Origin of the sequence: Bradyrhizobium manausense, assembly GCF_018129685.1 — a bacterium.
Lineage (GTDB): Bacteria > Pseudomonadota > Alphaproteobacteria > Rhizobiales > Xanthobacteraceae > Bradyrhizobium > Bradyrhizobium manausense_D.
Genome location: NZ_JAFCLG010000012.1, coordinates 113,251 through 154,541, shown reverse-complemented (window position 1 = coordinate 154,541; position 41,291 = coordinate 113,251). Strand labels below are relative to the sequence as shown.

The window sequence follows — 41,291 nt, the reverse complement described above, 5'->3', positions numbered from 1 at the left end:
GCACGATTTCTCTCAGCGCCGCAATGCCGCGGATGTGACCAGTCGTGATGCCGGCATGTGTTGGGGCTTTGCGATCGAGCGCCAATTAAAGGAGGCAACGGCATCTGGAGAAAAAGCGATGCGTTCCGTCTTGGCGTTTCCGGGCGGCTTTGCTCCACCGAGCTACACCGCCACCGGGGACACGAGCTGTTGCGATGGAGCCGCATCCGGCGCGGCCCCGACTATGCATGTAGAGAACTGGCCCGTGCTTACAGGGAAATGGATCGAGTTGAACAGCCGATAAGTTCACCGTTACAATTGGGCATGGTCGCCGCCGGGTGACGTCGTGTCTGCACGACCGACGTGATGTCCGAACGCGATCTGACTCTTTCGTCTCCGAGCACAGGACTTTTCGTATGCCGACCGCGCCGTCGAACCGAGAGCTTTTCAGGACAGACGGATTTCCGGAGCAGGACCGGTTTGACATTTTCCGCGACGAGATCATTCGCCGCAATGGCTCGCTTGATGTTGCCAGGCGAGGCATCGGGACGTTTCGCGCAGAATTGCATCGACAGGCGGTCGGCCCGATTGTGGTTGGTTCGATCATTGCCTCGCCACTGGACCTCTTCCGAACCCAGAACATGCTCGCCGACAGCAACGACTCCTTCGTCATCCACATGTGCCGCAGCGGACGGCCGGTTTCGACGCAGCGCGATGAAGCAATTCGACTTGCGCCCGGCGACGCGGTTATTTGCGACTGGAGAAATACTGGAAGTTTTCGCCTGGATTCAGAGACCCATTTTTCATCCATCAATATCCCGAGGCCGGTCTTGTCGAAGCGGTTGCGGCGCCTGCCCAACGGAGGATCGCTGCTGAGCGGCGACGACACTGCCCGGCGGTTGCTGTTCAGCTACATCGACACCGCGCGCGCTCTCCCGCTATCGGATGGATCTCGCGCCGCTGAGCTCTATGGCGAACATGTCCTGGATCTCGCTGCGCTGGCGCTTGGCGCCGAGGGCGAGACCCGCGAGATTGCGGAACAGCGCGGCGCGCGCGCGGCGCGCCGCGCGGCGATCCTGCGCATCATCTCTCAGCAATTTGGCGATCCCGGCCTTGACCCAGCCGCCGTCGCCGCTCAATTGGGCATTACACCCCGCTATTTGCACATGCTGTTGGAAGAAACTGGCTGCAGCTTTACCCAGCATCTCCTGGACAAACGCCTTGAGCAGGCTGCGGTACTGTTGCGCGATCCGCGCCAGCATGGCTGGAAGATCAGTGCCATTGCCCAGGAAGCCGGATTTGCCGATCTGTCTTACTTCAACCGCGCGTTTCGCCGCCGCTTCGGCGATACACCGTCTGGGGTTCGGGCCGCTGCCGGGCAACGACTGCAAAACGAGCGATGAATGAACGATGGACCACCAATTGCTGCACACGATGTATCAGGGCCGTGACGCCAATATTTTCCTTGCGAACGACATCGACGTCACCGAACAATGGTCATTCGCCCAATTACTGGATTGTGCAGCATCCGTTTGTTCTGGTTAGCGCTACGGCGAAGCAACATTGCTCATCATCGTCGCTCGTGGCCCGCCATTCATGCGCTCATCCAGCCCGGAGGCACGGACAACAAGCGACGCTCCGCGGAGCCGGAATATCACCACTGATAGCGTACGACGCCCTTGCCGGCGTAGCTGCGAGTGACGTTGGAGAACTCGCCCTCGAAGGTGGCGGCGGCGGACCAGCCGTTCATCCATTTCGTTTCGGCGGATGCGGTGACGAGCGCCGCATCGGTTGCCTGTTTCGCGCCGTTGACGACAAAGGATGCGCCCGGCAGGGTCTGGAAGGTCGCGCCGATGCTGCGGTCGGGATTGTAGTCGTGCGCCCAGGCCAGGCGTCCGCGCAGCGTGAAGATCGACTCCGGCATGGCCCATGACTTGTCGGTGCGTACCCCGACTTCGCTACGGGGGTCGGTCACGCTCCTCGCGCCGTAGGCAAGCGCAAAATTATTGGAGCCGGTGGTTGCCCGCTCGGCATAGGCCGGCAGATCAAAGGTCGCGAATTGCGCCGCGGCATAGGGCGTCACCCCCATCCAGGGCGTGACAAACCGATAGCCGCCTTCGATCCGGCCCGAAAACGCATTCGCGTCGAAGTGGGCCTGCAACTGGTCGATGCCGGCAACGGCGACCGCGCGGTTGGTGGTGATATCCTGCCAGCCATAGGCCAGCGCACCCGTGAGATAGGCCGCTCCGACTGTGTGACGGACAAATGCGCCAGCCTGAAAAAGGTCCGACCGTCCGGAGCCGGCGTTGATGACGCTGAAACTTGTGCCGCCTCCGGCGAGCGCAAAGCCCGCAATGGTGTTGGGCGAGAACCGGTAATCTGCACCGACCGCCGTCGCGCCGAGGCTGCTGTTTGCCGAGTTCGATCCCAGTGTCGCGTTGCCACTCGTTGTTTGCGAACCACCGTAGCCGGCGGCCCAGACGCTCCATCCCGGATGAAACGACATCGCCGGGGCGGCCTTGCGATAGATCGCGGCGTAAGCGTCGCGCTGGCTTTGGCTGCGGGGCGGGTCTTTCGTCGCGAAGGCGTTAGCGGCATCGAATTCTTCCACAAAAGACGTCGCGCTCGCCCCTGCGCTCATCCTGTCGCCGCGGCCGGCGACGAACGGATCCGACATCACGCCCATGAACTGGGTCATGGCGTCGAAGGTTGCCTGCTGCGATCCGGTCGGGAGTTCGCCGGAAATCTGGGTCAAGCCGGCCGGGGACAGCCCGCCGAACACCATCGGAATGGAGCCCGTACTGTTGAAGAATCCGACGACGGCGTTTGCGACGTTCTGCTGGTTGATGTTGAGGCCGGCGGACTTGCCGGGCGCTGGACTGAGATTAAGAGCGAGGTTGAGATAGGCGTGCGTCGCGTCATAGCTCAGCGATGTCGTGAAGCCGGACGGCAGGTTGGTGTTCGCGGTTGCGGGATTGAAGGTGCCGCTGACGCTTGCTGCCGTCAGGATCGTGTATTGCTTGGCGACGTAGCTGCCGGCGGCGAAGCTGGCGCCGACCGTGGCGCCGCCCAGGGTCGCGGTACCGGAAACGGAGGCGAATGACGATGTCGCTGGACTGAGCGCGATCAAATACAGCGCGCCCGACTGAAACGCAAGATTGCCGCTTACGGTCATCGACGAGCCGGCCGTGCCGTTGCCTGGCGCGAACGCGCCGCCGCTGTTGACTGTGGTGTTACCGACGGTGCCGGTGCCGGCCAACGTTCCGCCGGAATTGACGGTCGTCAGCGGCGACGTCGCAATCGATCCGTCGATGATGAGTGTGCCGCCATTGATCGTCGTCGTCCCGAGATAGGTATTTATGCCGCCCAGGGTCTCCGTTCCGGCGCTCAGAGCAAGCGCACCATCGCCGCTGACGACACCGAAGAAGCCATCGTTCGCCGCGGTCAGCGTGAGCGTGTGGTTGCCCAAGACTACATTGGCGGTGGCAGTGGTCCCAGCCAGCGACTTGATCGACGAATCCACGGTCGTGAGCGAGAAATCGAGGTTGGCGTTATCCACAACCTTGCTCGACGCGGCAATGCTGCCCGTTCCGGTCAAGGCCAACATGCCTGAATTGATAAAGGTATCGCCGGTGTAGGTGTTCGAGCCACTGAGAATGAGTGTGCCTGTGTTAGCCTGCACAACTTGCACCCCGGCCCCGCCCAGATTGTTCGATATTGAAATCACGTGACCGGCGCTTGCGCTGTTCGTCAATCCGCCAAGACCGAAATTGATCGCCTCTCCGGTCACGGTATAGGACTGCGAGTTGGCGACGAAGGTCCAGTCGCTGACGGCGATTGGGGCCGTTACCGTAACCGTCGAGGAGCCCGTGCTGCTGAAAAATGCAGCTTGGCTGGCGCTGACGGGTGGCGCGCCGACGGGCGGATTGCTCCAGTTGGAGCCGAGATTGTAGTCGCTGGTCGCCGTGGTGGAGCCGATCCCGCCCCAGATGCTCTGCGCTGCCGCCGGCATCGCCGTGAAGAGAACCAGTGTAGCGGCCGTTGCGGCGACCCGAAAGCCAGTGTTGCAAAAATTCACTTGGATATGCATTCCAATTCCTCGATCTGGCTTCGCGTGCATGGCGTCGATCGCTGACGCGACGACGCTCCTGGCTATGTGCGTGCCGGAACAGCGCGACGCACAAGCAACGTTTTCCGATTTGCTCAAGGCGACCGATTCCAGCGACTGACATCTGCAAACTACAAAGCCCTGCCAATTGTCTTGGACCACCGCGAACTCAGCTCTGCCGCGAGAGAAATCGCGGCATCTCTGGTGCGATGTGTTGTGATGGGGCCACAGGCGGTACGGCTCCGGAAATGCCTTCGGCGAACCGGAGCCACGCGGGCTCGGGCTTTGGGCCCGACTGGAATTGCACCGCTCAGCCGAGCAGCACCCGCACTTGCATCAAGAAGATCGGCCGATAGAAGCTCGGCGTCTGCGATGGGTCCGCAGCGGAAATCGTCCTGTCCTCACCGAGGCTCTGTCAGCCGCCATTCGCCATTCCGGAGCTCGATGGACGTCAAAGCGCTTCGTTGCGGGTCTTTCATTGACGATGCAAGAAGCTCGATGCGCGTGTTTCCGTCCCAGCCGGCAAATTCATAGAGCCACTCCCCATTATCAGGCGTACGATAGTGCCATTCCTTGAGGGCTGGATCGGGCGTGCTCGGAACGACATCCATTCCATCGGGAGGCCCGGAGGGGCCAATCGACGAGGCAACCGACGCAAGCCAACGCCTGTCCGGCGAGTAGTGCGGGGGCGAAACGATTTCCGTGGCGTCACCAGTGGCGGCCCTCACCAAGAGCCAGCTCGCACCCTCCCAATATTCGACCTCGATCAGGACAAGGTCGTGCTCGGGAAAATACCCCGTCAGCTGATATTTGACGCAGCCCTCGGCGTCGTTGCTCCGACACTTCGCGTCCTCGTTGAGATAACTTCTCGTCGCCCCGTTCCTGAACTTCAATTGCAAACCAGGGCCGACGCGCTTGGCCAGTTCGCTAACCTGCTCCAGACAGGCCTGCTCCGACCGATCAATGTCGCCGACGCCGGCGTCGCCGACACAGCGCCCGTCCTGCGAGGGATGATCGGAAAAGGAATAGGGCGTGAACGCAACGGCGTTGGAACCAAACAAGAGACATGAAGCCGCGGCGGCAATTGCAAGCCGTATCGGGAAAGCTTTCATCGTGGATCCCGCATTAGTCGAAACAGCCTCGAGCTGATGGCAGAAAAATCGTGCCGGGCGAGTTAATGGCCGAGGCGCCGCCGGTCAATGATACGGTTCACCTGCACACCGACCTCCTGCTGGCATAGCGGCACCAGACTCAGCGCCAGGCGAACCGGGAAGGTGCTGGCACGATTTCTCTCAGCGCCGCAATGCCGCGGATGTGACCAGTCGTGATGCCGGCATGTGTTGGGGCTTTGCGATCGAGCGCCAATTAAAGGAGGCAACGGCATCTGGAGAAAAAGCGATGCGTTCTATCCTGGCCTTGAGCTTTTTGATCGCGCTGTCCGGCATTGCGAATGCGGCGAGCTTGCATCACACGCACCGGCACGCCGCTGTTCGCACCGATCAGGGCGCCACAAATCCTGCCTCGAGCTTTGCCTACACGCCGGCTCAGCCGCCGGCGCAATTCGGGTCGACGTCCTCCTGTGACCACGAAGCCTATTACGGCGCGTGCCAGGGTTACGCGCCCGGCGAAAAGCAGCAGTTTCTGGGCAGCTTGCATGGCCCATAGAGGACCCGGGCCCGCGTGATTTCGAAGGCGCAGCCATTGGGGTGAGCGCGAATTTTGAGTTCGGCCATCAATCCAGCGGAACGTTGAGACTGGTCCCTTTGGTGATGATGCCGCCCCGGTTGCCGATCTCGATCGAACCATAGCGCTGCTTGAAGCAATCGGGCAGCGGCCGGTCGCCTTCCATGCTGAGCCAAAGGCGCAGGAGATGACGCTCCTGGTTGGCATCGGGCCAATCGCGGAATCCGGTCCGATCGTGCAGCAAGGCATGGTTGTAGACGAACTGCATGTCTCCCGGCTGAAGCCGCATGCCAAAATGCAGGTCGGGATCGTTTGCGATCGCGTCAAACAGATCGAGCGCCTCGATATGAGCCGGCGTCAGTCTGGGCGCATCGGGAAAGCGCTGCGCGCTGTCGATATACTGGCGCTGATAGAACCCGGTCAGAAACCCTTCATGCCAGTTCAGCACCGGAATTTCGAGATACGGCTTTTCGTTCTCAGGTACCTCGCCGCGCCGGTCCGTCGCGATTGGGTCGAACAACAGGGCGGCAAGGTCGGGGCGTCTGGCAAACATCTCGTTGTAGATGGTCGAGGTGCTGACCAGGAGAGAGTCGCCTCCCTCCATCGCCTCGCGAATGCAGAGCAGCCCCACCACGTCGGACGAATCCGTGTGGAACGTTTGCCGTTCCGAGGTCTGATAGATCCTGACGTTCGGATCCTTCGCATCCGCGCCGACGTCGCGGACGTGGCCGAGAATGTGTCCCGCTGCGTTCTGCGATCGCGCCGAGCCGAGATGCGCGCCGACGCCGCAAAAAATCGTCGCGGCAAACTCCTGGCTGTAGTTTGCGACCGGCAGGCCGCGGATGACTTCGAAACCCAGGCCGGTCAGCAGCGTCGTCTTGAGCTGCTCCAGGTGCGCGCCGAGTTGCGGAAGCGGAAAGCTCTGCTTCGTGATCCCGGCGATGTTCCTGCTCCGAGCAAGATAGGATTCGGCCGCGTGCTCGAGCTCCGCGATCTCGCTGGCCGTGAGCGTTTTCAACCAACGATCGGGGCTGGCCTTCATTTCGGCGCCTCGCCAGGCGGACGGGATGTCGATCTTGCCCGGAGGCAGATTGATCCCGCCGGGGGCTGAGACCGCGTTCATGCTGTAGCTCCTGGGGAGATTGGTCGTCAGAAGCGCATCTGACGCCTGACGATATTGTGGCGACCGCTCGTTTGCAACTTGGCCAGGCGCAATGCACGGGCCGACCGAGGGCAACCGTCGTTCAACTGAGAGCGAGGCAAATTTTCGATCTCACTCCCGAACGACAGGATGATCTCGAAGTTGCCTCCCTCTCTGGCTTCGAATTGCTCGATTGCAGCTTCGGCGCCTTCGGGAGCGATCCAGCACACAAGCTCTTCCGGCTGAATGCAGGCGCTATAGATGCGAGCCGAACTAGCGGAGATCAGGCGGGAAGATGTGTGCGTCCGGTTTAGCTCGTCCATCTCCGTTTCCTGCTTCTATGCCGACAACACGTCAGGCTGCTGTCAGACGGCCCGAACAGTCGATTTCCGACAAGCCACCTGCGCTCCGTGCATGGCTGGTATCGGGTTAATCTGATACAATCCATGGCTGTCGGGACGGCTGTTCCGTCCCGGATTTGGGGAGGTACCTTATGCGATCGTCATTAGGCTTCGCCGTGCCGTCAGTCGTCTTTACCTTGTCAGCCGTCTTGCTGTGCAGCACATCAGGCACGGCAATGTCGCAACCCACACCAAACTCCTCGCTTCCCGCCGTCTCGGTTGAAGCGCCGAAGGCAAGACAAGCCGTTGTGCCGACGCAGGGGCCAACGACCGCAACGTCCCACCACCACCATCCACGGGCATCAGGCTCATCGACCGCTCAACGGCCGGTATTCGCCCCGGGTTCAACCATGGGCAGGCTTGCCACGCTGGAGCGATCGGCCAGCAGCTGCAACGGTGGTTGCGAAACCAGTTACAGGGTCGGCAACGCTCCCTGGGTTGGATGCAGCTTTAGTAGTGGCTCTGAGCCCTTTACCACGCATTTCTCGACAACGTGCCGAGACACGCTGACCTACAATACCTACGCGCAGTGCGTCGAAACCAAGGCCTTCCTCGGCGCAACACCCAGAGAGTCTCGGTGGATTTGCACGAGCCTGCTGGCTGGAGGCAAGCTGGCCGGCGAAAAGCAGGTCGCAGAGCAATCAAGCCGCCACTAGTCCACGCCGCCCGCCGGCCCGACCAAAGACAGATCGCATGGCTCGAAGGTTTCGAGCCATGCGGAATGCCCTCTTGGGATCAGAAGCAGACGTCAGACAGGGTGCGCTCACCGCCGCCGAAATCATCACCAGCGTGCTGACGGAATCTGACAGCTTGCCGTGATATGGCCGGTCATGTCGCGCGCTCAGCGCCTCTTGGACGTGATCCAGCTGTTGCGCAGTCACCGAGGGCCTGTCGCGGCGGACCGGCTGGCCGACGAACTCGGCGTCTCGATGCGGACGATCTATCCGTACATCGAAACGCTGAAGGGTCAGGGGGCCCATATCGATGGCGAGGCCGGCATTGGCTATGTCCTGCGGCCGGGCTTCATGTTGCCGCCGCTGATGTTCTCGGAAGAGGAGATCGAAGCGCTTGTGCTGGTCGATGGGTTGCGGCGCAGCCGGATGAGCCGCTCGGAAAGCGGCGCAGAACGGGCTTGCGAAGATCGCCGCCGTGCTGCCCGAAGACCGAACCGCCAATTGCGTTGAGCGAAAAGGCTGACTAGGAAATTCGGATGAATTCCGAATCGTCCTCAGGCTGGCCAGTCCAGGAGCCACCGCCCTTCCTTCCCCCGCCACGTCGCCGCTGGCCGCTTGCGCTCCTCGTGGCCGTGGTCGTTGCGCTCGCAGGCGCTGGGGCTTGTTTTGTCTGGCTGAACCCGGGATTGGTCATTCCGTCCGGGGGGCGCGAGACCGGGGACACCGATGGCAACGCGAATGACAAAGCGGTCATCACGGACCTGCTCGCCGCGCAGCAAAAGTCGAATGACGACCTGGCTGCGATGGAGAAGGCCGTCGCCGACCAGCAAGAGCAGCTGAAGGCGATCGTCAATCAGCTTGCCAACCTCAGCTCGAAGATCGACGCGCTGAAGAGCCCGGCCCCGCAGTCACCGGTCGCACAATTTCCGTCGCCCGGGCCTGCTGCGTCGATGCCACCCGCCTCGGCGCCTCCTGTCGCGCCAGCTCCGGCAGCACGCGTCGTCCCCAAACAAAAGAAGCCGCCGCGTGCGGCGACCCCGACGGGTCCGATCTCGGTCGGTGGCGCGCCGCTGAACGCTGCGCCCGATGCGACTGCGCGCTGAGCAAGCCAATTCAGGCGACGGCATTTGCCAGGAACGCGCCGGGATTGGCGATGCCGCCGATCAGGAGCGCGAAGGCAAGCACTTGCGCGGTCACGGCGCCGGCGAGGCCGAAAGCCGCAGAAGCGGGAATGGAACTCCGGGGAACATGGATCGTTTGCACTTGTTCCGAACCAGGAGACCCCCGTGTGAACCGCCGACAACTTCTTCGCGGATCGGCCGCAGTTTCAGCTGCAGCCATATTACCGCGGGCCGCGGACGCTCAGCCCAGCGCCGCGCCGCCCTTCAGCCCATCCTATGTGCGCGAGCTGGCGCGCGCGCTTGCGGCCAAGCCGTTCGCGGCTCCGGACGAGAAGCTGCCGGATGCGCTGAAGACTCTCAACTACGACCAATACCGGTCTATTCGTTTCGCGCCTGAAAAGGCGCTGTGGCGCGCAGAAAAGCTGCCATTCGAAGTTCAGTTTTTCCACCGCGGCTTCTTTTACAAGAACAGGGTGGACATCTTTCAGGTGGCGGACAGGAGCGTCACGCCGGTCTCGTACCGGCGCGATGACTTCTCGTTCGGCGAGGGCCTCGGACAATGGCCGGATGCCGATCTCGGCTTCGCCGGCTTCCGCATCCATGCCCCGATCAACAAACCGGATTATTACGACGAACTTTGCGTCTTCCTCGGCGCAAGCTATTTCCGGGCCGTTGCGAAAGGACAGACCTATGGTCTGTCGGCGCGGGGGCTTGCGATCGATACCGGCGAAAGCAAAGGCGAAGAGTTCCCGGTGTTCAAGGCCTTCTGGCTGGAGAAGCCGGCCCCGAATGCCTCCTCGATGGTGGTCCACGCGCTGCTCGACAGCAAGAGCGCGGCCGCAAGCTACCGTTTCACCATTCGGCCCGGCCAAACCACTGTTTTCGACGTCGAGATGGCGCTCTATCCGCGGATCGACCTCGAGCACGCCGGGCTTGCGCCGATGACCAGCATGTTCTTCTTCGGTCCGAACGATCGAAAGGATTTCGACGATTTCCGCCCCGCCGTTCACGATTCGGATGGACTTTCGATCTTCAACGGCAGAGGTGAGCAGCTCTGGCGACCGCTCAACAATCCGCACGATCTGCAGGTCAGCAGTTTTGCCGACGTCAATCCGGGCGGCTTCGGCCTCATGCAGCGGGAACGAAACTATCTCGCTTATCAGGATCTGGAATCCAGTTTCGAGACGCGCCCAAGCCTCTGGTTCGAGCCGATCGGCGATTGGGGCGAAGGTGCCGTGAAACTGTTCGAGATTCCGACCAAGGAGGAGGTCCACGACAATATCGCCGCGCTCTGGCAACCGCAGCAGCCTCTGACGGCAAAGAGCGAACACATCTTTACCTATCGACTGCACTGGGGCACGGACGCGCCGAAGGCCGACGCACTCGCGCGATTTACCCGAACGGGCATTGGCAGCCGGGGAGACGACAGCAAGCTGTTCGTCCTGGAACTGATGGGCGACCACCTCAAAGGGGTTGATCCCAAGGCCATCAAGGGGGTGGTGACCGCTGAAAAAGCCGACATCAGCAACATCGTCACGCAACCAAATCCCGTGACCGGCGGATGGCGTCTGAGTTTCCAATGTTCGGTCAAGGGGCAGGCGTCGATCGAACTGCGTGCCTTCCTGGCGCAGAATGATGCGCCGGTCTCCGAAGTATGGATCTATCGATGGACGCCCTGAAGCAGTCGCAGGCACAGCTGCGACGCGCCCCCGAGCGCCCGTTCCTGCCGCCGGAAACCCCGCTCTCGATGCTGCCGTGTCGGCTCGACCGCGCGGCTGAAGTCAGGCATTCGCCGCTGCATGCCGGGACCACTTTGATTGTTCGCCGTCTCTTCATCTTCGTCGGCACCGCCTTGCTGACGCTTGCCGGCGGCTACGGCATGTACGACGTGGTGAAAGTCGGCGGTGTGACATCGCTCGAGGCGCTGCTGCTTGGTCTGTTCCTCGTGCTGCTCGCCTGGGTCGCGTTCTCGTTCATGTCCGCCCTCGCCGGATTATTCGTGCTGCTGACGCGCCGGCAGCCCAGCCTGCAGATCGTCACGACAGGCCCGCTGCCTCACGTCACCTCGCGCACCGCGATGCTGCTGCCGACCTATAACGAGGATCCGCATCATGTCATGGCGCGGCTGCGCGCGATCTACGAATCCATCGACGCGACCGGTTATTGCCAACAATTCGATTGGTTCCTGCTGAGCGATACGACCGACCCGGACATCTGGATCAGCGAAGAGATGGCCTTCATCGCTCTGTGCCGCGCCTGCGGTGGAGATCGGCTGTACTACCGGCACCGCTCCGACAATACCGCGCGGAAGTCCGGCAACATCGCCGACTGGGTCACCAGGTTTGGCGCGGCCTATGATCACATGATCGTTCTCGATGCGGACAGCCTGATGGAGGGTGATACGATCGTTCGCCTCGTGCACGCAATGGAACGCAACCCCACTTGCGCGCTGATCCAGACGCAGCCCGTCATCGTCAACGCGCGTACCCTGTTCAGCAGGCTGCAGCAATTTGCCGGGCGTGTGTACGGCCCCCTCATCACGGCGGGCAATGCCTGGTGGCACGGTGGCGACGGCAACTATTGGGGCCACAACGCCATCATCCGGCTCAAGGCCTTCGCTGCGGAGGCCGGGCTGCCGGAACTGCGCGGTCGCAAACCTTTCGGCGGACACATCCTCAGCCATGATTTCGTCGAGGCCGCGTTGATGCGCCGCGCCGGCTGGGCGATCTACATGGTCCCGGCCATTCGCGGCAGCTTCGAAGAGGTGCCGCCGTCGCTGCTGGATTTTGCGGGAAGAGACCGCCGGTGGTGCCAGGGCAATTTGCAGCATCTCGCGGTGCTGCCCACGCGCGGGCTGCACTGGGTGTCACGGCTGCACCTGCTCACCGGCATTGGATCCTACGTGACGGCGCCGCTTTGGCTTCTGTTCCTGTTGGTCGGTCTGCTCATTTCGCTGCAGGCGTACTTCATCCGGCCCGAATACTTTCCGAAGGGCTTCAGTTTGTTTCCCACCTGGCCGCAACAGGACCCGGTGCTTGCGGCCTGGGTCTTTGCCGCGACAATGGGACTTCTCGTCCTGCCGAAGCTGCTGGCTTATCTGGTGCTGATCAGCAATCGTGACGAGCGGACCGGATTTGCAGGAAGCTTTCGTGTTCTGGCCGGGGTCGTTTGCGAGACGTTCGTGGCGGCATTGCTGGCTCCCTGCATGATGATCCTCCAGACCAAGGCCGTCATGGAAATTCTCGTGGGCCGAGACGCGGGCTGGCAGGTGCAACGCCGAAGCGACGGACAACTCGCCCGCGGCGAGATCTATCGAAAGCTCACCGGGCCGACACTCTGCGGCTTGGCCCTGTCGCTGTGCGCCTATGCCGTCTCTTTGCCGCTGCTGCTCTGGATGTCGCCCATGGTGCTGGGTCTGCTGCTCTCAATCCCGCTCGGGATCATGACGTCCTCGCGATTGAGGTCGCCCGGCGTCTTTGCCACGCCGGAGACCAACGACACGCCTGCCGTGGTGCGCCGTGCGAACGAGCTTGCTGCATCCGCGCCCGCCGAAATGCCCGGAGCCCTGCGACAGCTCAAGCGGGACCCGGAGCTGCTGGGCGAGCATTTGGACTCGCTTCCGCTTGCCAGCCCCCGCAGGTTTGGCGCCATCAACGTGCATCTTGCGACTGCGACCGCCAAGGTCGCGGAATGCGAAAGCCTGGAGGATGCCGCGACATGGCTCGACAAGCGAGAATTGCTCGCTGTTCTTGGCCATCCCACGCTGCTCAGGAGGGTTCTTGAGATGCCCCCGGGCAAGCAAGGGTAGCGATCCAGGCGCTACCCAGGCTGCGATGGTCTGTCAGATCAGCTGCTTTGCCGCCGCCGAGATCATCACCCGCCCGCCGCTGATCACGGCGATGTCGAGGATCGCGGTGTGGATGTGTACCGGCATCCGCTCGACCAGCGGCACCAGCACCCAGGGCATCGACGCGCCGGTGCCGCAGCCGGCAAGACCACCAATGATCGGAACAACGCCATCATTGCAACCAGCAGAAGCTGGACCATCGGGATATGTCGGCGAAGCCCGAGACGATGGTCAATTTTTCTGATCGCGGGTGACGCGCGCGATGGCCTGATCGGCGATGGAATCGAGCACGGCGTCGTCCCGAGGAAAATCCGCCGCAAGCCAGGCATCCTCGGCGAGCGTCAACACATGCCCGAGCGCAGGCCCTTCGGCCATGCCGCGAGCGATGAAGTCGGCGGCGCGAAGCGGGAATTTCGGCGCGGTCCAGCGTTGCGGCAGCTCGGCGAGTTCGCGCCAGCGCGACGCGTTGACCTCGCCATCGGCGCGTGCCCAGCCCAGCAACACCCGATCGCGATAGCGCTCGGGGCCGAGCCGGTAGAGCAGCCGCCGCGCGCGCGCCTCGTCCATGGCGGCGAAGCGCCACCAGCGATGGCCCATCGAGTCCAGCGCCTTGGCCTCGGCGTTCGAGAGCCGCAGGCGCGTGGCAACGCGCTTGGCGTCCTCGGTCACGGCCACGGTCAATGCAGCGAGGCGCCGCGTCGCGCTGGCCTGCAGGCCGAGCGCGCGCTCGATCGCGATCATCGCCGTCAGCGGTCCGGTATAGGCGACGCCGCCGATCGTCGCCTGCAGCAATCCGGCATCGGCCATCGCCAGCGCGGCGGCGGAGGCGCCCTCCGTCACCAGCAGCTTCAGCATCTCCATGCGGACGCGCTCGGCCGAGAGCGTGGCGAGACCGGCGCGGCCGCGGATGCAGGCGAGAGTGCCGTCGCGGTCGGGCTCACCGGTCCCGAAGGCGGCGTGGATGCGGAAGAAGCGCAGGATGCGCAAATAATCCTCGGCGATGCGCTGGTCGGGTGCGCCGATGAAGCGCACGCGCCGCGCCCTCGCATCCGCGATGCCGCCGACATAGTCGTAGACGATTCCGGCAGCATCGACCGACAGGCCGTTCATGGTGAAGTCGCGCCGCTCGGCGTCCTTCACCCAGTCGCGGCCGAACACGACCTTGGCCTTGCGGCCGAAGGTCTCGGTGTCCTCCCGCAGCGTCGTCACCTCATAGGGCTCGCCGTCGATGACGAGGGTGATGGTGCCGTGCTCGATGCCGGTCGGCACGCTCTTGATGCCGGCGCTCTTCGCACGCCGCACCACCTCCTCCGGCAGCGCCGTGGTCGCGATATCCATGTCGCCCGGAGGCAGGCCGAGCAGCGCGTTGCGGACGGTGCCGCCGACGACGCGCGCTTCGTCGCCGCCGGCGTTGAGCAGTTCCAGGACGCGGGCCGTCCCGCCTGAGGTCAGCCAGGGCGCACCAGCAAGGATCGGCTCCGCGCTCATCGTCCGGCCCTTATCTTTCCACGCCCGGCACGAGCCTGCCGTTCTCGACATGGGCGGGAACGTAGGTCGAGTTCGGCGCAGCGCCGGAGAAATGCGCAAGGCCGATCAGCCCGGCGATGACGAGAACGAGCGCGGCCAGCACCAGCCGCGCGACGATGGTGATCGGCCACGACGATTGCACGAACAGGCCGGACCGCGTGGCGGCCAGGAACAGCGCATAGACGGCAAAAGGAATGAGGAAGATTCCGATCTCGGTCAGAACCGCCCGGATCATGATGAATAGATCCGCTCATACAGCACACGCAGCATTCCGGCCGTCGCACCCCAGATGTAGCGCTCCGCAAACGGCATCGCATAGTAAAACCGCTCCATGCCGCGGAATTCCTTGCTGTGCACCTGGTGGTTCGCCGGATTCATCAGGAAGGATAGCGGCACTTCGAATGCGTCATCAACCTCGGAATGGTTGATGGTGAGCTGGAAGCCGGGCCTGACCCTTGCGACCGTCGGCAGGATGCGGAAGCCGAAGGCGGTGGCGTAGAGATCGAGATAGCCGATCGGCTCGACGAAATCCCTCGAGAGCCCGACCTCCTCCTCGGCCTCGCGCAGCGCGGCATCGAGCGGCGAGGAATCGGTCGCGTCGATCTTGCCGCCGGGAAAGGCGATCTGGCCGGCGTGGTCGTTGAGATGCGCCGAACGCTGCGTCAAGAGGATGGTCGGCTCGGGATGGTCGACCACCGCGATCAGCACCGCCGCTGGCCGCACCGGCTGCTCGCGCGCGACGATCTCGAGCATCTTGTCGGTGCCGGGATCACCGGAGGCCGGGATGATGTTCGGGTCAAACAGCCCTAGCGGCACGTCGAAGCCGAGCTTCGCCCTGGAGCGGGCGAAGAAATCCGCCGCACGAAAGGGGGCGGGCTCGCTCTTGTCGCTCTTGATCGGCTTGTTCAAAGCGCGGCCCTCACCTCGTCCGCGTCGGCCATGACGAAGAACTCGCCGGCCGACTCGACGCCAAACATCGGCTGGCCATCGACCATCCGCTCCTCGCCCATGTCAACCAGATCGTAATAGAGCGCGCGGGTGACCTTGGCCCAGAGGTCGGCGCGGACATGCAAATACGGCGTCAGGCCGCCATCCGCCGCCTGCGCGAAGCGCAGCCGGTGCGCGGCATCGCAGGTGACCCAGTCGTCGACATTGGTCCGGAAGCTCAGCACGCGATGGTTGTCCTCGCCGCCCTTCAACATCTCCACCGCCATGAACGGCGCGTCGTCGACGCGGATGCCGACCTTCTCCACCGGCGTAACGAGGAAATGCTTGTCGCCCTCGCGCTTCAGGATGGTGGAGAACAGGCGGACCAGCGCGTGACGCCCGATTGGCGTGCCCATGTAGAACCAAGTACCATCGGAAGCGATTCGGATGTCGAGATCGCCGCAAAACGGCGGATTCCACAGATGCACCGGAGGCAGGCCCTTTTTGGCGCCTTCGGTATTGGCAGCACTTTTGGCAGCGGCAGTCAGCCCCTCGAGACCGCGATCGGCGTTCTGCCCTTGGTTCGCCATGGTTTGCCCTGACTTTGCGTTGGCACGATTGGTGCAGGTCTACATTGTACGTAGGTCTACGGTTCCACCCCGGGTTCGTCCGGTGTGGAGGTCTCCACTTCGTGATGCCGTACATAACCCGAAGCCGATAAGGTGGGGATAGGTTAATTCAACGAATACATGGCGTTCTTGCAAGTCTAGCATAGGGGCCATGACGCAGATTGATGCGATTTCTTGACCACGCAAGATAGCCCTGTGACAGGCTAAAGGAGCGAGCGAATGGCGGAGAGTGTCGAGAAGCTCGAAGACGGCATCGTCCGTTCGGCCGAGCAGGTGTCTGCTCAGATTCGCGCGGCCAAGGATGCGATCGGGTCGGTGATCTTCGGTCAGGATCGCGTGATCGAGAACACGCTGGTCACCATCCTCTCCGGCGGCCATGCGCTCCTGATCGGCGTGCCCGGCCTTGCGAAGACAAAACTGGTCGAGACGCTCGGCGTCACGCTCGGTCTCGATGCCAAGCGCATCCAGTTCACGCCCGACCTGATGCCGTCGGACATTCTCGGCGCCGAAGTGCTGGACGAGAGCACGACCGGCAAACGCTCCTTCCGTTTCATCTCCGGCCCCGTGTTCGCGCAGCTGCTGATGGCCGACGAGATCAACCGCGCCTCACCGCGCACGCAATCGGCGCTGCTGCAGGCGATGCAGGAGCAGCACATCACCGTCGCCGGCGCGCGCCACGACCTGCCGAAGCCGTTCCACGTGCTCGCAACCCAGAACCCGCTGGAGCAGGAAGGCACCTATCCGCTGCCCGAAGCGCAGCTCGACCGCTTCCTGATGGAGATCGACGTCGATTATCCCGATCGCGATGCCGAACGCCGCATCCTGTTCGAGACGACAGGCGCGGAGGAAACGCTGGCCAAGGGCTCGATGACGTCAGATGCGTTGATCAGTGCCCAGCGGCTGGTGCGCCGCCTGCCGGTCGGCGATTCCGTGGTCGAAGCCATTCTGTCGCTGGTCCGTTCGGCCCGTCCGGGTCCTGACAGCGGCGAGGCCGGCAAGTTCATCGCCTGGGGCCCCGGCCCGCGCGCCAGCCAATCCCTGATGCTGGCGGTGCGCGCGCGCGCGCTGATCGACGGACGCCTCGCGCCCTCGATCGACGACGTGCTCGACCTCGCCGAGCCGGTCCTGAAGCACCGCATGGCGCTGACGTTCCAGGCACGTGCGGAAGGCCGCACGATTCCGGACGTGATCAAGCAGTTGAAGACGCGGATCGGTTGATGGCAGCGGAGAACGGGCACACGGGCAAGGAGATCATCGCGATCCGACGTGCCGATGGCGAAAGCCGCACGCTCGCAGCTTCCTTGCCGCGCCTGGTGCTCGAGGCCCGCCGCATCGCCGCCAACGTCATCCACGGTCTGCACGGACGGCGCCGCGCCGGCTCCGGCGAGAATTTCTGGCAATACCGCCGCTTCGTATCCGGCGAGCCGTCGCAGAACGTCGACTGGCGCCGCTCGGCGCGTGACGACCATCTCTATGTCCGCGAGCTCGAATGGGAAGCCTCGCACACGGTCTGGATCTGGCCCGATCGTTCGCCGTCGATGGCGTTTGCCTCGAAGACCGCGCGCGACTCCAAGCTGGAGCGCACGCTGATCGTCGCCTTCGCGCTGGCCGAGCTGCTGGTTGCGGGCGGCGAACGCGTCGGCATCCCCGGTTTGATGGCGCCGACCGCAAGCCGCAGCGTGATCGACAAGATGGCGCAGGCGATGCTGCATGACGATGCCGACAGGCTCAGCCTGCCGCCGTCCTTCGTCCCGGCGGCGCTGGCCGAAATCATCGTGCTGTCGGATTTTTGGTCGCCGCTACAGGAGATCCAGGCGACGCTCGCCGGCCTGTCCGGCTCCGGCGCCCACGGCACGCTGGTGCAGGTCGTCGATCCCGCCGAAGAGAGCTTCCCCTATTCGGGCCGCATCGAATTCGTCGAGCCGGAAGGCTTTGGCGTCATCACCGCCGGCCGCGCCGAGAGCTGGGCGCAGGACTACACCGCCCGGCTCGCGCTGCACCGCGACCAGATCCGCGCCGAGACCGGCAAGCTCGACTGGCTGTTCACGACCCATGCGACCGACCGCTCGGCGGCCGAGCTCCTGCTGTTCCTGCACGCGGGCATGCAGGTGAGCAAGTCGGGCGCGCGCACCGTTTCGATCAAGGCGGGGCCGGCCGCATGATGGGATTGCCGCTCGCTTTCACCGAACCGCTGCTCCTGATCGGCCTCGTCAGCCTGCCGGTGTTGTGGTGGCTGCTTCGCGTGATGCCGCCGCGGCCACGCCGCATCGAGTTTCCGCCGACCCGCCTGCTGTTCGACATCGCGCCACGCGAAGAGACGCCGTCGCGGACACCGTGGTGGCTGACGGCGCTGCGCCTGCTCGCCGCAGCGCTGGTGATCTTTGCCGCCGCCGGCCCGATCTGGAATCCGCAAGTCGGGCTTGCCGCCAGCAAGGCGCCGCTGATGATCATGCTCGACGACGGCTGGAGCGCCGCATCGAACTGGGACACCAGGATCAGGGCCGCCGACGAGCTGATTGCGAACGCCGACAACGATCGCCGTGCGATTGCGCTGGTGCCGCTGTCCGAGCCGAACCGCGACATCACGCTGATGCCGGCCGGCGCGGCGCGCGTCGCGCTGCGGCAGATCGTGCCGAAGCCTTATTCGATCGACCGCGTCGAAACGCTTCCCGCGATCGATCGTTTCCTGAAAGCGACCGGCGAGTGCGAAATCGCCTGGCTGTCCGACGGCGTCGACACCGGCCGGGGCGACGAGTTCGTGGCCGGGCTCGGCAAGACCCTGGGCGAGCGCGGCTTGACGCTGTTCGAAGGCGGCACCTCGTCCCCGCTGGCGCTGGTCGCGGCGGAGAACGCGGCGGCGAAGATGACGGTGAAGGTGCTGCGCACCGACAGCGGCATTCTCGCCGGCACCGTGCGGGCGCTCGACCAGAAGGCTTCGCCGATCGGCGAGGCGCGCTTCACCTTCGGAATGCAGGACAAGGAAGTCGAGGCCGCGTTCGATCTGCCGGTCGAGCTGCGCAACGACATCGCGCGGCTCGAGATATCAGGCGAGCGTTCGGCCGGCGCCGTGCAGCTGCTCGACAAGCGCTGGCGGCGACGCGCCATCGGCATCGTCTCGGGTTCGACCAGCGAAACGTCGCAGCCGCTGCTCGCGCCGACCTTCTACCTGGCCCGCGCGCTGGCGCCGTTCGCCGACGTGCGGCTCGCCGACAAGGGCTCGCCGCAGCAGGGCGTCGCGCAATTTCTCGACCAGAAGCTGCCGATGATCATCCTCGCCGATGTCGGCACCGTTGCGCCCGAATTGCGCGAGCGTCTCAACGCCTGGATCGACCAGGGCGGCGTGCTGGTGCGGTTCGCCGGGCCCCGGCTGGCGCAGGCCGAAGATGATCTCGTGCCGGTGAAACTGCGCAAGGGCGGCCGCACGCTCGGCGGCAGCCTGACCTGGGAGAAGCCTCAGCATCTGGCCAGCTTCACGACCGACGGCCCGTTTGCCGGCGTCCCGGTTCCCAAGGATGTCACCGTGAGCCGGCAGGTGCTGGCCGAGCCCGATGCGGTGCTCGCGACCAAGAGCTGGGCCTCGCTCGAAGACGGCACGCCGCTCGTCACCGGCGAGCATCGCGGCAAAGGCATCGTCAGCCTGTTCCATGTCAGCGCCGACATGCGCTGGTCGGATCTGCCAATGTCCGGCACCTTCGTCGAAATGCTGAGGCGTGTCGTCGACATGTCCGGCTACACCGCCAAACCTGGCCCCGGCGTTGCCGGCGAAGCCAGCACCGAGACGCTGGCGCCGCTGCACATGCTCGATGGCTTCGGGGCCTTCGGGCCGCCGCCGGCCACCGCCAAGCCGCTGACGTCAGATTATCGTGACCGCGCCACGCCGGATCATCCGCCCGGCTTCTACGGTCCGGCAGAAGGACCGCTTGCCGTGAACACGCTTGCCAACGCCGACCGTATCGCGGCCCTCAACACCACGCCCCTGAACGCCCGGCACGCCACCTACACCAATGCCGAGCCGCGCGACTTGCGCGGCTGGCTGTTGTCGACCTCGCTCGCCCTGTTCCTGATCGACGCCATCATCGTCGCGCTGCTCGGCGGCGGCCTTGCCGCGCTGCTGCGCCGTCGCGCCGCGCCCGCCATCATCCTGCTCGGCGTCGTGCTCGCAGGCATCGCGGTGCTGTCGCCAACGCCGTCGCGGGCCGACGGCGCGTCGGACGATTTCGCGATGAAGTCGACCTCGCAGACCCGCCTCGCCTACGTCGTGACCGGCAATGCCGACGTCGATTCCATCGTCAAGGCCGGCCTGTCCGGCCTGACGCTGTTCCTGGCGCAGCGCACCGCGCTGGAAGCCGGCGATCCCGTCGGCGTCGATCCCGCGCATGACGAGATCGCCTTCTTCCCGCTGATCTACTGGCCGATCGTGCCCGGCGCGCCGAAGCCGCCGCAGGACGCCATCAACAAGATCGACGCCTACATGAAGCAGGGCGGCACGGTGATCTTCGACACGCGTGACGCGGTCGAAGCGCCGCCCGGCGAGAACGGTGCATCGCAGACGCCGGGCATGCAGGCCCTGCGCGAGATCCTGTCCTCGCTCGAAGTGCCTGAGCTCGAGCCGGTGCCGCGCGAACACGTGCTGACCAAGACGTTTTACCTGCTGCGCGACTTCCCCGGCCGTTTCAACTCGGGCCAGACCTGGGTCGAGGCCCTGCCGCGCGAAGACGACGACGACAGCGCGCAGCGCCCTGCCCGCGGCGGCGACGGCGTCTCGCCGATCATCATCACCTCCAACGACCTCGCCGGCGCCTGGGCGCTCCGTCCCGACGGCCAGCCGATGCTACCGCTGTCGCCGGGCGAACCGCGCCAGCGCGAATTCGCCTACCGCGCCGGCGTCAACATCGTCATGTACACGCTGACCGGCAACTACAAGGCCGACCAGGTGCACGCACCGGCGCTCATCGAGCGATTGGGGCAATGATGCGGGTTTCGAAGCTCGGTGCCCGCCAAACTGAAGCCGTCATGGCCGGGCTTGTCCCGGCTATCCGCGCCTTGCCGCACGGCACCGGGAACGTGGATGCCCGGGACAAGCCCGGGCATGACGATGCCGAAAGAGTGAGGCCATGAATTACGGCATCGCGTTCACGCCGCTGGTTCCCGCGATCGTCCTCTGGATCGCGCTCGCGGCCATCGTGGTCATCGCAATCGTGCTGCTGGTCGCGCGGGCCCGCGGTGCTGCCGTGCGGGTGGCGGCACTGGCGCTGTTTCTGCTGGCGCTCGCCAATCCCTCCTTCACGCGCGAGGACCGCGATCCCCTGACCTCGGTCGCCGCCGTCGTAGTCGACAAGAGCCCCAGCCAGAATTTCGGCAAGCGCAACCAGGAAGCCGCGAAGGCGCAGGAAGCGCTGGTCGACGGCCTGAAGAAGATCAAGGGGCTGGAGGTGCGCGTCGTCGATGCCGGACAGGCCGACGGCGAGACCGACGGCACAAAACTGTTCGGCGCGCTCGCCTCAGCGCTGTCGGACGTGCCGGTCGACCGCGTCGCCGGCGCGTTCCTGATCACCGACGGCCGCGTCCATGACATTCCGGCCAACGCCGCCGCGCTCGGCTTCCAGGCGCCGGTGCAGGCGCTGATCACCGGACAGAAGGACGAGCGCGACCGCCGCATCGCGATCACGGCGGCGCCGCGCTTCGGCATCGTCGGCCAGAACCAGACCATCACCTACAAGCTCGACGACCAGGGCGTCAGCAACGAACGCGCCAGGGTCACGATCCGCCGTGACGGCGAGGTCATCAACGAGCGCACGCTGACGAGCGGCCAGAGCGCAAGCGTCGACGTCGAGATCAAGCATGCCGGCTCGAACATCGTCGAGATCGAGGCCTCGCCACTCGAGCGAGAATTGACTCTGGTGAACAACCGCGCGGTCGTTGCCATCGACGGCGTGCGCGACAAGCTGCGCGTGCTGCTGGTCTCGGGCGAGCCGCATTCCGGCGAGCGGACCTGGCGTAACCTCCTCAAGTCCGACGCCAGCGTCGACCTCGTTCATTTCACCATTCTGCGCCCGCCGGAGAAGCAGGACGGCACGCCGATCAACGAATTGTCGCTGATCGCGTTTCCGACCCGCGAGCTGTTCCAGCAGAAGATCAACGAATTCCAGCTGATCATCTTCGACCGCTACGCCCGCCAGGGTGTGCTGCCGATTGCCTATTTCGACAACATCGCGCGCTATGTGCGCGCCGGCGGCGCCGTGCTGGTCTCGGCGGGTCCGGACTACGCCTCGACCACCAGCATCTGGCGGACGCCGCTGGATTCGGTGCTGCCGGCCGAACCCGTCGGCGTCACCGAGAAGCCGTTCTATGCGCATCTGTCCGATCTCGGCAAACGCCATCCGGTGACGCGCGGGCTTGAAGGCGCGGCCTCCGAGCCGCCGCATTGGAGCCGCTTCTTCCGCACCGTCGACACCCGCAATTCGGTCAACCCGCCGGTGATGACCGGCGCGGACGGCAAGCCGCTGCTGTTCCTGTCGCGCTTCGGCGAGGGCCGCGTCGCGCTGCTGCTGTCCGACCACATCTGGCTGTGGGCGCGCGGCTATGAAGGCGGTGGCCCGCATCTCGATCTGCTGAGGCGGATGTCGCACTGGCTGATGAAGCAGCCGGACCTCGATGAAGAGGCGCTGCGCCTGCAGGTGCAGGGCAAGGATCTCATCGTCGTGCGCCAGACCATGGCGGACAGCGTGCAGCCGGTGACGGTGACCTCGCCCTCCGGTGTGTCGCATGATCTCACGCTCAATTCCGGCGACCCCGGCGAGTGGCGTGCCAGCCTGCCGGCCAGCGAGCTCGGCCTCTGGCAGGCCACCGACGGCACGCTGAAGGCGCTGATCAATGTCGGTCCGACCAACCCGAAGGAGTTTTCGGAAGTCACCTCCACCACCGAGGCGCTGAAGCCGCTGACGCAAGCCACCGGCGGCAGTTCGGTGCGGATCGCCGACGGCGGCAGCGTCGAGCTGCCGCGCATCGTCCCGGTGCGCTCGACCGGCATCTTCGCGGGCGACGGCTGGATGGGCGTGCGGATGCGCGACGCCAGCGTGGTCAAGGGCGTCGGCGTGCTGCCGATCTTCGCCGGCGTGATCGGCCTGCTGCTGCTGCTCGGCGCGTTCGCCGCGACCTGGGTGCGCGAGGGGCGGTGAACTCCTGAGGTGTGAGGCTTGCTCCGCCTCTCCCGCTTGCGGGAGAGGTCGATGCGCCCCGGGCGATGCGCAGCATCGTCCCGCGCGCCGCGGGTGAGGGTTCTCACCACTTGGGGACATCCTCCGCAATTCTCGACAATCCCAATGCGGCAACAGCCCCCACCCCAGCCCTCCCCCGCAAGCGCAGGGCAATCGCATATGGCGGATTGCGTTGGTTGGAGATGCTCGGGCCACAAACTCGTCATGCCCGGGCTTGTCCCGGGCATCCACGTTCTTCGTGCTGTGGGAAAGGTCGTGGATGGCCGGGACAAGCCCGGCCATGACGTCCGGGAACGGCCTGCGCAAATCCTGGAAAGGTCATATGCGATTGCTCTGCCCGCAAGCGGGAGAGGAAGCACATCTTCCTCGTTGCCGCATCAGACCTGATCGAGTTGCCCGAACGACACATCGCGCGGTCACACTGCGCGATAGGGTGCTCGCGCGGTTGACATCCACAAACCGATTGCGCGATGTTACAATGTAACATCGCGTCGCCGGTCGGCGCCTTGCGATGCGGGGTGGCGTTTTCAGATGAAGTGGTTCCGGTCGAATATCAGGCACGGCGCCCGGCTCGCATTGTTTGCGATGCTGGTGCAGTTCGCGCTGACCTTCGGCCATAGCCACTTCTTCGCGCAGGCAGCGCCGCTCGCGCAGTCGCAACTGACTGACAGCGGCGAGATCCTCGCCTCGACCCACGGCGCGGCGATCCAGAAGCCGTCGCCGACAAATCCCGATCGCGAACAACCGGGCGACGACGTCTGCGCGATCTGCGCGCTGGTCGCGATGGCCGGCACGATCATATCAGCGACGCCGCCGCTGCTGTTGCTGCCGCACGCGGTCGAGCTGCTCTACCGCACCACCGACGCCGAATTCATCCATCTGGAATCGGCCAGCCACGCGTTCCAGCCGCGCGCCCCTCCCGCCTCCTGATCTCCATCGATTGAGCTGCCTTCTGCATCGGCCGTCCATCGCGCCGATCCCGCAAGGCTATCGAAGATGATCCGTCGCGTGTCGACGGCGCGTGCCGCCTGCAAAGCCTCGAAAACGAGAGCGGCGGTGCGCGATCGGAAATCAGGACAATGGTGTCTTCAAAAGCGATATTGGCGGGCTCGAGCCTCGCCGCCCTCACGTTGCTCCATCCCGGCGGCGGCGCCATGGCGCAGACGACGGCCCCCACGACGACGCTGCCGGCCGTCGAAGTCGATGCACCGAAGCAGGCGCAGGCGCCGCGCCGGCCCAAGGTTCGCGTCGCCGTCGCCAAGCGGCGCGCATCGCCGCAGGCCCGGCCACAGACCGAGGCACCGGCCGCCGTCGAGGGCGCGGGCGAACGGCTGGATGCCGCGCGCCAATCCATTCTTCCGCCCGGCGGGGCCACGGCCCACACACTCACGCACCAGGCGATCGAGGCGCTGCCGCAGGGCAGCAATGCCTCGCTCGACAAGGTGCTGCTGCAATTCCCCGGTGTCACCCAGGACTCGGCGGCAAGCGGCGACCTGCATATCCGCAACGAGCACGCCAATCTGCAATATCGCATCAACGGCGTCATGCTTCCTGACGGCGTCGGTGCGTTCGGGCAGATCCTCGACACCGGTATCGTCGGCAGCCTCAGCCTGCTCACCGGCGCATTGCCGGCGCAATACGGGCTGCGAACGGCCGGTGTGCTCGACATCTCCACCAAGGCCGACGCCTTCAACAACACAGGCGCGGTCGGCGTCTATGGCGGCAGCCACGGCACCATCTCCACCAATGTGGAATATGGCGGGACGGCCGGGCAGACGCAGTATTTCCTGTCCGGACGCTTCCTGCAGAACAATCTCGGCATCGAGAACCCGACCCCGTCGGTCAATGCGATCCACGACCGCACCAACCAGGAGAAGGGATTTCTCTATCTGTCGACGATGATCGATCCGATGAGCCGCCTCACCTTCATGAGCGGCGTGTCGAATGCGACCTTCCAGATCCCCAACAATCCAGGCCAGACGCCGAACAATACGGCGTTCGGCGTCTCGAGTTTCGACTCGTCCCGGCTCAACGAGCACCAGAACGAGTTCAACCAGTTCAACGTCGTGTCTTACCAGACGTCGAACGGCGAGTTCGACGCGCAGACGTCCTATTTCAACCGCACCAGCCTGTTGCACTTCTATCCTGATGCGATCGGCGATCTCGTCTTCAACGGCGTGTCGTCGGACGTCTATCGCCAGAGCGTGGTCAACGGCATCCAGCAGGACACGTCCTGGCGCATCGGCCATGCGCACACGCTGCGCTTCGGCCTGTCGGTGAGCGCGGAACGGACGCTGGTCAACAGTGGCACCACGGTGCTGCCGCTGGTGGATCCCACCGACCCGACGGACGGCACGATCGACGCGCCGTTCTCGGTGTTCGATTCCAACGCCAAGACCGGCTGGCTGATCGGGACTTATGTCCAGGACGAATGGAAGATCACCAACAATCTGACCCTGAATGCCGGCCTGCGCTTCGACCAGATGGTCCAATTCGTCGATGCGAACCAGCTCAGCCCGCGCGTCAGCCTGACCTGGAAGCCGTTCGACGGCACCGCCTTCCATGCCGGCTATGCGCGCAACTTCACCCCGCCTTCGCAGGTGATCGCGTCCCCCGTCAATCTCGCACTGGTCACCCCGCCCGGCGCGCCTGTCAACACGCAGACGCCGCAGGTCGGCCAGAACAGCCCGGTGCTCCCCGAACGCTCGCACGTGTTCGACGTCGGCGTGACGCAGAAGATTGACCCGATCCCGGGCCTCGAGGTCGGCGCCGACGCCTATTACAAGAAGGCGCGCGACCTGCTCGACGACGGCCAGTTCGGCGCCGCCTATGTGCTGAGCGGCTTCAACTACGATCGCGGCGAGAATGTCGGCGTCGAGCTGAAATCGACCTACAGGAACGGCAATTTCAGCGCCTATGCCAACCTCGCCTGGGCCAAGCAGATCGCGACCACCGTCGTCTCGAACCAGTATCTGTTCGGCGCGGACGAGCTTGCCTATATCGCCGGCCATTACATCTACACCGACCATGCGCAGATGCTGTCGGGGTCGGCCGGCGCGTCCTATCTCTGGGAGGGCACGCGCTACAGCGTCTCGATGATCCATGGCAGCGGCCTGCGCTCGGGCTTTGCCAACACCGACCATCTGCCGGGCTATACGCAGGTCAATCTCGGCCTGTCGCACGATTTCAACATCGTCGCGCCGAACAAGCCGACGACGCTGCGCTTCGACGTCGTCAACGTGTTCGACACGATCTACCAGATCCGCGACGGCTCCGGCATCGGCGTGTTCGCTCCGCAATACGGACCGCGGCGCGGCTTCTATGTCGGCATGTCGCAGCGGTTCTAGCTGCACGCCAGTCGGGGCCTGTGGGCCCCGACCGATCGCGTGAACCGATTTGTTATCGGCGGCGACCCAAGGAGCAGATTGTTGCAGAGGTCGTTGTGCGCCTGACCGTCATTTTCCTGCTCGGCCTGCTCGCCACGGCGGCCGCGGGGCGCGCGCAGAATGTTGATCCGGACGGATTCAGCATCTGCGCGTTGACCAGGGCTGGCGTCCTCGGTCCATGTCAACCGCTGACCGAACAGGCCATGCGGGGTTTTGGCCTATCAACCAACCAGATCGCGATCATCGCGAGACTGCGCGATTTTGCTGCGAACCCCGGCCTCGATCCGCGGCCACATTTAGTGAATGAATCGCTCCTGGAGCCGAAGGCATTTGCCGCCGTCGGTGCCTTCTCCGACACTTGGTTTGCCGATGCCGCCAATCCCGGCAAGGTCGATCTCGGCGTCCACCTGCGCTACGTCACGGAAGATGCCGGGCCTCAGTTGTTCCAGATGACTTATGCCGCCGACGCGGGCCACTTCTCGGTGCTGTGGAATCGCGCGCTGGTGTCGCAGCATCGATAGACTCTGCGCTGATGCGGCGGACAACGACGTGATCGCGAGAAGCTGGCGGCGACTGAAAGGCAGCTGCGGGTGCTCTCGCAATGGACGAATCCCCGCCGATCATGATGCCCCGGTCGCTCGGCCTGATGCCACGTGCCACCCACGCACGGGTGCTCACAAATCCGGACAAACCCGGACCGCACAGGGCAGAATATTGATGGGAACGACGCTTGCGGCTTTGCTCGGCGCGACTTCAGATGTCGCCGCCGACATAGTTGGCGCAATGAGGGGACATCACCGTGAAGCTACGATATTCCGACACCATGATTTTGATCGCGGTCTTGATTTCCGTGTGCGGAACCTGTCCCCGCATCAAAGCCGCAGAGCGCCCGGCCACCGTGGATGTAGCCCGGTTGAAACGCGTTCACGATGAGTTGCTCGCCCAATACGCCGCGGCGCGGAGACAGTTTCCCAAGTCGCTCATCGCAGCGATGCCCTATCTGGAAGTGCCCGCGTCCCTCGGGCAATTGTCTGCCGACCTTGCAACCAAGCTGGAAAAGGCAGGCGTCGGTTCGTTGCTGGACGACCGCATGGCGGACCAGACGCAACCGGCGCTGCGCGTGGAGATCCTGAACGACTACGGCTTTTGGCTGAGCAAGACGAGCGAACCCAAGAAGGCCATTCCGATCCTTCAGAAGGTTGTCGCCCTTGCTCCGGACCGTGCAATTGCCTGGCTCAATCTCGCCGATGCCGTGCGCTCTTCCCTTGGTCGCGCGGTCACCTGGGACGAGAAGATCGAGCTCCCGGCGATCGGCTTGCAGGCATATTCGAGCTATCAGGCGCTCACGGGAAAGCCGTTGCCTGCGGCGGAGGACTTCAAGTTTCTCTACGCCGATCCGACCGTCAGCAGCAATGTCTGCTCCTACGTCGCGGCGTTCTACACGCGCGGCCGCCAGGCGGAGCTATGGGGATATCCCGATCCGGTCGACATCGCCGGCGACCGCCGATTGCACCATGTCTACATCTTCGATCAAGGAACGGCGCATATCCCTGCCATCGTCTCGTCGGCGAGGAGACTCTCGGAGCAAGAGCTCCTGACGGAATCGTTCGACAAGCAAGAGATCAACTTTGATCGAACCGATGCACCATCCGAATCCGGAAGCTGGCCCGAGCTGCACATGCTGCCGTTCCGCGACGGATATTATCTTGTCTATCAGGAAGACGGCGGACCGGTCGCGATCGTGAAGCCGAATGCCGGCACGGTGTGCCGCTTCAAGCGAAGCTTCACGCCCGTGCTGACGGAGAACCGGGCTCCCGCCATTTGCCACGATGCTTTCGATGGAAAGCCATTCGACCAAGTCGGGAGCAAGCCGCTAGCCCCCGGTGACATCACAGTCGACAATGAGTCGGGACTTCCGGATCGAGGTGGCACTCCGCAATTCCAGCGATATTCGGATGTCAACCTCGACCCCAAGGGCCTGCCCGGACGGATCGGCTATTACGAATTCAACAGCGGCGCGGGCGCTGGTTGCAGCCTTAACGGCATCGCTTTCCTCGACGGCAACCGACTGGAGAAGAGCCCGCGTGCCAAAGCGCTCGCCGACATCCAGGACGAGCACCAGGACTGCCGCGGTTCGAACAGCTCGCTCATTCGCGCGAACGGACAAGTTCTGATCGAATGGACCGGCGGGCGGGCGCTGCAGCGTACAACACCCCCACGAACGTTGTTGCGGCTGGCCGGAGACAAGATCGAGACCGTCTGTCGCGTGGAGCAGCGACCGACCTATTCAGCCGAAACATTGACGCCTAGCGCGACGTCTGCGCCGAAATCGTCCCTGCCGTGGACCCGACCCGATCCCAATGCGTTTCCGTCGGTGAAGATGCCGCCCGGCAATTCGCGCTAATGCGCGGCAAACCCAGGATCGAATTGTCTCCGCGACTGGCTGCCGCGCCGGCAGATCAGGAGCCTTGCAGCTTGGTCAGATCGCGCTTTCGCTCGGGGTCGAAATCGAGGCAGGCCTGCAATGTATCGGCGGTCACGCGGAACATGTGAGCCTCGAGCGATGGTTGGCGCGCTACCCCAGCGCCTTGCTCCAGTCCGGCGCCACTGCGCCCGAGACGCCTTCGAAGGCGCCGTCGACAAGCTCGAACACCAGGACGCGGGCGGCGTCGACCGGGCCGGGCATGGTGACGCGACCCTTGGGCACGAGCTTGAAGCCGACGCGGCCGTAATAGGGCTCGTCGCCGACCAGCAGCACGATGCGGTGCCCCCTGTCCTTGGCGTCCTGCAGAGCCCGCTCCATCAGCATGCGGCCGATGCCGCGGCTGCGGAACGGCGGCTCGACCGTGAGCGGCCCGAGCAGCAGCGCCGGCGTCTCGCCGATCATGACAGGCAACTGCCTGACCGAGCCGACCAGCAACGTGCCGATGCGCGCGGTGAAGGAGACCTCGAGCAGATGGTCGACATGCTCGCGGATGCGATAGGCGCTGAGTACGAAACGACCGGGGCCAAACGTGCGCTCGTGCAGGCGCTCGATCGCCTGGGCATCGCCTGGGACTTCGGGGCGGATGGTGATGGAGAGATCGTTCATGGCAGCTCGGGCAGATAGCATCTGGAGGTGCCGACGTCCATCGGCACTGCATCCGGGTTCAGGCGCGGACCGCCCGTCCAAGCTGTCCCTCCCGGTTAGATCCGGGCGGCTGCATTGCGCCGGTAAAGCAAACGCTCCAGACCGCGAGCATGGTGATCGGAACCACGTAGTAAGGCGTGAAAATCGGGTGGCTCAGGAAGAAGATCAGGTTGATCAGAAGATTGCTGGCGACAAGGAACGCGACATGCCGTGCTCCGCCGTAACCGGCCCGCAGGAGCCACGCGGTCGATCCGATCGCCAGCAGGATCAGCCCGAACTGCAGGTCGTGCAAATACTGGCCGAGGATCTCGAGGTTGAATTCGGGTGGCAGAGCATCCTCGGAACTGTAGGTCGTTGTAAATGGGCTGCCGGCGTTGATCGCATTGGCAATCAAGGTCGGCGCGATGCCGACCACGTAGGCGAGACAAAAGACCAAGCCTCGTCGAAATGTCGCGATGGTACGTGACCGAAGGAATGTGGTGCCCAAATATAGGACGTAGCCCGCGACCAGGAGCAGATTCGGCAATCTGAAATTGACCGACAGTCCGAGCAGGAGGCCGATCAAGAAGACCAACCACACCTCACGCTTGCCTGTGGTTAGCCACAGCGCGGTCAGATAGCCCACTGCAGCACAGATCGCCATCGTCGGGGCAATGGAATAGCTGGCCTTCGCCGGATTGATCATCATGTACATGGCAAGAGCGCCGAATACGCCCGCACCGAGAATTGCCGGCAAAGACCGCGCGAAATAGATGCCGAGCAAAGCGAAGCCGCATATGATCAAGCTGGCAGCGGCATAGAGCGGGACGACCTGATGTCCCTCCGGAAACAGCGAAAGCAGAAACCCGGTACCTGGCGGATATTGCAGTACGCCCTTGCCGCTCTTTGCCGGGGGATGGCACGGCGGAGCCTTTTCCTCCGGAAAGCCGATCTCTTTCAACTTGCGTTGCAGGAAATGGTCCTCGTCCCGGGACACATCCGTGTCGAGCCCGCCGATCCCATATAGTTGAAACAAGTGAGCCTGACGCAGGTAGCAGATGTCGTCATAGACGCCGCGGGTTTCGGTCCAGGACGACATCGTAAGAATGTTGCTGGCAAGGATCAGCAGGCAGATCAGGCCGAAGCCAAATTTGAGGGTTTTCATCGTGTTTCCGTTAGGCCTGGGCGCGCGAACATGCGCACGCCTAGGAGTGCCTGATCGACATGAGCCCGGCCAGAAAGCCCGTAAATACCAGCTGGGCGCCCACCGTGATCGCAGTCGTTGAAAGGGCCACGACCCGAAGCAGGCTCGACACGTCAAGAGATCCGAAATTGGCTTCGCCCCACTTCACCACTGCCGTGATCAGGCCAACGATACCGACCACGAGAATCGCGGCCCCACCGAAAACGAAACGTTCGAGAGTGAACGCCTCGATGATGCGGCCATACTGCGAGGGCGGTGGAAGAAGGTTCAAATCCGCCGCGAATGCCCTGGCGATCGTCGCAAAACAAATGGCCTGAATGCCCACGATCAGACAGGTGCATGCGACAAGCATCGTGCGAATGTCGAAGCCGATTCCGCCGATTCTGATCGGTCCCAAAAAAAGCAAGCCGCTCAGCGCAGTGCCCACCGCGACCAGCAACACCCCCGGATAGAAGAACAGCCATCGCGGCGAATACAGCAGCAGAAACTTCAGGTGACGCCAGCCGTCGCGCCACGTTCTCAAGTGCGGTGGACGGGATCGCCCGTCCTTCGACAGCGTGGTCGGCACTTCGGAGATCTTCAGACCGACAAGGGTCGCCCGCACGACCATCTCGCTCGCGAACTCCATCCCGGCCGTGCGCAACTCGAGCTTCGACATCGCCGCCTTGGAGAAACCCCTCATGCCACAGTGAAAATCGCCAAGACCCGAGCCGAAGAAAAGCCGTCCAAACCAGCTCAGAACGGGATTGCCGAGATACCGATGAAGAAACGGCATCGCTCCCGGTTCTATGCCACCGCGGAAACGGTTGCCCATGACCAGATCGTCGCCCGCGCGCAGCCGCTCGAGGAACGCGTCGATGCGCTCGAAGTCGTAGCTATCGTCGGCGTCGCCCATGACGATATAGCGGCCGCGCGCAGCGTCGATCCCGGCACGCAGCGCCGCCCCGTAGCCGCGGACAGGAACGTCGAAAACGCGTGCGCCTCCCGCCGTCGCGATGTCCTGCGATCCGTCAGTGCTGCCGTTATCCGCGATCAACACCTCACCTGCGACCCCTGCACGCACGAGAAATGACTGCGCCTTGGCAACGCAGGTTGCGAGCGTTTCGGCCTCGTTGAGGCACGGCATCAAGATCGTGAGCTCGAGCTCAGACGGAACATTCCGTTCGCTGACAACCGACATTTGACTGCTCATCTCGTCAGCCGGACCCATGGAAACTTCGGAATCTTGCGCGATCTAACACCGGCCCCTGCCAAAGTCGATGGCCCTCAGCGCCACGTCGTCATCAGCGGCTGACCGTCCAGGACTTCCGCGAGCCGCAGCCGCGTACCGGTCGTGGTCCCCTCGGGCAAGGCAGCAGCCGCGAAGAACCCGCATGCGATGATCTCGCGGTTGGGTTGTGGCAGCCGGTCCTGGCGGAAATGCCTGACCACATAGACCGCGACATGGTCGCGGCGGGAGACGTGGCTGTTGAGGAAGATGCCGTGCAGCACGGCCTCCCCGGTCAGGTCGATATCGCCCTCCTCCTTGAGCTCGCGGCGCATCGCCTGCTCCATGGTCTCGCCGAAGTCGACGCCGCCGCCGGGCAGATACCAGCCCGCGACATAGCTGTGCTTGACAAGAAACACCCTGTTGTCGGCATCGAGCACGACGGCGCGGACGCCGAGCGTCATGCCACGAACCAGCAGGAAATAGGCGTGGAAGAAGCGCCGCAGCAGCGGCTCGAATCTCAGTCGGATCCGGTTCAGTCGCTCTCCCATCAGTCTCCCAGGCTTCCCTTGCGCTGATGGCGGGACCTTGCCATTACAGCAAGGGAATAGCGAGGCAATCGCGCGCGATGACATCGTTCCTGGCACCTTTCACGCTCGCCCATCTGTCCGACCCGCACCTAGCGCCGCTGCCGAAGCCGCGGCTGACCGAGCTCGCCGGCAAGCGTGCGCTCGGCTACATCAACTGGACGCGCAACCGCCACAAATACCAGCGCCGCGAGGTGCTCGACGCGCTGGTCGCCGACATGCTGGCACAAGCGCCCGACCACATCGCAGTCACAGGCGATCTCGTCAATCTGGCGATGGAGGCGGAGTTCGCGCCGGCGCGCGCCTGGCTCGAGGGCGTCGGGCCGCCCGACCGCGTCACCACGATTCCCGGCAATCACGACGCCTATGTGCGCGCAACGTCGCATCGCTTCGGCGAGACCTTTGCGCCCTGGCTTGCGAGCGACGACGGCAACACCGGCTTTCCGGGTGTGCGCCGCCGCGGGCCGGTCGCGCTGATCAGCCTCTCCAGCGCCGTGCCGACGCCGCCCTTGATGGCGACGGGCACGCTCGGGCGCGATCAGCTGGCTGATCTCGAGCGCGTGCTCGACACGCTCGCAGCCGAGGACGTCTTCCGCGTGCTGCTCGTGCATCATCCCCTGAAGTCCGGTGCGCGCCAGAAGCGGCTGACGGATTCCGCAAGCCTGCTGTCGCTGCTCAAGCGCCACGGTGTCGAGCTCGTCCTGCACGGGCACGACCACATCCATTCGACGATGTGGTTCGAAGGTCCCAATGGCGATATTCCGGCGATCGGCGTGCCGTCGGCCTCGGCGCTCGCGCACGGCCGCTATCCGGCGGCGGCTTACAATCTGTTCGGGATCGAGAAGGACAATGCCGGCTGGCGCTGCGAGCAGATCGTGCGAAGCATCGATCATGGCCTGCAGGTTCGGGAGATCAAGCGAACGCGGCTGGTGTGAGAATTTCGTCATTCCGGGGCGCGCGTCAGCGCGAGCCCGGAATCCATTGGGCCTCAGCGCATGGCGATGAATGGATTGCGGGTTCATGCTACGCATGCCCCGGAATGACGGAGGGAAATACTCCGAGACGACGGAAAGACTTTCACCAGCTCCGCAACGCCGCAAGCACGGCGACACCGAACAGCGCGGCGGCGCCAAGAATGAAACCCAGCACGAACGGCCAGATGCGCGAGCGGCGCGGCGGCTGCTCTGCGACGTCCTCCTTCGGCTCTGACGGCACCACCATCGCGCGCTCGCGTTCGATCATGCGACGGGCGACATAGTCAGTCACGGCCTCCACGATGACGGCGGTGTCGTGGGATTCGGCGAGCACGATGCGGCCGAAACGGGTGTCCTGGACAAAGCGGTACTGCCGCTTGTCGCGCCCCATCACGATGTGGGCGACGACATCGATCCAGAGCCTGGGCGTATCGCCCTGGCTGATGCCGCGGTCGAACAGGTCGATCTGATCGGGCACCTGCGCGAACAGCGGATCGAGCGCGTCGTTGAGGATCTCGAGCCGGGCCACCTCGGCGTCCCTGAGATCGACCACCACGCCGGTTCGGTCGGCGGCCTCGATCCGCGCGCGGAGCAGCGCATCGCGCAGCCGCACCGGGCGCGGCTGACTGGGATGGATACCGCTGGTTTCGGGCTCTGACATGATCGGCCTCGTCCTCGACTTTCCGCCGTTAACCTATCAGCAACCATAACCTGAGCAAAGGGCCCATCATTCCAGATACTTACAGAGCCCCAGGGGGCATGACCTGTGCCAAAAACAGACGATCCCACCCGGCTTGCGCCGGATGGGACCCTCCGTCCTTGGACGTCTTCTTAGAGGTTGTCAGGCAGCCGTCAGGCCGAGACCCGCGACGGCTCTTCCACGATCGAGAAACGGACGCCGGCCTTGTGGCGGTTCTCTTCCGAAACCGAGCGCCAGGCGTCTTCGGCTTCCTTGCGGGTCTTGAACGGACCCTGCACCTGGGCCGAGCCTTCGACGAGCTTGTGGAAGTTCATCGAGCCGAACTCGCCGCCGATCACCCAGAAATTGCTGCCTTTGGTCATTGTCAGTCTCCTCTTGGATGGCGTTAGCCGAACTGGTTCATCGTGTTGTGGGCGCCGCCCGCCTTCAGGGCCGCTTCACCTGCGAAATATTCCTTGTGGTCATCGCCGATATCGGAGCCGGCCATGTTCTGGTGCTTGGCGCAGGCGATACCCTGACGGATCTCCTGACGCTGGACGTTCTTGACGTAGCCGAGCATGCCCTGCTCGCCGAAATACTCGCGTGCGAGGTTGTCGGTGGACAGCGCGGCCGTGTGGTAGGTCGGCAGCGTGATCAGGTGGTGGAAGATGCCGGCACGCTTGGCCGAATCCGCCTGGAAGGTCCGGATGCGCTCGTCGGCCTCGATCGCCAGCGGCGTATCGTCGTATTCCGGCTTCATCAGCTCGGCCCTGACGTACTTGCTGACATCCTTGCCGGCTTCCTTCATCGCGTCGTAGACCTGCTGACGGAAGTTGATGGTCCAGTTGAACGACGGCGAGTTGTTGTAGGCGAGCTTGGCGTTCGGGATGACCTCACGGATGCGGTCGACCATCTTGGCGATCTGCTCGATATGCGGCTTCTCGGTCTCGATCCAGAGCAGGTCCGCGCCGTTCTGCAGCGAGGTGATGCTGTCGAGCACGCAGCGGTCCTCGCCCGTACCGGCGCGGAACTGGTAGAGGTTCGAGGGCAGCCGCTTCGGACGCAGCATCTTGCCGTTGCGGTTGATGATGACGTCGCCGTTGCGGGCGTTCGCCGCCGTCACTTCCTCGCAATCGAGGAAGCTGTTGTACTGGTCGCCGATGTCGCCCGGCTTGTGGCTGACGGCGATCTGCTGCGTCAGGCCAGCGCCGAGCGAGTCGGTGCGGGTGACGATGATGCCGTCCTCGACACCGAGCTCGAGGAAGGCGTGGCGGCAGGCGCGGATCTTGGCGAGGAAAACCTCGTGCGGCACGGTGACCTTGCCGTCCTGGTGACCGCACTGCTTCTCGTCCGAGACCTGGTTCTCGATCTGCAGCGCGCAGGCGCCCGCTTCGATCATCTTCTTGGCGAGCAGATAGGTCGCCTCGGCGTTACCGAAGCCGGCGTCGATGTCGGCGATGACGGGCACGACATGGGTCTGGAAGTTGTCGATCTTCGCGATCAGCTCCTTCTCGCGGGTCGCATCGCCTTCCTTGCGCGCCTTGTCGAGCAGACGGAAGATGTCGTTGAGCTCGCGGGCATCGGCTTGACGGAGGAAGGTGTAGAGCTCTTCGATCAGCGCCGGCACCGAGGTCTTCTCGTGCATCGACTGGTCGGGCAGCGGTCCGAACTCGGAACGCAGCGCCGCGATCATCCAGCCGGACAGATACAGATATTTGCGATCGGTCCTGCCGCCGAAGTGCTTCTTGATCGAGATCAGCTTCTGCTGCGCGATGAAGCCGTGCCAGCAGCCCAGCGACTGCGTGTACTTGGTCGGATCCTTGTCATAGGCCGCCATGTCGGCCCGCATCAGCGCCGCGGTGTAGCGGGCGATGTCCAGGCCGGTCTTGAAACGGTTCTGCAGGCGCATGCGCGCGACCGCCTCGGCCGTCACCCCGTTCCAGGTCGGCTGGCTGTCGAGGAGCGCCCGGGCCGCGTCGATCTCGCTCTGATACGACGCCGGGCCCTGGAGGGTGTTGATGCCGCGAGGCTGGTAGTTCATGTGCCTGATCCTTCTCGATGACGACGAAGCGTTGGCTTCGTCATCGACATTTTTGACAATGCATTGCGAAATGCGTGTCAGGAGATAAACGCGAGAAAGAGAAGTTCGTACAGAGGACTTGTATTCGAATGGTGATGTCATGTAACATCAGAACATGTAATAGATGTAACTTTGTAAATCCTGTAAAGTATAGGTCAGAAAGACTGACCTTGATGCCCCTGGAGTCCTAGGAATGGCCGGCGAATCCGGGAAGAAACTGTTCGTCGGCCCACGCTTCCGGCGGATCCGGCAGCAATTGGGGCTGTCGCAGACGCAGATTGCCGAGGGGCTCGGGATCTCGCCGAGCTATGTGAACCTCATCGAGCGGAACCAGCGCCCGGTGACGGCGCAGATCCTGCTGCGGCTCGCCGAGACCTACGATCTCGACCTTCGGGACCTCGCCACCGCCGACGAGGACCGCTTCTTCGCCGAGCTCAACGAGATCTTCTCCGATCCGCTGTTCCGCCAGATCGACGTTCCCAAGCAGGAGCTGCGTGACCTCGCCGAGCTCTGTCCCGGCGTCACCCATGCGCTGCAACGGCTCTATGCGGCCTATACCGAGGCGCGCCAGGGCGAGACGCTGGCCGCGGCGCAAATGGCCGACCGCGACGTCGGCACGCGCTATGAGGCCAATCCGGTCGAGCGCGTGCGCGAGCTGATCGAGGCCAACCGCAACTATTTTCCGGAACTCGAGCAGGCCGCGGAAAACCTGCGTGACGAGTTGAACGTCCCGGCCGAAGGGCTTTATGCCGCGCTCGTCGAGCGCCTGCGCGAAAAGCATTCGATCCAGACCCGCATCATGCCTGTCGACGTGATGCGCGAGACGCTGCGCCGGTTCGACCGCCACCGCCGCCAGCTCCTGGTCTCGGAGCTGGTCGACCTGCCCGGCCGCGCCTTCCAGCTCGCCTTCCAGCTGGGTCTCGGCGAGTGCGCGCAAGCGTTGGAGACCATCATCAGCCGCGCGGGTCCGCTCGACGATGCGCCGCGCCGGCTGTTCCGCATCACGCTCGGCAATTACTTTGCGGCGGCCGTGATGATGCCCTACCCGACGTTCCTCGCGGCCGCCGAGGCGCTCAACTACGACATTCACGTGCTGGCGCAGCGCTTCAATTCGGGCTTCGAGCAGGTGTGCCATCGCCTCACCACGCTGCAGCGGCCGAACGCGCGCGGGATTCCGTTCTTCCTGCTGCGCGTCGACAACGCCGGCAACGTCTCGAAGCGCTTCTCCTCCGGCACGTTCCCGTTCTCGAAGTTCGGCGGCACGTGTCCACTGTGGAACGTGCACTCCACTTTCGACACGCCGGACCGCCTGTTGAAGCAGGTGATCGAGCTGTCCGACGGCACGCGCTATTTCTCCATCGCGCAGATGGTGCGCCGTCCCGTCGCGCCGCATCCGCTGCCGCAGCCGCGCTTCGCTATCGGCCTCGGCTGCGAAATCCGCCACGCCGCGCGCCTGACCTACGCCGCCGGCATCGATCTGGAGAAGACCGAGGGCACGCCGATCGGCGTCAATTGCCGGCTTTGCGAGCGCGAAAACTGCGCCCAGCGCGCCGAGCCGCCGATCACGCGCACGCTGATCCTGGATGAGACGACGCGGCGGGTGTCGAGCTTTGCGTTCTCGAACGCACGGGAGTTGTGAGGGCGGCGGCTGTGCGCTTGGCGGAAGGCGCACGCCACAGATTCACCGTCGTCCTGGCGAAGGCCAGGACCCATAGCCACCGGCCTTGGCTTCGGCCAACGGCCTCGACTGGCTCGGCAATGACAACTACGTTCGCTGCCTGAAATATGTCAGCGCGCTCGCTCACGGCGATAACGCCGCCTATGACCGCGGCCGCAGGGCCTGCAACCGTCAGTACTATCCAGGCCATCCCGGCTACGACTACTGAGATGACGGGCCACGGCGCGAGGCCGCGCCGCCCGCGCGGCCTTTCGTCGTCACCGCCATGGTTAACCTGCCGCTAATCCGCTCGCGCGAACTGCAACCAACGATTAAGCACGCCTCAACATCGGCGCCTTAGCCTCGCCCCACTCACGTTTCGCAAACAACGGCAGCCTATCCTGCCGTGCGAAGTGACATCAGGGGGTTCATCATGCGCATTGCGTTGCTGCTGACCGCGACCATCGTCGGCGCGCTGTTCGCCAATCCGTCCAACGCCGGCTCGCTCGACGTCGCGTCGGCTGACGCGGCAAAATCGCTGCCGCCCGGCTTCCAGAGCTATCGCGGCTACATGTTCGACGTCTCGGAGGCAACCGATCGCAAGGACCTCGACAAGCTCACCGACAATCTCAAGCGCCAGATCGACGTCGTGGAGGCCGCGGGCCTCTCGCCGCGCGTGATGCGCTTCTTCCGCACCGTTCCGATCATCGCAAGCGAGATGGCCTGCCTCGACGAAGGCGCCGCGACCGCGTGCTACGGCCGGGTCACCCCGGACATCCAGCGCACCACGCCGCGCACGCTGACGGTGTGGGACCACGACAGCCAGCGCTGGACCAATCCGAATGCCGTCGACCTCGCCGTCGATTCCGGGCTCGGCGTGATCATGGTCCGCCCGGACATGATGCGCTACGAGAAGGAGGCCGTGCTGCTCCACGAGATGATGCACGCCTATCACGCGCGGCTGTTGCCGGACGGCTACGCCAACAAGGGCGTGATCATCTATTACGCCCTTGCCAAGAGCAAGGATCTCCTGCCCAAGGAGGCCTATGCGATGAAGAACCAGATGGAGTTCTTTGCCGTGACCGCCAGCATCTTCCTGGCCGGAAAGAGCGACATACAGGATCCGAAGACCCGCGAAGCGCTCAAGGAAAAGATGCCGGACTATTACAAGTATCTGGTCGGCATATTCGGCTTCGACCCCGATCCGGCAGCAAATTCGAGCGGACCGGTCGCCTCGTTGAAGTGAGCCCGACACGGCGCCCTTCGCGCCAAGCGAATGCCAAGAGCCGCGCGAAATGCGCGGCTTTTCTGTTTTGGTAACCGGAAGCTGCGGATGACTCACCTGCGGCAATTGCCAAGCAGGGGCCCGATCTGCATAGTCCCGCCGCATCGATTGGGACCGTTTCGAAGGGGATAGAAGACATGGCGGACGCCGACCTGGATGTCGTGATCCGGCAACTGGCCAGACAGCTGCAGACGGGCCTGATGACCCGCGCCAAGGAGCGCCGGGATCGCTTCAGCGGCCTTGCCGCCAAGGCCAAGAGCAAGGAGACCGGCGCCCGTTTCAAGATGATGGCCAAGGCCACCATCGAACAGGCCACCGCCGCCGCACGGCGCCTGCAGATGTCCGCGGACAACGTCGCCGACAGCTACGCCCGCGCCATGCGGCTGGCCGCCAGCGCGCCTGCCGAGGTGAAAGCGGAAAAGCCGGCGAAGGAGAAGCCGGCGAAGAAGGCCGCAAACGCGAAGAAGGCCAAAGCCAAGAAAGCGAAGTAGGCCCCCTTCCTTCGGCGAAAGGACGACCGCTCACCGCTGCGGGGTCAAGACCCGGGTCGGCTCCGTCTGCGTGAGCTCAGCCAGCTTGGCGCGTGCGGCGTCGCGCGTCTTCGCGTCCCTGCCGGGGGGCAGCGCGAGCGCGGCTTCGAAATCGGCGCGGGCGTCATTGGCCTGGCCGCGGGCGAGGAAGGCGAGGCCGCGGTCGAGGCGGGCCTGTGCGTCCGTGGGGTCGAGGCGCACGGCTGTGCTGTAGCTCAGGATTGCGCGATCGAGATCGCCCTTGGCAACAAGCGCAAGGCCGCGCTCGCGATAGGGCACGGCGGGCTTGGGATCAAGCGCGATCGCCTCGTCGTAGTCGGCGATGGCAAGGGCGAGATCACCGTTCTGCCGGTAGGCCTGCGCGCGGTCGCGAAAGAGCGAAGCGCGGTTGGGATTGAGATGGATGGCCTCGCTGAAGTCGGCGATCGCCCGGCTGTTGTCGCCATGACGCAGCGCGATCCGCCCGCGCCCTTCATAGGCGAACGCGATCAGGGAACCGCGAAGCGGCGAGAAGCCGATCACGGCCGAGCAGATGTCGGGCTCGTCCTCATCACCGCAATTCACGACCGTGTGCGTGGACAGGCCGATGACCACGCCCAGGACGATCAACAATGGCACGGCAGCTCTGGTCATCTTCGACGGCGGCAGGCAGAGGGCCGGCCACGCATCCCCTTTCGAAGGAACATTCTCGGTCAGGTCATAGCACCGGCCGGCGCGCCGCTCTGTGCGCCAGATCACAATGCCTGCATAATCCGCGCCTTGCGCATGGCAGCGTGCTCAAGGCCTGCCCTTGCGGAACTACGCGAGGTCGAGGATCCAGATGCAGCACTTCCAGACCACCAGGCCAAGCAGATAGCACCAGACAACCGTCACCGAGGCCAGTGAGGTCAGCAGCAGTGCGCCTTCCATTCGTTCTGCAAGGCCTTCACGCGGTGCAATATCGCGTTTGACCACATGCTCGATTTGCAACGGTACCATGCGAACCTCCGGCGATCTGCATATGCAAAGTCTGCCACTCGGCGAGCATTTCGAATGTCATTGCTCCCCCAGCCAAGGCGAGCAAGCATTGATCTGGCGCAACAGTCCGCAAAGCGCAAGTTAACATTTCGGATAGTGCGCAGCAGCAACCGCACCCTGACGTGATTTTGTCAGGCGGCGGCAATGCGACGTTGAATGAAAAATCTCGCTTGAATTGCAACGCTGGCAGAATGCGTCCGCGCGGCGCGCGAGCTCATCCCCACGGTCCGCGCGAGGATGATCGGCCCCACGGGCCGCGCGGCGGATAGTTCTCGTTCGCACCAACTGACGGCGCCGCATGAGCACTGAGCTCAGCCGAGAG

37 protein-coding genes and 3 pseudogenes (1 of these 40 running past the window's edge) are annotated in these 41,291 nt (G+C 64.1%); 20 read left to right on the top strand and 20 right to left on the bottom strand.

Features of this window, described 5'->3' with window-relative positions:
* Both JQ621_RS24930 and JQ621_RS35815 read left to right on the top strand, forming a co-directional pair.
* Positions 1-283 (top strand): hypothetical protein (locus JQ621_RS24930; RefSeq protein ID WP_212237691.1); only part of this gene is annotated, 283 nt, incomplete at its 5' end.
* A 112-nt stretch (positions 284-395) separates the two neighbouring features.
* Entirely contained in the window at positions 396-1,382 is a 987-nt protein-coding gene (locus JQ621_RS35815) for an AraC family transcriptional regulator (protein WP_212237689.1), read from the top strand.
* Between the two features lie 251 nt (positions 1,383-1,633).
* Here the strand turns inward: JQ621_RS35815 and JQ621_RS24920 are convergent, their stop codons facing one another.
* Both JQ621_RS24920 and JQ621_RS24915 read right to left on the bottom strand, forming a co-directional pair.
* The gene (locus JQ621_RS24920; RefSeq protein WP_249125544.1) at positions 1,634-4,069 is read right to left on the bottom strand and encodes an autotransporter outer membrane beta-barrel domain-containing protein; all 2,436 of its coding nucleotides are present in this window, start codon (positions 4,067-4,069) and stop codon (positions 1,634-1,636) included.
* 419 nt (positions 4,070-4,488) lie between these two features.
* Entirely contained in the window at positions 4,489-5,199 is a 711-nt protein-coding gene (locus JQ621_RS24915; protein WP_212237685.1) for a hypothetical protein, read from the bottom strand.
* A gap of 202 nt (positions 5,200-5,401) precedes the next feature.
* Here JQ621_RS24915 and JQ621_RS24910 point away from each other — a divergent pair, with 202 nt between their 5' ends.
* The gene (locus JQ621_RS24910) at positions 5,402-5,752 is read left to right on the top strand and encodes a hypothetical protein (protein WP_212237684.1); all 351 of its coding nucleotides are present in this window, start codon (positions 5,402-5,404) and stop codon (positions 5,750-5,752) included.
* A 67-nt stretch (positions 5,753-5,819) separates the two neighbouring features.
* Here JQ621_RS24910 and JQ621_RS24905 read toward each other — a convergent pair whose 3' ends face one another.
* Entirely contained in the window at positions 5,820-6,893 is a 1,074-nt protein-coding gene (locus tag JQ621_RS24905; RefSeq protein WP_212237682.1) for a TauD/TfdA family dioxygenase, read from the bottom strand.
* A 26-nt stretch (positions 6,894-6,919) separates the two neighbouring features.
* Positions 6,920-7,234 (bottom strand): SRPBCC family protein, encoded by a 315-nt coding sequence (locus JQ621_RS24900; protein WP_212237680.1) that lies wholly within the window; start codon positions 7,232-7,234, stop codon positions 6,920-6,922.
* A 908-nt stretch (positions 7,235-8,142) separates the two neighbouring features.
* Between JQ621_RS24900 and JQ621_RS24895 the strand changes: the two are divergent.
* Positions 8,143-8,473 (top strand): annotated as a pseudogene (locus tag JQ621_RS24895) (helix-turn-helix transcriptional regulator); the annotation flags it as partial.
* A gap of 49 nt (positions 8,474-8,522) precedes the next feature.
* Positions 8,523-9,089 carry a hypothetical protein gene (locus tag JQ621_RS24890; protein ID WP_212237678.1) on the top strand — a complete coding sequence of 189 codons (567 nt, stop codon included), beginning with the start codon at positions 8,523-8,525 and terminating at the stop codon, positions 9,087-9,089.
* Between the two features lie 19 nt (positions 9,090-9,108).
* On the opposite strand, the pseudogene JQ621_RS35810 reads toward JQ621_RS24890, so the two are convergent.
* Positions 9,109-9,207: pseudogene (locus tag JQ621_RS35810) on the bottom strand (sulfite exporter TauE/SafE family protein); the annotation flags it as partial.
* A gap of 67 nt (positions 9,208-9,274) precedes the next feature.
* Between JQ621_RS35810 and JQ621_RS24880 the strand changes: the two are divergent.
* Positions 9,275-10,786 carry a glucan biosynthesis protein G gene (locus JQ621_RS24880; RefSeq protein WP_212237676.1) on the top strand — a complete coding sequence of 504 codons (1,512 nt, stop codon included), beginning with the start codon at positions 9,275-9,277 and terminating at the stop codon, positions 10,784-10,786.
* Positions 10,774-12,915, top strand: coding sequence for a glucans biosynthesis glucosyltransferase MdoH (gene mdoH, locus JQ621_RS24875; RefSeq protein ID WP_212237674.1), 2,142 nt, complete (start codon positions 10,774-10,776; stop codon positions 12,913-12,915). The genes JQ621_RS24880 and mdoH overlap by 13 nt, the downstream gene beginning before the upstream one ends.
* 117 nt (positions 12,916-13,032) lie before the next feature.
* Here mdoH and JQ621_RS36045 read toward each other — a convergent pair.
* From JQ621_RS36045 to JQ621_RS24845, 5 genes and pseudogenes are all read right to left on the bottom strand, one after another.
* Positions 13,033-13,189: pseudogene (locus tag JQ621_RS36045) on the bottom strand (sulfite exporter TauE/SafE family protein); the annotation flags it as partial.
* Positions 13,186-14,442, bottom strand: a complete 1,257-nt coding sequence (locus JQ621_RS24860; RefSeq protein WP_212237672.1) for a CCA tRNA nucleotidyltransferase — start codon at positions 14,440-14,442, stop codon at positions 13,186-13,188. The gene JQ621_RS24860 and the pseudogene JQ621_RS36045, both read right to left, overlap by 4 nt.
* Positions 14,443-14,452: 10 nt before the next feature.
* Positions 14,453-14,716, bottom strand: a complete 264-nt coding sequence (locus JQ621_RS24855) for a DUF6111 family protein (protein WP_212237670.1) — start codon at positions 14,714-14,716, stop codon at positions 14,453-14,455.
* Positions 14,713-15,390: a CoA pyrophosphatase gene (locus tag JQ621_RS24850; protein ID WP_212237668.1), complete on the bottom strand. Its 678-nt coding sequence runs from the start codon at positions 15,388-15,390 to the stop codon at positions 14,713-14,715. Before JQ621_RS24850 ends, JQ621_RS24855 begins: the two co-directional genes overlap by 4 nt.
* A complete protein-coding gene (locus JQ621_RS24845; protein ID WP_212237666.1) occupies positions 15,387-15,998 on the bottom strand; it encodes a DUF1285 domain-containing protein in 612 nt (203 codons plus the stop codon). Before JQ621_RS24845 ends, JQ621_RS24850 begins: the two co-directional genes overlap by 4 nt.
* Before the next feature lie 258 nt (positions 15,999-16,256).
* On the opposite strand from JQ621_RS24845, the gene JQ621_RS24840 reads away from it, so the two are divergent.
* The 8 genes from JQ621_RS24840 (at position 16,257) to JQ621_RS24805 (ending at position 29,044) form a co-directional block, all read left to right on the top strand.
* Positions 16,257-17,255, top strand: coding sequence for an AAA family ATPase (locus JQ621_RS24840; RefSeq protein ID WP_212237664.1), 999 nt, complete (start codon positions 16,257-16,259; stop codon positions 17,253-17,255).
* Entirely contained in the window at positions 17,255-18,199 is a 945-nt protein-coding gene (locus JQ621_RS24835; RefSeq protein WP_212237662.1) for a DUF58 domain-containing protein, read from the top strand. The genes JQ621_RS24840 and JQ621_RS24835 overlap by 1 nt, the downstream gene beginning before the upstream one ends.
* A complete protein-coding gene (locus JQ621_RS24830) occupies positions 18,196-21,009 on the top strand; it encodes a DUF4159 domain-containing protein (protein WP_212237660.1) in 2,814 nt (937 codons plus the stop codon). The genes JQ621_RS24835 and JQ621_RS24830 overlap by 4 nt, the downstream gene beginning before the upstream one ends.
* Before the next feature lie 142 nt (positions 21,010-21,151).
* Positions 21,152-23,215 (top strand): hypothetical protein, encoded by a 2,064-nt coding sequence (locus tag JQ621_RS24825; RefSeq protein ID WP_212237658.1) that lies wholly within the window; start codon positions 21,152-21,154, stop codon positions 23,213-23,215.
* A 570-nt stretch (positions 23,216-23,785) separates the two neighbouring features.
* On the top strand, positions 23,786-24,184 hold the full coding sequence (locus tag JQ621_RS24820) for a DUF2946 domain-containing protein (protein ID WP_212237656.1): 399 nt from the start codon (positions 23,786-23,788) through the stop codon (positions 24,182-24,184).
* A 149-nt stretch (positions 24,185-24,333) separates the two neighbouring features.
* On the top strand, positions 24,334-26,601 hold the full coding sequence (locus JQ621_RS24815; protein ID WP_212237654.1) for a TonB-dependent receptor: 2,268 nt from the start codon (positions 24,334-24,336) through the stop codon (positions 26,599-26,601).
* A gap of 95 nt (positions 26,602-26,696) precedes the next feature.
* Positions 26,697-27,161 carry a hypothetical protein gene (locus JQ621_RS24810; protein WP_212237652.1) on the top strand — a complete coding sequence of 155 codons (465 nt, stop codon included), beginning with the start codon at positions 26,697-26,699 and terminating at the stop codon, positions 27,159-27,161.
* Between the two features lie 308 nt (positions 27,162-27,469).
* On the top strand, positions 27,470-29,044 hold the full coding sequence (locus JQ621_RS24805; RefSeq protein WP_212237650.1) for a hypothetical protein: 1,575 nt from the start codon (positions 27,470-27,472) through the stop codon (positions 29,042-29,044).
* Positions 29,045-29,215: 171 nt separating this feature from the next.
* On the opposite strand, the gene JQ621_RS24800 is transcribed toward JQ621_RS24805, so the two are convergent.
* The 4 genes from JQ621_RS24800 to JQ621_RS24785 all read right to left on the bottom strand — a co-directional run bounded on the left by JQ621_RS24800 (position 29,216) and on the right by JQ621_RS24785 (position 32,711).
* Complete coding sequence (locus JQ621_RS24800; RefSeq protein ID WP_212237648.1) at positions 29,216-29,731, bottom strand: GNAT family N-acetyltransferase; 516 nt, start codon at positions 29,729-29,731, stop codon at positions 29,216-29,218.
* A gap of 58 nt (positions 29,732-29,789) precedes the next feature.
* A complete protein-coding gene (locus JQ621_RS24795; RefSeq protein WP_212237646.1) occupies positions 29,790-30,914 on the bottom strand; it encodes a hypothetical protein in 1,125 nt (374 codons plus the stop codon).
* Positions 30,915-30,954: 40 nt separating this feature from the next.
* Positions 30,955-32,133: a glycosyltransferase family 2 protein gene (locus JQ621_RS24790; RefSeq protein WP_212237644.1), complete on the bottom strand. Its 1,179-nt coding sequence runs from the start codon at positions 32,131-32,133 to the stop codon at positions 30,955-30,957.
* Positions 32,134-32,219: 86 nt separating this feature from the next.
* The gene (locus JQ621_RS24785) at positions 32,220-32,711 is read right to left on the bottom strand and encodes an NUDIX domain-containing protein (protein WP_212237642.1); all 492 of its coding nucleotides are present in this window, start codon (positions 32,709-32,711) and stop codon (positions 32,220-32,222) included.
* Between the two features lie 89 nt (positions 32,712-32,800).
* Here JQ621_RS24785 and JQ621_RS24780 point away from each other — a divergent pair, with 89 nt between their 5' ends.
* Entirely contained in the window at positions 32,801-33,682 is an 882-nt protein-coding gene (locus JQ621_RS24780; RefSeq protein ID WP_212237701.1) for a metallophosphoesterase family protein, read from the top strand.
* A gap of 142 nt (positions 33,683-33,824) precedes the next feature.
* On the opposite strand, the gene JQ621_RS24775 is transcribed toward JQ621_RS24780, so the two are convergent.
* From JQ621_RS24775 to JQ621_RS24765, 3 genes are all read right to left on the bottom strand, one after another.
* Complete coding sequence (locus JQ621_RS24775) at positions 33,825-34,382, bottom strand: hypothetical protein (RefSeq protein WP_212237640.1); 558 nt, start codon at positions 34,380-34,382, stop codon at positions 33,825-33,827.
* Positions 34,383-34,573: 191 nt separating this feature from the next.
* The gene (locus JQ621_RS24770) at positions 34,574-34,783 is read right to left on the bottom strand and encodes a DUF4170 domain-containing protein (RefSeq protein ID WP_008137787.1); all 210 of its coding nucleotides are present in this window, start codon (positions 34,781-34,783) and stop codon (positions 34,574-34,576) included.
* Between the two features lie 23 nt (positions 34,784-34,806).
* Complete coding sequence (locus JQ621_RS24765; protein WP_212237631.1) at positions 34,807-36,441, bottom strand: isocitrate lyase; 1,635 nt, start codon at positions 36,439-36,441, stop codon at positions 34,807-34,809.
* A gap of 232 nt (positions 36,442-36,673) precedes the next feature.
* On the opposite strand from JQ621_RS24765, the gene JQ621_RS24760 reads away from it, so the two are divergent.
* The 4 genes from JQ621_RS24760 to JQ621_RS24745 all read left to right on the top strand — a co-directional run bounded on the left by JQ621_RS24760 (position 36,674) and on the right by JQ621_RS24745 (position 39,913).
* The gene (locus tag JQ621_RS24760) at positions 36,674-38,119 is read left to right on the top strand and encodes a helix-turn-helix domain-containing protein (protein WP_212237630.1); all 1,446 of its coding nucleotides are present in this window, start codon (positions 36,674-36,676) and stop codon (positions 38,117-38,119) included.
* An 85-nt stretch (positions 38,120-38,204) separates the two neighbouring features.
* Positions 38,205-38,366 carry a hypothetical protein gene (locus JQ621_RS24755; RefSeq protein ID WP_212237628.1) on the top strand — a complete coding sequence of 54 codons (162 nt, stop codon included), beginning with the start codon at positions 38,205-38,207 and terminating at the stop codon, positions 38,364-38,366.
* Between the two features lie 204 nt (positions 38,367-38,570).
* Entirely contained in the window at positions 38,571-39,383 is an 813-nt protein-coding gene (locus JQ621_RS24750) for a M90 metallopeptidase family protein (RefSeq protein WP_212237626.1), read from the top strand.
* A 176-nt stretch (positions 39,384-39,559) separates the two neighbouring features.
* Positions 39,560-39,913 carry a hypothetical protein gene (locus tag JQ621_RS24745; protein ID WP_212237624.1) on the top strand — a complete coding sequence of 118 codons (354 nt, stop codon included), beginning with the start codon at positions 39,560-39,562 and terminating at the stop codon, positions 39,911-39,913.
* A gap of 30 nt (positions 39,914-39,943) precedes the next feature.
* Here JQ621_RS24745 and JQ621_RS24740 read toward each other — a convergent pair whose 3' ends face one another.
* The 3 genes from JQ621_RS24740 to htpX all read right to left on the bottom strand — a co-directional run.
* Positions 39,944-40,585 (bottom strand): tetratricopeptide repeat protein, encoded by a 642-nt coding sequence (locus JQ621_RS24740; RefSeq protein ID WP_212237617.1) that lies wholly within the window; start codon positions 40,583-40,585, stop codon positions 39,944-39,946.
* Positions 40,586-40,750: 165 nt separating this feature from the next.
* Positions 40,751-40,930, bottom strand: a complete 180-nt coding sequence (locus tag JQ621_RS24735) for a hypothetical protein (protein ID WP_212237614.1) — start codon at positions 40,928-40,930, stop codon at positions 40,751-40,753.
* 253 nt (positions 40,931-41,183) lie between these two features.
* Positions 41,184-41,291 carry the end of a zinc metalloprotease HtpX gene (gene htpX, locus JQ621_RS24730; protein ID WP_212237613.1) on the bottom strand. The gene runs 825 nt beyond the window's last position, so only the last 108 of its 933 coding nucleotides appear in the window; its start codon lies beyond the right edge, outside the window; the stop codon is at positions 41,184-41,186.

Excerpts from the sequence above, each read along its gene's own strand:
- JQ621_RS35815 (WP_212237689.1), top strand. The coding sequence starts at position 396 with ATGCCGACCGCGCCGTCGAACCGAGAGCTTTTCAGGACAGACGGATTT.
- JQ621_RS24920 (WP_249125544.1), bottom strand. The coding sequence starts at position 4,069 with ATGCATATCCAAGTGAATTTTTGCAACACTGGCTTTCGGGTCGCCGCA.
- JQ621_RS24915 (WP_212237685.1), bottom strand. The coding sequence starts at position 5,199 with ATGAAAGCTTTCCCGATACGGCTTGCAATTGCCGCCGCGGCTTCATGT.
- JQ621_RS24905 (WP_212237682.1), bottom strand. The coding sequence starts at position 6,893 with ATGAACGCGGTCTCAGCCCCCGGCGGGATCAATCTGCCTCCGGGCAAG.
- JQ621_RS24900 (WP_212237680.1), bottom strand. The coding sequence starts at position 7,234 with ATGGACGAGCTAAACCGGACGCACACATCTTCCCGCCTGATCTCCGCT.
- JQ621_RS24890 (WP_212237678.1), top strand. The coding sequence starts at position 8,523 with ATGAATTCCGAATCGTCCTCAGGCTGGCCAGTCCAGGAGCCACCGCCC.
- mdoH (WP_212237674.1), top strand. The coding sequence starts at position 10,774 with ATGGACGCCCTGAAGCAGTCGCAGGCACAGCTGCGACGCGCCCCCGAG.
- JQ621_RS24860 (WP_212237672.1), bottom strand. The coding sequence starts at position 14,442 with ATGAGCGCGGAGCCGATCCTTGCTGGTGCGCCCTGGCTGACCTCAGGC.
- JQ621_RS24855 (WP_212237670.1), bottom strand. The coding sequence starts at position 14,716 with ATGATCCGGGCGGTTCTGACCGAGATCGGAATCTTCCTCATTCCTTTT.
- JQ621_RS24845 (WP_212237666.1), bottom strand. The coding sequence starts at position 15,998 with ATGGCGAACCAAGGGCAGAACGCCGATCGCGGTCTCGAGGGGCTGACT.
- JQ621_RS24840 (WP_212237664.1), top strand. The coding sequence starts at position 16,257 with ATGGCGGAGAGTGTCGAGAAGCTCGAAGACGGCATCGTCCGTTCGGCC.
- JQ621_RS24835 (WP_212237662.1), top strand. The coding sequence starts at position 17,255 with ATGGCAGCGGAGAACGGGCACACGGGCAAGGAGATCATCGCGATCCGA.
- JQ621_RS24830 (WP_212237660.1), top strand. The coding sequence starts at position 18,196 with ATGATGGGATTGCCGCTCGCTTTCACCGAACCGCTGCTCCTGATCGGC.
- JQ621_RS24825 (WP_212237658.1), top strand. The coding sequence starts at position 21,152 with ATGAATTACGGCATCGCGTTCACGCCGCTGGTTCCCGCGATCGTCCTC.
- JQ621_RS24820 (WP_212237656.1), top strand. The coding sequence starts at position 23,786 with ATGAAGTGGTTCCGGTCGAATATCAGGCACGGCGCCCGGCTCGCATTG.
- JQ621_RS24815 (WP_212237654.1), top strand. The coding sequence starts at position 24,334 with ATGGTGTCTTCAAAAGCGATATTGGCGGGCTCGAGCCTCGCCGCCCTC.
- JQ621_RS24800 (WP_212237648.1), bottom strand. The coding sequence starts at position 29,731 with ATGAACGATCTCTCCATCACCATCCGCCCCGAAGTCCCAGGCGATGCC.
- JQ621_RS24795 (WP_212237646.1), bottom strand. The coding sequence starts at position 30,914 with ATGAAAACCCTCAAATTTGGCTTCGGCCTGATCTGCCTGCTGATCCTT.
- JQ621_RS24790 (WP_212237644.1), bottom strand. The coding sequence starts at position 32,133 with ATGTCGGTTGTCAGCGAACGGAATGTTCCGTCTGAGCTCGAGCTCACG.
- JQ621_RS24785 (WP_212237642.1), bottom strand. The coding sequence starts at position 32,711 with ATGGGAGAGCGACTGAACCGGATCCGACTGAGATTCGAGCCGCTGCTG.
- JQ621_RS24775 (WP_212237640.1), bottom strand. The coding sequence starts at position 34,382 with ATGTCAGAGCCCGAAACCAGCGGTATCCATCCCAGTCAGCCGCGCCCG.
- JQ621_RS24770 (WP_008137787.1), bottom strand. The coding sequence starts at position 34,783 with ATGACCAAAGGCAGCAATTTCTGGGTGATCGGCGGCGAGTTCGGCTCG.
- JQ621_RS24765 (WP_212237631.1), bottom strand. The coding sequence starts at position 36,441 with ATGAACTACCAGCCTCGCGGCATCAACACCCTCCAGGGCCCGGCGTCG.
- JQ621_RS24760 (WP_212237630.1), top strand. The coding sequence starts at position 36,674 with ATGGCCGGCGAATCCGGGAAGAAACTGTTCGTCGGCCCACGCTTCCGG.
- JQ621_RS24750 (WP_212237626.1), top strand. The coding sequence starts at position 38,571 with ATGCGCATTGCGTTGCTGCTGACCGCGACCATCGTCGGCGCGCTGTTC.
- JQ621_RS24745 (WP_212237624.1), top strand. The coding sequence starts at position 39,560 with ATGGCGGACGCCGACCTGGATGTCGTGATCCGGCAACTGGCCAGACAG.
- JQ621_RS24740 (WP_212237617.1), bottom strand. The coding sequence starts at position 40,585 with ATGACCAGAGCTGCCGTGCCATTGTTGATCGTCCTGGGCGTGGTCATC.
- JQ621_RS24735 (WP_212237614.1), bottom strand. The coding sequence starts at position 40,930 with ATGGTACCGTTGCAAATCGAGCATGTGGTCAAACGCGATATTGCACCG.